Here is a 55,389-nt window from a genome sequence, read left to right on the forward strand (position 1 = left end):
TAATGATGTTCTGGGTGATGGCCAGGCCGAGTCCGGTGCCGTCTGCTCGTCCGCTGACCATGGGGTAGAAGATGGTTTCTTGCAGCTCCGCGGGTATGCCGGGGCCGTTGTCGATGATCTCCAGTCGGGTCACCAGGCGGTGGCGGACGTGGGCGATGGTGAACTGGCGCAGGGTGCGGGTGCGCAGGGTGATGCGGCCGAGGTGCAGCTCATTCTGCGTGCCTATCGCCTGCATGGCGTTGCGCACGATATTCAGCACCGCCTGGATCATCTGCTCGCGGTCGATCAGCACGTCCGGGATGCTCGGGTCGTAGTCGCGTACCAGGGTGATGCTGCCCTGGCTTTCCGCTTCGACAAGGCTGCCGACGCGCTCCAGCACCTCGTGCACGTTGGTCATGGCCAGCGACGGCAGTTTGTTCGAGCCGAGCATGCGATCCACGAGGTTCCGCAGGCGGTCGGCTTCTTCGATGATGACGTTGGTGTAGTCCTTCAGGCTTTCTTCCGGTAACTCGCGCGCCAACAGTTGCGCGGCGCCGCGAATACCCCCCAGCGGGTTCTTGATTTCATGGGCCAGGCCGCGCACCAGCAGTTTGGTGGTTTCCTGCTTGGACAGCTGCGCCTCTTCCTTGGTGATGCGCAGGAAGCGGTCACGCGGATGGACTTCCAGCAACAACAGGGTTGCACCGCGATTGAGGATCGGCGTCACCGCATAGTCGACGGTCAGGGTCTGGCCGGTAACTGAGGTCAGCACGGCTTCGCGCTTATTGAATGGATGCGCCTGCTCCACCGCCTGACGTAGCGAGGACAGGGCCTCTGCCGATTCGGTGAATAGCTCGCTGATGAATTGTCCGTGGCTGCGTTGTCCGCTGACGGCCAGGAGCATTTCCGCGGCCGGATTCATGTACTCGAGGCGCAGTTCGGCGTTGAGCAGCAGGGTGGCGGTGGTCAGGTTATCGAGCAGCAGGCGGTGCAGTGCGTCGTTAATGGTCATAGGCAAAGGCTTCCGGCAATGGGCTGGAAAATGCAAGAAGCAAACCAAAGCCCCGGAAAGGCGCAGGGAATAAGCGAAATCGGCGGCTCTGGCCGTGTTTCGGCGCAGGAGCGTGGCGTGCGAGCGAACCAGAATGGGGAGAGTATAGAAAGTGGTGCGGCTTATTGCACCACAATGGTGCGATGGCTGTTTGGCTTAGATAAAAGGCACGAAGGGAATGTCGCGCTTCTCCGGCGGCTTGTCCTTCAGCGGGCATTCCGGGCGCACGCCGTAGTCGGCTTTTTTGCAGGGTCTGACCATGCGCTTCTGGGCCAGCGAGATGCGTAGCATATGCAGCGGCTGGTTAGGCGTGCGCTCTAATGTGTGGCCCTGGGCATCGACGATTTCCACGGCCAGTTGGTGGGTGCCGCGGTCGATGTTATTTAATTCAAACACCGGGCTGCGACCCGTGGCGCCGATACTCTGGCCGTCCAGCAACAGGCGGTAGCTGTGGCCATCGTGTAAGGCCGGCTCGCTGCTGGCGGTGACGATCAGGTTGCCGGCGCTGTCGCGGATGGTGGCATCGGGTTCGGGGATCAGGATGCGCAGCACCTGATAAGCCGGTGCTCGTGCGGTGGCGGCAGGTGCTGGTGGAGCGGCAGTCGGCAAGCTGGGCATGCCGTTACTGGGCGCCAGTTCGATGCGCTCGGCGTTACCCTGCCTGGGTTGATCGGTGAATACGCGATTACCCTCCGCGTCGATGTAGGTATAGACCTGAGCGGCAGCCGGTAGGCTCAGCAGAAGTAAGTACAGCAGGAGGTTGCGCATGGTTCAGCTGGCCGGTTTGGGTGTAGGGGGTGGTGGCGGACGCAGTGCCGGGCTGCTGGTATTGACCCGCTGCACGGTGAAGGTGACGCTGGCGCTCTGTTGAATCGGCTGCTCGCCATTGAGTATTTCAACCGCCAGGCTGTGTTCGCCGCGATCTATGTTGCTCAGCTGCAGGCGCGGCACGTTGCTGGGCTGGCCGTAGGGCTGGCCATCCAGTAGCAGGCGCAGGCGGTGCGGCGGGGCAAGGCGCGGCACCAGTCGCACGCCGACACTGAAGGTGCCGTTGTTGGCGCGCAGGGCTTCATCGGTCGGGATATCGGTCAGTTCGAGCACCGAATAGCGTGCCGCTGAGACCGCTTCGGCGGGCTGGCTCGGTGGCTGGGTGAGTGGCTGGGCCTCGACGGTGTTGGTCGCGGGCAGCTCAACGGCCTCGGCGTTCTGGCCGTCCGGGGGCTGGTTGGTGAACACCGTATTACCGTTGGCGTCGGTGTACTTGTAGATCTGTGCGCTGGCCGGCAGAGCCAGGATCAGCAGCAGGCAGGTGAGCATCCGGCGCATGGCCATTCTCCCGAGTGATGTGCTGCTAAGACTTGCACTGGCAGGAGGTGCTGGCAAGGGGGCGGAGGTTGCGACGTGCCCTGGCGCAACAAATAGGTGGTCGAACGGGGCTGGGACGACTTATTAAGGCGGCCGGGCATCCAACAAAAAAGCCTCCCTGGCTTTCGCCAGGGAGGCTTCTTGTGTCACGCCGCCTGAGCGGCGTATGCCTGGTTTAGACGCTGTAGTACAGGTCGTATTCCAGCGGGTGTACGAAGGTACGAACCTTGATTTCTTCTTCGCTCTTCAGCTCGAGGTAAGCGTCGATGAAGTCGTCGGAGAACACGCCGCCCTTGGTCAGGAACGCACGGCCCTTGTCCAGCTCTTCCAGGGCTTCTTTCAGGCTGCCGCACACCTGTGGGATCAGCTTGCCTTCTTCCGGTGGCAGGTCGTACAGGTTCTTGTCGGCTGCATCGCCTGGGTGGATCTTGTTCTGGATGCCGTCCAGGCCAGCCATCAGCAGGGCAGCAAAAGCCAGGTACGGGTTGGCAGCCGGGTCCGGGAAACGCGCTTCGATTCGGCGCGCCTTCGGGCTGGATACGTACGGGATGCGGATCGAAGCGGAGCGGTTGCGCGCCGAGTAGGCCAGCATGACCGGTGCTTCGAAGCCCGGGACCAGACGCTTGTAGGAGTTGGTCGAGGGGTTGGTGAAGCCGTTCAGGGCCTTACCGTGCTTGATGATGCCGCCGATGAAGTACAGGGCAGTGTCGGACAGACCGGCATAGCCTTCGCCGGAGAAGGTGTTCTTGCCGTCTTTGGAAATCGACATGTGCACGTGCATGCCCGAACCGTTGTCGCCGTACAGCGGCTTCGGCATGAAGGTTGCGGTCTTGCCGTAGGCGTCGGCAACGTTGTGCACGCAGTATTTGAGGGTCTGAACTTCGTCAGCCTTGGCCACCAGGGTGTTGAACTTCACGCCGATTTCGTTCTGACCGGCAGTCGCCACTTCGTGGTGATGCACTTCGATGACCAGGCCCATTTCTTCCATGGCGTTACACATGGCAGTACGGATTTCGTGGTCGTGGTCGCACGGCGGCACCGGGAAGTAACCGCCTTTGACAGCCGGACGGTGGCCCTTGTTGCCACCTTCGACGTCCTGGTCGGTCATCCAGGAGCCCTGCTCGGAGTAGATCTTGAACATCGAGCCGGAGATGTCGGACTTGAACTTCACTTCGTCGAAGATGAAGAACTCAGGCTCCGGGCCGACGAATACGGTGTCGCCGATGCCGGTGCTCTTGAGGAACTCTTCGGCGCGCTTGGCGATCGAGCGTGGGTCGCGGTCGTAGCCCTGCATGGTGCTCGGCTCGACGATGTCGCAGACGATGATCAGGGTCGGTTCTTCGGTGAAGGGGTCGAGGACGGCGGTGTCGTCGACCGGCATCAGGATCATGTCGGAGGCTTCGATGCCTTTCCAGCCATGAATGGAGGAGCCGTCGAACATCTTGCCATGCTCGAAGAATTCGTCATCCAAGGCGTCGCGCGCCGGCATGGTGACGTGGTGCTGCTTACCCTTGGTGTCGGTGAAGCGCAGGTCTACCCACTTCACGTCGTGTTCTTTGATCAGTTGAATCGACTTCGACATGCTGTCCTCCAGATGGATAAGGCTCAAAGGGTGAGCCCCTATATAGTTCGGTGAAGCCCGGCGCGATAGTCCGCCAGGACAATCTGCCTCACAAGAGAGCAAATTGCATGCCAGTGCCCTGGAATGGGCAGATGGCCTGAAGTACAGGCGTAGCGAGGAGTGCGAAGTCAGTCTCGGACAATAATCGCTCTATTTTGGTGCGTCAATATTTCGCTGTGCTCGTTAATGGTGCGCGATAAAGGTTGGGTAGGATTTTTGGTTAAAGCTTGAGCAATTTCCGCTATAATCCGCGCCCCTGTTTTTAGGCTGCCTCGGCACACGCTGCTTTCATGAAACTGATCGTCAAAGTCTTCCCGGAAATCACCATCAAGAGTCGGCCGGTGCGTAAGCACTTTATCCGGCAATTGGCGAAGAATATTCGTGCGGTGCTGCGTGACCTGGATCCGCAGTTGTCGGTGACCGGGGTGTGGGACAACCTGGAAGTACAGACCGCGCTCAGTGAGCCGAAAGTACTGCAGGAGATGATCGAGCGGCTGCGTTGCACGCCGGGGATCACCCACTTTTTGGCGGTCGACGAATACCCGCTGGGCGATTTCGATGACGTACTGGAGAAGTGCAAGACGCATTTCGCCGATCAGCTGCCGGGCAAGGTCTTCGCCGTGCGCTGCAAGCGTGCCGGCAAGCACAGTTTCAGCTCCATGGACGTCGAACGTTACGTGGGCAGCCAGTTGCGCCAGCAGTGTGGCGCGGCCGGCATCGACCTGAAACAGCCACAGGTCGAGGTGCGCATGGAGATCCGCGACCAGCGTCTGTTCGTCATTCATCATCAGCACAACGGCCTGGGCGGTTATCCGCTGGGCTCGCTGGAGCAGACTCTGGTGTTGATGTCCGGTGGCTTCGACTCCACCGTGGCCGCCTATCAGATGATGCGCCGCGGTCTGGTCACCCATTTCTGCTTCTTCAACCTTGGCGGTCGCGCGCACGAGCTGGGTGTGATGGAAGTCGCCCATTACCTGTGGCAGAAATTCGGTCGTTCGCAACGCGTGCTGTTTATCAGCGTGCCGTTCGAGGAAGTGCTCGGCGAGATTCTCGGCAAGGTCGACAACAGCCAGATGGGCGTGATCCTCAAGCGTATGATGTTGCGCGCCTCCACGCGCATTGCCGAACGCTTGCAGATCGACGCGCTGGTTACCGGCGAGGCGATCAGTCAGGTGTCGAGCCAGACCCTGCCGAACCTCTCGGTGATCGATTCGGCCACTGACAAGTTGGTGCTGCGGCCGCTGATCGCCAGCCACAAACAGGACATCATCGACACCGCCACGCAGATCGGCACCGCTGAGTTCGCCAAGCACATGCCGGAGTACTGCGGCGTCATCTCGATCAACCCGACCACCAAGGCCAAACCCGAGCGCATTGCCTACGAAGAATCGCACTTCGATATGGCGATCCTCGAGCGGGCCTTGGAGCGCGCGACCCAGCTGCCGATCGACAAGGTGATCGACGAGCTGGGCAAGGATGTGCAGGTCGAGGAAGTCGACGAGGCACTGGCTGGCCAGGTGATCATCGATATCCGTCACCCTGATGCCGCCGAAGACCAGCCTCTCGAGCTGGCGGGTGTCGAGGTGCAGGCTGTACCGTTTTACGCCTTGAACAGCAAGTTCAAGGAGCTGGATGAGAATCGCCAATACCTGCTGTATTGCGACAAGGGTGTGATGAGCCGTCTGCATGCCCACCACCTGCTCAGCGAGGGACATGCCAATGTGCGCGTTTATCGTCCGACATAAGACGCCGGGGTTGAATGGCGGCAGCATCCGCCATCGCCCTCCCGACCTGTAGACGGTGTAGAAGCCGCGGGCTTTTACACCGTCTGGCCGAATTCGTATTTAGTTAATATCCGCCGCGTAGACTATGCGGCAAACCGAATCCTCTGATCGAGATACACAAGTGATCGAAAAACTACGCAACATCGCCATCATCGCTCACGTCGACCATGGCAAAACTACCTTGGTTGATGCCCTTCTGCGCCAATCCGGTACCCTCGAGCGCAACGAGCTCGACACCGAACGCCTGATGGACAGCAACGACCAGGAAAAAGAGCGTGGCATCACCATTCTGGCGAAGAACACCGCCATCAACTGGAATGGCCACCACATCAACATCGTCGACACCCCCGGCCACGCCGACTTCGGCGGTGAAGTCGAGCGCGTGATGTCGATGGTTGACTCGGTGCTGCTGGTCGTCGACGCCCAAGACGGCCCGATGCCGCAAACCCGCTTCGTGACCAAGAAGGCCTTTGAAGCCGGCCTGCGTCCGATCGTGGTGGTGAACAAGGTCGATCGTCCGGGCGCACGTCCGGATTGGGTGGTCGAGCAAATTTTCGACTTGTTCGACAACCTCGGCGCTACCGAAGAGCAGCTGGACTTCCCGATCGTGTTCGCTTCGGCGATCAACGGTGTTGCCGGTCTGGAACACACCGCCATGGCGGAAGACCTGGTGCCGTTGTACCAGGCCATCGTTGACCACGTGCCTGCGCCGCAAGTCGACCGCGACGGCCCGTTCCAGATGCAGATTTCTGCACTGGACTACAACAGCTTCCTCGGCATTATCGGCGTTGGCCGTATCGCCCGTGGCCGCGTCAAGCCGAACACCCAGGTGGTCGCTATCGACGTTCACGGCAAGCGCCGTAACGGCCGTATCCTCAAACTGATGGGCCACCACGGCCTGCACCGCGTCGACGTGGATGAGGCCGCCGCTGGCGACATCGTCTGCATCAGCGGCTTCGATCAGCTGTTCATCTCCGACACCCTGTGCGATCCGCAGAACGTCGAAGCCATGACCCCGCTGTCCGTGGATGAGCCGACCGTTGCCATGACCTTCCAGGTCAACGACTCGCCGTTCTGCGGTAAGGAAGGCAAGTTCGTCACCAGCCGCAACATCAAGGAGCGTCTGGACAAGGAGCTGCTGTACAACGTGGCCCTGCGCGTCGAAGAGGGCGACAGTGCTGACAAGTTCAAGGTCTCCGGCCGTGGCGAACTGCACCTCTCGGTACTGATCGAAACCATGCGTCGCGAAGGCTTCGAGATGGGCGTCGGTCGTCCGGAAGTGATCATCAAGCTGGTCGATGGCGTCAAGCACGAACCCTATGAGAACGTCACCATCGACGTGCCGGAAGTTTCCCAGGGCGCGCTGATGGAGCAGATGGGTAACCGTAAAGGCGACCTGACCAACATGGTTCCGGATGGCAAAGGCCGTGTACGTCTCGAGTACAACATTCCGGCCCGTGGTCTGATCGGTTTCCGTAACGAGTTCCTGACGCTGACCTCCGGTGCCGGCATCATGACCAGCATCTTCGACCGTTACGACGTGATGAAGTCCGGCGACATGTCCGGCCGTCAGAACGGTGTACTGGTTTCGGTCGCCACCGGCAAGGCGCTGACCTACTCGCTGGAAACCCTGCAGGCCCGCGGCAAGTTGTTCGTCGAGCACGGCCAGGATATCTACGAAGGTCAGATCGTCGGCCTCAACAGCCGCGACAACGACCTGGGCGTGAACCCGACCAAAGGCAAGAAGCTCGACAACATGCGTGCTTCCGGTAAAGACGAAACCATTGCCCTGGTTCCGCCGGTTCGCTTCACCCTGGAACAGGCTCTGGAATTCATCCAGGACGATGAGCTGTGCGAAGTGACGCCGAAGTCGATTCGCCTGCGTAAGAAAATTCTTGGCGAAAGCGAGCGCACCCGCGCTGCCAAGAAAGGCAGCTGATAACTCGGTTGCATGACTGAAAAAGCCCCCGTCAGCGCAAGCTGGCGGGGGCTTTTTTGTTTCCGTGTTTTGTTCCTGAGCAGTCTGTGCTCGGCTTGGCTTACTTTGCCCCGGGTAGGTGCAGGCTGCGCTTGAGTCGACGCATGCCCAGCCACACCGCGGTGGCGCACAGGGGCACGGCAAGCCCGGTGGCGAGCGTGCTGCTGTCGATCAGGCCGAGGACTTTGGCCGATTCCGCCAGGTATTTGCACAGGCCTACCAGGTAGTAACTGATCGCTGCCACCGAGAGGCCTTCCACCGTTTGTTGCAGGCGCAACTGGGTGTGACTGCGCTGATCCATGGCGCGCATCAATTGCTGGTTCTGGGTTTCGATGGTCAGGTCGATGCGCGTGCGCAGCAGTTCGCTGGCGCGGTCGATGCGTCGCGCCAGGTCGTCCAGGTCCTGCTCTGCGGCTTCGCAGGTGCGCCAAGCCGGCGTCAGGCGGCGCAGGAGGAACTCGCGGAAGGTCTGCAGGCCCAGGCATTCCTGCTCGCGTAGCTCGGCCAGGCGATTGAGGATCAGTTCGTGATAGGCGCGGCTGGCGGCAAAGCGGAAGTTGTGCGCGGCGATCAGCTGTTCGACCCGCGCCGCCAGGCTGCCGAGCTCGCTGAGCAAATGGCGCTCGTCGGCCAGGTCGCGGATCTGATTGATCTGTTGTATGGACGCCGCCAGCTGTCGCTCCATGGCTTTGATCTGCGGCGAGATGGATTTGGCCTGGGGCAGGGCCAGCAGCAGCATCATGCGGTAGGTTTCCATTTCCAGCAGGGTACGTACCAGGCGCCCGGTTTGGCAGGGGTTGAGGCCACGGTTATGGATCAGTACGCGTCCGTGGCCATCGCTGTGGATGCGGTAGGCGCTCCACAAGCGGGCCTGACCATCACTGACCAGCGAGCTGATCAGGCGCTGGCCTTCGAAATGCTGGCGCAGCTCGTGGGGCGCCGGCTCATTGGCGGGGGCCGGGATGATTTCCAGTTGGTTGCTGCTGATCAGTCGGCCTGGCAGTTGCTGCAGCCAGTGTTCCGGCAGTAGTGTCAGGACGTCCTGATCGAAGGGGGCGCCCTGCGGTTGCTGGCTGATCAGGGTGTAGCTGGAGAACTCGGTATGTCGCTCCCAGCGCAGCTCGAAGCCGCCAAAGTCCTGGTAGTAGCAGGAGGAGTTGGAGCTGGGCGGCAGCACGGCGTGGCGCTCGCATAGGCGCAGCAGGTGCTGGTACTCGGCGTCAGGTTGTTGGGTGTCGGGCAGCAGCACCAATTGCGCCAGGCGGGTCGGCGTGGCCAGCACGGGAAAAGGCCGGGTATGCAACTCGTTGAACAAGGCCTCGCGTTCCGTGTGGAAGCGCAGGCCATCTAGGTTGGGCGGGGTCGCGGCGGGGTTATGCATGGGCGGCTGTCTTTATTGTTAGGCCTGATCGCTCAGTCTAACCATGGGCGCCGCCCCTTGGCATGTGTCGCATTGCCGCGACTCGAGCCCGCCTCAGGCTTTCGGTTTGTAGGCGCAATAGCCGGGGCGAGGGCCGACCTTGGGATGATTGCGGCAGGTGTCCGGGCGTTTGTCGTAGATGGTGCACAGGCGCGTTTTGCGATCGAGGTACAGGCAGTCGTTGTTGCTCATGCGGGTCAGGGTGAATACCCCTGACTTCTGGTTGAAGCGCTCGACGATGCCCTCTTTCTGCAGGCGCTTGGCGATGTTCTTCGGCGGGTCGCCACGCTCGAAATCGTCGACCACGCCGATGCGGATCAGATCGCCGATGCGCGCTTCCACCGGCAGCGTGCAGCAACTGGATATGCAGCTATGGCACATGTCGGCGGTGTACTTGGCCCAGGTATCCAGGCGGTCGATTTCGGCGGCGGCAATCAGGTTGTTTTTCATCATGACTTCAGACTCAGGGCAGAAGCGTGCTCGGCATGCGGCCGGGGATGATAGCGGCGTGAGCGAATTTGTGAACCACGTTCTGCCGGCTGGTCGTGTTTTTAGTGTCGCGCAGAGCCGATTGTGCCTGTGATGCAGGTCGCAAGCGTCTCTGTGTGAGGAGACGGCCGGCCTCAATAGTGTTGGAATGATCCGCTGCCGGGCAGGGGCGGCTGACTCGCCTCTTGGCTGATTGGGGAAACGCTGCATGCAATGGATTTTCATGCTGGTTGGGTTGCTGTTGGGAGGGTTGGTCGGCGAATCGATCAGCGCGGCGATAGTGGCCGGCCTGTTGGCCCTGAGTTTGGGGCAGGCCCTCAAGCTGCATGCGCTGCAACAGCAGAGTACGGCCCTGGCTGCGCAGTTGAAGGATTTCGCAGAGCGTTTCGAGCGTCGCACTGCGGAGATCCATGAGCGTTTGCTCAATGTGGAATCGGGTCGTCCGGACGCCGAGCCCGCAGCGCAGCGCGAGGCTGCGATGGCGGCCGAGGCCCGGCAAGCTGAGCCACCCGTGGCTGGCCCCGGCGAGGATGAGCAGCCGCTGGACTGGGCGCTGGAGACCGAGTTGCTGGCCGAACTGGATCGGCAGGCGCTCGGCGAGGCGCTGGAACCTGTCGCCAGCACGGCTGAAGCCGACCTGCCAGTCGCGGCCGCCGCGGCGCACCACGCCGACAGGCAACCGCCAGCGCCCCGCGCCCCTTCGCCGATCAAGCGGGCGATGGATGCCGCGCAGGCTTGGCTGCTGGGCGGCAACCCGGTGCTGCGGATCGGCGTGTTGCTGCTGTTCCTGGGGCTGGCCTTCCTCTTGCGTTATGCCACCGAAGGCATGGTGGTGCCGGTGGAGGTGCGCTACGCCGGGGTGGCGTCCAGTGCTATTGCCTTGCTCGGCCTGGGCTGGTGGCTGCGCCGGCGCAACCCGAGTTATGCCCTGATGTTGCAGGGTGCGGGCATCGCCGTACTGTACCTGACGGTATTCGCCGCCATGCGCCTGCATCCCTTGCTCGCGCCCGGGGTCGCGTTCGCCCTGCTGGTGGCGGTGACGCTCTGCTCGGTGATTCTCGCGGTGGCGCAGGACGCCCTGGCACTGGCGGTGGCGGCGGCCCTCGGCGCCTTCGCCGCGCCTCTGCTGACCTCCACCGGCAGCGGTAACCATGTCGCGCTGTTCTCCTATTTCGCCCTGTTGAATGCCGGCATCTTCGCCATCGCCTGGTTCAAGGCCTGGCGCCCGCTCAACCTGGTCGGCTTCGTCGGCACCTTCGGTATCGGCTGCGCCTGGGGCCTGCGTTCCTACAGCGCGGAACTGCTCTGGAGCACCGAGCCGTTCCTGCTGCTGTTCTTCCTGATGTACGTGGCCATCGGCCTGTTGTTCGCCCGGCGCAAGCTGCTCGAGGCGCAGCAGGCGCCGGCTGGCCGCGCCGAGTTGCTGCGCTGGTCGGCGCGCCAGGGCGATTATGTCGACGCCACCGTGTTGTTCGGCCCACCGCTGGTGGGCTTCGGCTTGCAATACGCGGTGGTGCAGCACCTGGCGTTCGCCGCCGCCTTCAGCGCCCTGGCTCTGGGCCTGTTCTATATCGGTCTGGCCCGACTGCTGGCCGGGCGTACCGCCGGGCGCGCGCTGCTGTTAGTGGAAACCTGCCTGGTGCTGGGCGTGGTGTTCGGCACCTTGGCGATTCCATTGGGGCTGGATGCGCGCTGGACCTCCGCCGCCTGGGCGGTGGAGGGCGCCGGTCTCTATTGGTTGGGCCTGCGTCAGCAGCGCTTGTTGGCCCGTTGCTTTGCCTTGCTATTGCAGCTGGGCGCGGCCTTGGCCTACCTCGCCGAGTTGCGCTCAGGCCAGGAGGCCCTGCTGGAGGGCGCGCCGCTGGGCGCACTGTTGCTGGGCGCGGCCCTGCTGTTCAGCTTCTGGCGCCTGCGCCAGGCTGCCGAGCAGGCGACTGCCTGGGAGCGCCGTGCGCTGCCGTGGCTGGCCTGCAGCGGTCTGGCCTTCCTTTATCTGATCGCGCCGCTGTGCTTCGCCGCCGAGGCCACGGCCATCAGTTGGGCATTGGCCGGTCTGGCGACGCTGTTGCTCGGCTTGCGCCTGCAGTCGCGCAGCTTCCTGTTCAGTGCCTTCGCGGTGCAGTTGCTCGGTGGCGCGGTGTTTTTGCTGCAGTTGCACGGCAGTTCTGCTGCTACTGGCGGCGTGTTCAGTGCCGGTTGGCGTGGTTTGTTGACGGCGACCCTGATCGGTCTGGCGCTGATCGGCGGCATGCTCCTGGCTGCGCGCGATAAGCAGGTCAGCAGTGACCGTCGCTTGATGCGCGGCCTGTCACTGGTGTTGCTGGTCGGGCTGGTGTTTATCAACCTCGCGGTGCTGTTCGTCCTGCCCTGGCAGAGCGCCAGCGCGGTGTGGGGCGGCAGCGGTCTGCTGATTATCTGGCTTAGTTTGCAGTTGCAGCAGCGCGCCAGTTTCGTCTTTGGCGTGTTGCTGCAGGTATTCGGCGGGTTGGCGTTTCTGCTTGCCGCTCCGCTGCTGTTGGCCCAGCTCGATAGCGAAGGTTTGCGCCCGCTGGCTCACGCCGGCTTCTGGACGCCTGCGGTGCTGGCGATCGCCGCGCTGATCGGTGCATGGCGGGTGCAGCGGGTCGCCGGTGGCGAGCAGGCGGCTATCCTGCCGGTGTTGAGCCTGGCGCGGTTGTCGCAGGTGTTGCTGGTGTGGGGGGCGGGCTGGTGGAGTTTGGCGCTGGTCGGCGAAATATTTCGATTCGCTGCGCCCGAGTCGCGTGCGCCGCTGTTGCTGTTGGCTATCGCCGCGAGCGTTGCATTGTCGACGTTGCTTGCTGCGCGGCTGCAGTGGCGCGCCTTGGCGCTGCTGTGCACGCTGCTGGTGCCGGCTGCGGCGCTGACCCTGCTGCTTGCCTGGCACTTGGCCTACCACCCTGCGGCGGACTTCGGCTGGCTGGGCTGGGGCGCGCTGTTCGTGGTGCACCTGGGCTCACTGCGTCGGCTCGCCGCGCTGCTGCCGGTTGGGGCGTTGAGTGCGGCACATGTGTTGGGTTGCTGGCTGATCCTCGGGGTGCTGGCGCTGGAACTGCGCTACCTGCTCTATCTAATGTCCGAGCATTACAACGCCTGGCGCTGGCTCGGCTGGGCGTTGCTGCCGAGCGCTTATCTGCTGCTGATGGCGCTGCCACGCCGGTTGCGCTGGCCATTCAGCGCCTACTCGCGCGAGTACCGGGTGCTGGCGGCGGCGCCGTTGGCGGCGTTGATGCTGGCCTGGTTCTGGCTGGCCAATATCGCCAGTGACGGCGCCGCCGAGCCCTTGCCCTACCTGCCGTTGCTCAACCCGCTGGAGCTGGGCTTGCTGATCGCGCTGTTCGGCGTGTGCCAATGGCTGCGCAGCACCTTGCCTCAGCTGGGGTTGACCGAGGCCAAGCGGCAGTATCTGCCGCAGCTGGTCGTGGGTACTGCGCTGTTCGCCTTATTCACCGCGGCGGTGTTCCGCACGGCGCACCATTGGGGCGCGGTGCCCTATCGGCTGGACGCGCTGCTCGATTCGATGCTGGTGCAGGCCGGCTTATCACTCATCTGGACCCTGATCGCCCTGACGCTGATGATCTTCGGCCACCTGCGCCGCCGCCGCGAGTTGTGGTTGGTGGGGGCGGTGCTGATCGGGGTGGTGGTGGCCAAGCTATTCTTCGTCGAGCTGGATAACCGCGGTGGTTTGGAGCGCATCGTGTCGTTTATCGGGGTCGGCGTGCTGTTGTTGATCGTCGGCTATTTCGCGCCGCTGCCGCCCCGGCAGACGGTAGCTGAAGCAGAGCCAGAACCGGAGCGGGTCAAGGCATGAAGGTGTTCTCGAACAAGGCTGGCCCGCGTCTGGCGCTGTTGGCCATGCTCGCTCTGCTGGCGACGTCGCCAGTGTGCGCGCAGGCGCTGGACGACTATGCGACCCGGGTGCCGCTGACCCTGGTCGGCGAGGGTCCCTGGTATCGTCTGGAGGTGCCGATGGCGGTGCATCTCGCCGCGCGCTATGCCGACCTGCGTGACCTGCGGGTGTTCAACGCCGAAGGGCAGGCCCTGGCCTATGCCCTGACTCGGGACGCCGCGCAGAGCCGCGAGACGCGCAGCGAGACCCCGGTCAACTGGTTTCCCTTGCGCGGTCCGGCGAGCGTCGAGCGAATGCCTGCCGTGCGGGTGCAGCGCAGCGCCACGGGCACCCTGGTCGAGCTGGCGGCGGAGGCGGCGCCGGGCGACCATGCCGAGCCGTTGCGCGGCTGGTTGCTGGATGCCAGCGCGATAGAGGGGCCGTTGCAGCAGTTGATCCTCGACTGGGACGTCGAGCGTGAAGGCTTTCAGCATTTCACTATCGAGGCCAGCGATGATCTGCAGCACTGGCGCAGTTGGGGCGGCGGACAGGTGGCCCGCCTGAGTTTTGCCGGCGAGCGCATCGACCTGCGCGATGTGGGTTTGCCGGGACAGCAGGCACGCTACTTGCGGCTGCTGTGGAGCGACCCGCAGCAGGCGCCGCTGCTGACTGCCGCGCGCCTGGTCAGCGGCCGCACTGTGCCGGCGCCGCTGGTCTGGTCGGCGCCTTTGACGCCGAGTCGGGTCGCGCCTGGCGAGTACCGCTGGGATCTACCCCTGGCCTTGCCGCTGCAGCGCCTGCGTGTCGAACTCAGCCAGAGCAATACCCTGGCGCCGGTGACGGTCTCGGGACGCAGCGACGGCAAGGTGCGCTGGCAACCCTTGGGTCGCGGGCTGCTCTACCGTCTGACCCAGGGTAGCGCGGAGGTGCTGCACGATGAACTCGAGCTGTATGGCGCTGCTGCGCAGCAGTTGCGCCTGCGGGTGGATGAACGCGGCGGAGGCCTGAGCAGTGAGGCGCCGCAGTTACGCGTCGGCCTGCGGGCCACTCAGTTGGTATTCCTCGCTCGCGGCACGCCGCCCTACGTGCTGGCCACCGGCAACCCCGCCGGCAAGGCGGCCAGCTTGCCGCTGGATACACTGATTCCTGGCTACGACGATCAACGTCTGGCCACTTTGGGAATCGCGAGCGCAGGGCAAACCCTGCCTGCCGAGGCGGCAGGCGTCGAGCGGGCGCCTAGTGAGGACTGGAAGCGTTGGGGGTTGTGGGCGGTGTTGCTCGCAGGCGTCGGCCTGCTGGTGCTGATGGCGCTGAGCTTGCTGCGCGCCAGGCCTGACGCTAGCTGACTCCGAGGACGGACGGCGGGGGGGGCCTGGGGGTATCCGGCGGCTCGGTAGCGCCGGGTTATTTCGGGTTGTCCGCTCGGTTCTGTGGCTGTGGGTCGATCTTCAGGTGGTCAGCCGATGCCTGGGTTTCAGCGATGTTCAATGAGCAAATAGTTGAATCTCGCCGCACCTGCTTCGGTTTCATTGCCGGTGTTATCCAGTGTGTAGACGCCCGCCTTGAAGTACATCGGGTACGCGGCCCAGGAGCTATCAAGCTTGTCCTGCCACTGCTTGATGGCGCCGCTGGGTTCGAGTAGGTGAACGACAAGGGTGCCGTTGGCGGCGAGGTTGATGCGGTAGGAGAAGTCCTGATTCAGTTGGACCTGCTCCGACAAGACGATTTTTCGCGAGGATGGCTGGGTTGGTGTGTTGCGGATGGCGAGCGTGACGTTGCCATAGCCGGTGCCCGGCAGGTACTGATAACCCAGCATCACCGGTGGCTGGCTGCCTTGCGTGCTGTGGATCTGGCCGAAGGCAATCAAGCCATTCGAGGGTACCTGAGTAATGCGCAACGTAGCCGTCAGGAAATTATTGGCCTGGCTGTACGTCCAGTTGCGGTGCTGGCCACTGGCATAGGTTTCACGCAGCTCTGTGCGCGGGTAGGCCGAGCCAGAGGTGGTTGTGCCATTGACGGGCGCCCAGAAAAAGATGGCTCCATTTTTCGACTGGAAGTAATGGTCCTGGTAGCCGCCTGCCAATAAGGGGGTGTCAATCGTGGCTGCCGGGACGCCAACAGGAAGGGTCAGGTTCCAGGTGCTGAGATCGAGCATGGCTAGGCTTCCAGGTAGGGGCGGTATACCGAGGGGGCAGGTAGCCTGCCGGTGGGTGATGCGATGGCGCCGCGGCGTAATTTTGTCGCCAATATTATTACGATTTTTAGGTCGTGGTCGTCCTGAATCTATCGACTGTGGTTGCGGAAGATTTTCTGTCTAGCTCCGTGTACAGATTCAATTCCCGCTGTCCGCGCCAAGGCCCGAAGTCAGCTCTTGTGGGAACCGCGTCTGTCGAGCAGGAGTAGGGAGGGCGCAGGCGAGTGTTATCTCTCTGCTGCGTTGGCCTAGAGTCTGGATATCGCCAAGGGCGGGAGTGGGCAGGAAGAGTGACACGCCTGCCACCTGAGCCCCTGAGCCTGCCGCTATGGGGCTTAGCGGTAGGCTCAGGGGCTCAGGTGGGTTTTGAGGGGGCGACCTGTGTGGCGGATCCTGTTAAGGCAGGTAGGCGGTGAGCGATTTAGGCTTGGTCGGGTGGTTTACAGGCCCTGCTCAGGCGACGCTTTAGGCTTGCCAGGGCGCAAACTATGGGCTGACTGGTTAGCGCTCCCTGATGCTGTTTTTTTGACCTGACAGTCCTTTTTGGCGGGAAAGCTCGCCTGACGCGCCGTGGCGGGACGTACTTGGATGATGCAGCCGCGCTTGTAGGTGGCGTCGAGCAACAGGCTCTGCAGCGCCAGGATATCCCCGCCGAGGATGCTCTGCGTCAGCGGCCCGAGCTGGTAGTCATTGTTGCCCAGCGTCAGCTGTTGTACGCCCTCGGTGCGAATCAGGACCTGGCCGATATTGCCCAGGGTATTGCCGATCACCACTAGTTCGCTCGGTTGCTCGCCAGGGTTCAGCACGCTGATCCCGTAGTTGGCGCTGGCGTGGATCTGGTTGCCGACGATATACGCCCGTTGCAGGTTGTCGGCATAGACGCCACTGGCGTCGCTGTTGCCGATCAGGTTGCCACTGACCAGCAGCGCGCTATCGGCAGTATCCGAGGCGACATTGCGCAGCAGGATGCCATTGCCCCTGGAGGCGCCGATCTGGTTGTCCGCGAGCACCAGGTTACCGCTTTGATCGTTGATTTCGATCCCGGCTTTTTCGGTCTGCAGCAGTGTGTTGTGCTCGACCACGCCGACACTCGAACCACGGATACGGATGCCACTCTGGTTGCGCACCTGCTGGATACGGTTATGGCTGAGGTGCAGGCGCGCGTCCTGCAGATCGATGGCGTACTGCTGCAGGTTGGTGAAGGTGCTGTGTTCGATTCGGGCCTGGACGGCCTGCAGTTCGACGCTGGAGAGCGCGTCGATCCGACTGTCGCTGATCAGTACCCGTGCCGGCTCTTGCTGCAGCGGCTGGCCGCTACTGCGCGCGCTGCTCATGCCTCGGGACAGGTGTGCGTTGTAACCGAGCTTGCGCAGGGTCGAACCTCTGATTTCAGTGGTACTGCCGGCCCAGGCCATGATGAATGGGCGGAAGGGTCGGTCGGTGACCGTGGGGCTGTCATCGTTCCAGCTCTCCAGCGTGGCATTCACCAGGCTGAGCGTGCCCAGGTTGATCAGCGCAGTCCCGCTGGGGGTGAGCAGGTACAGGTGACTGTCCTTGACCAGCAAGGCGCCGTCGGCCGCGACCATCAGCGGATAACTGAGCAGGTAACCATCTTTGTAGCGCTTGAGAATGCGTGGGTCGGCGAGGCGCTGGTGCAGTTGCTCGAGGGTGATCTGGCCTTTGCCGATGACCACGGCTTGCGGGTGGCTCGACTGATAGCCGGCAATCGCCCGAAACAGGCCATTGTTGACGAAGGGCTCGAACGGCCAACTGCCCGCTTGGGCGGAGAACATGGTTTGCAACGCGACAGTCGCGGTTGCAGAGGTGGTGCCTGTGCTCCAGTTTGGCAGGCTGCTGCGGGCCTGCTGGCGAATCCGCTCGGCTTGCACCTGCTGCTCGGCCTCGCCGCTCCAGTGCCAATCGGCGTCATTGACGGGCTGCGCGTAGCTGCTGGATATGGTTAGCAGGCTCAAGATCAAGCCCGCGGCACTGGCCGCCAGATGACGGAGGGTCTGGTGAGTCTGAGGCATCTACGGATTTTCCCTGGATGATTGGAAGTGGCTGTAGAGCGGTTTGAGATGGCCGCCAATCTGACCGTAGTTATCTACTTCGCCGTCTTGTACTGCGTAGAGCTTGCGCGCCCACACATGCTCGGGATAGCGGTTGAGGTAGGGGATCAGCCAGCTCATCTTGTGTGCACCGACCGCCTTCTGGGTCTTGCCCTGCAGTTCTTCCAGGGTTTGCGGCTGCAGCACGGCGCGGGCGGTGAAATTGGCCAGGAGTTGCAGCTTGCGGCTTTCCTCTGCGGACAGCGGGCGACCATTGAACTGCGCGGCCTCCGCCAGCAACACCAGGGGCACCATGGCGTAATTGCTGTAGTCGGCGGCCAGCTGGCTGCGGGCCACCTCGAGAGGCAGGTAGGCGTAATCGCCGCTAGTCGACAGAGTCATCTGCCTGAAGGCACGTCTCAGGTTGCTATCGGCCCAGGCCATGAAGTCATCGCGGCCGAGCAGCATGCCGGTTGCTGCAACGGCCCAGCCAGCCCAGTAATCATGGTTGTTGAAAAACTTGAAACCGGGCTGGTGGCGGGGCTGGTACTCGGCAATCACCTGTTCGCCCAGCTGTTCCAGCCAGCTTCTCTGTACGGGTGAAGGTTGCCAGGCGCGATTGCTCAGTGCCTGGGTCTTCAGCAGGGTCGAAGAAATCGCGGCCAATGCCCATTTACGCGAGGCAACGCCGGTGTTGCTGGCGTCTTTGCTGTGCAGGGCACCGGCCGTGGCCCACGCCGTGAGCCACTGATCGAGGCACGCCAGCGCGAGGCGGGCCTGCTGCGGTTTTTTTGCGCGTTGGAATTGGTTTGAAGCACTGACCAGGCCACCGATGTAGCGCTTGATCTGTTTGCCGATCTGGGTGGTTTCCTTGGACTGCTTGGCCCGCAAGGTCGACTTGCTGCTATCGCTCTGGTCATATTTGCTTTGCAGCTGCAGGTGCCCGGTATAGGCCGCTGGCGCTTTCTTCGGGCAGCTGAGCTGCCGATAGTCAGCGGCTTGGCCAACCAGCTTATTTGGCTGCGCCGCCCAGATCGACGTGGTCGCATGGGCCGGCAGTTGTGCGAGGCCGATCAGCAGCAGGGCAGCCAGAGGTTTGGCGCTCAACGACATACCTTGACCTCGAGTGTCGTGGCGCTTTCCAGAGGGGCGGTGGGCTCCATGAATACAGAGAGCAGGTTGGCGTCCTTGAATTCGGCCGCCGGGCTCAACTCCAGGTAGTACTGACCACCGCTGACGGCAGCCTGGCGGCGCATCCACACCTTGTCACGGGCGCCATTGTCGTAATAGACGATCAGGTAAAAGTCCTTGACGCTCGTGTCGCCGATCTTGATATCGAGAAAGCCGTTGAGGTTGCTGAGACTCTGCCGGTCCTGACCGGCGTTGCTGAACAGTTCGATGCGCTCGTTGACCTGCAGCGAGGGGCGTTTGAGCGAGTGGCTCGCCAACGTCTCGGCCTTGGCGCATCCGCCGTTGATCGCCGGGATCAACTGTCGGTACAGGTAGGGGCTGTCGAGGCTGTAGCTGGCGGGCAGTTCCCACACCAGCATCTTCGGCGGGGCGTCGGGGTTGTAGCTCGGCGAGAGCAGGTATTCGAGCAAGGCACCGTCCTGGCCGCCGCCGGGCAGGGCAAAGTTGAGGATGTCGACGCCCAGGTATTCCTTGAGATAACCGTCGAAGTTGTACTGGCGGGTTTCGTCTTCGCGGGCGGCGGAGTTACTGGTGCCGACCAGAATGACTTCGGGGTCGGCGTCCTCTTCGAACAAGGCGCTGGCGTCGTCCGAGTCCGGGATGGTGCGGTAATTTTTGACGAACTGATAACCGAAGGTGTTGTTGCAGATCCGCGCGAGCGCCATGTCGAGGATGCCGTTCTTCGGAATGATCACGCCAGGCTCGGTGCGATAGGCCTTGTGACTCAGTTGCGCATAGAACGGCTGTCGTTTGACTTCGTCAGCCAACACGCGGGCGGTAATCTGGGCGCCGCTGGGGGTCCAGTGCGAGTCGCGGCGGAAGAAGTAGTCGGCTTGCGGTGGTTGTTCCACCACTTGCAGCATGTCCGGCACGATCGCCCCGCCGGCGCGTAATTGCCGCTGCAGCTTGGCCAGGCTGGCGCGGGCCTTGGCATAGTCGAAGCCGTAAGCCTGTGCGGGGCGCACCTTGTCCCGGTGCATCAGGCCGCGGGTCGGCTGCACGGCGATGGCTACGTGCGTGCCCTTGGCCGCGAAGGTCGCCATCAGCCGGGCAAACTCCGGTTGCATGGCTGGGGGAATGCCGAACTCATTGACCAGGTCCACCGAGGAACGGAACAGCCAGCGGTCGTCGCCGGGTGCGATGAAGCGCATCAGCTTCATGCCGCGGCCCTGGTACTGGTCAGGGTCGGTGACCGCCGAACAGATCAGACATTCCAGGCCATCACAGCCCTCAGGCGTTTCATCGGCAACGCTCGACAAGCTGCACAGGGCGAGGGTCATGGCCAGAATTTGCTGCAGTGTTTTCTTCATGTTCGCGGGCTTATTATCCTGTTGGGCCAGGCGCCGGCTTAGCAGCCGAGGCAGAAAACCGCTCATCCGTTCACTCGGTCGGGTCGATCGCGTTGGCTTGGCTGATGGTGCGGTAGCCAGCGCCTTGCGGCAGCAGCACGTAACTGTAGGAGCGACCCTTCTTCAAGAACATCTCGTCGAAGGTCGCGACACTCTGGTCACCGACATAGGCGGCGAAGGCGATCTTGAACTCGTTGACCATGCGTCCGCCGGTCTGCGCCTTGTCGATCGCTTCGACCACCACGTGCTTGCCGTCCACGGTCTTCAATGCCGCACTACTGTCGGTCAGGTTGTAGAACGCCAGTTGGGCTTTTTTCGGTTCGTTGACATAGCTGTCCTTGAGCAGCGTCAACTGGCCGTCGGCATAGAGCAGGGTAGTGGCGGTATTGGCTTGCAGGTCGGGCTCCAGGGACTTGCCGTCGATCAGCAGCCTGGTCTTGCCGGGCGGGGTGAAACGATAGCTGCCGAGCTGGGCGGGGCCGACTTTCTGCGGGGTCTTCTTGCCGCTGAGACTGACCTCGACCACCGCGTCGCTCAGGTTGAGCACGCGGATGAACGCCGAGTCGGCTGGCGCGACCGCATCGTAGAGGTCGGCGGCGTTCTCCTTGGCTTGGCTGCTGGTCGCGGCCAGTAAGGTCAGTAGGCACATCAGCCGGCGGGCAAAGGTCTGCATGGGGAAGCTCCTGGTGGCTAGAAATGTTGTGGTTGAGCGGCTTGCCAGCTCTTTTCGCCGGCCTGCTGAGCCAGCACGGTGCGAACCGGGAACTCCCAGATCACGGTATGGATGCTGTCGCTGTCGAACAGGTCGCTGGCGGTAAATTCGCTCATCGCCTGGAACGGCCCGCGGGCCTCTACGGCAACGCTGACCAGGTCGTTCTGCAGGGCTTCCTTGAGAAAGCCGAGGAAGTTCCAGTCTTCGATCTTGGTGTAGCTGGAACCCACCACGGCAATCGACTGGCCGCTATCGCCGAACAGGTTGTCTTCGCTGACGGTCTGCGCCGCGTTGAGCGTCTCGTAGAGCGGGATAATCGCCGGACGGTAAGGCCGGGGCGCCAGGCGCTGGTCGAACAGGATGTAGTTCATCAAGTCGCCCTTGAGGCTTTTCTCGTCCGCTATATGGGAGGCATAGGGGATGGTGCCCCGCAGTTGCGGGTTCTGCCGCGCTACTTCCTGAGCGGCCAGATTGGCGCCGAAGGGACTCCAGTGGGTGTCGGTTTTGAGAAACAGCCGTGAGCTGTCGCGCTGGTTGAGGAAGGCGTCGCGCAGGCTGGTGACCTGGATCTGCCGGTGCTGCAGGGCTTGGCTGAAGCGTTGGTAGAGGTCGATCGCCTGCGGGTTGGGGTGCTGCCGGGCATGTTGCGCATAGATATCCAGCTTCATCGGCACCGGCAGCATGATCAGGCGTTTGCCGTGCTGCTGTAGCTGGGCCTGCACCTTGGCGATCTGCTCGACCTGTTGCTGCAGATTGGCGCTCAGGTCATTGGGCACCAGATACTCCTGGCTGGTGTAGAGCCAGCCGTCGTTGCCCAGCACCACGCCTTGCGCGCCTTCGTTGAACAGCAGGTATTGGGCGCTGGCCCAGAGCTTGACCGCCGGGTCGCGGATGAACAGCTGCTTGTCGTAGCTCTGCTCGAATTTGCGCAGCAGCTTGCCGTCGAGGAACAGCTCAAGGGACTGCGCCTGGGTCTGCGACTTGGAGAAGTCATAAACCGAAGGCAGCGAGTAGATGAACATCACCACTAGCAGCGCGCAGAAGGCGATGCCGTTTATCTTGCTCGCCGAACTCATCACCGGAAACATGGCGGCACCTCAGAACTGGAAGTACAAGAAGGGAGAGAAGGAATTGGCCGCCAGGCGGCTGATGGCCAGCGCGAAGCCCGCCCACAGCAGCAGGGCACTGAAGCCGCCGACGTGCTGCATGAAGTACTGTTCCTTGTTGCCGGCGTAGTAACGGCTGTTGATGGCGCCGGCGATGACCAGCCAGGCGACAGCCACCAGGGCGAAGGAAATGGTCATCGCCGACGTGCCGAACAGGTAGAGATCGAGGGTGCCGATGCCGTTCATGCCGAGCATCGCCGCATAGATACCCAGGCTGTGTTGAAGGTCGCCGGTGAAGAACAGCGGCATGCACGACAGAATCAGCAGCACGGTGCGCAGGTTGCGCAGTGGTCGGTAGGGCGTGGTGATCTTGGTCGCCAGGCCAAGCTTGCGTTCGATGACCATGGCCACGCCGAAGAACAAGCCCCAGAGGATGAAGGCGAAGCTGGCGCCATGCCAGAGGCCGGACAGCAGCATGGTGTAGACCAGCGCCACCAGCATGCCGGCCATGCGTTTGCGCACCATGGGCATATAGACATAGTCGCGCAGGAAATCCGCCAGGGTCATGTGCCAGCGCTGCCAGAACTCGGTGACGCTCTGCGCCAGGTAGGGCTGGTTGAAGTTTTCGGCGAAGCGAAAGCCCATCATCATGCCCAGGCCGATGGCCATGTCGCTGTAGCCGGAGAAGTCGAAGTACAGCTGCAGCGTCGAAATGAACAGGCCGAACCAGGCGTCGACCAGTTGCGGTGACCCTTCGCCGACGAACAACGTGTTCATCGGCGCCAGGGAGTCGGCGATCAGCACTTTCTTGATGAAGCCGAGCATGAACCGGCAGGCCCCCAGGGAGAACAGCTCCAGGGAATGCGTACGCTGCTTGAGCTGCTTGTCGATCAGGCTGTAACGCAGGATCGGTCCGGCGATCAGTTGCGGAAACAGGGCAATGTAGGCCGCAAAGTCGACGAAACGGGTAGTCGGTTCGGCATTGCGCCGATAAATGTCGACGATGTAGCTCAGCGCCTGGAAGACGAAGAAGGAAATTCCCAGCGGCAGGATGATGTGTTCCAGGGTGAAGGTATCGATGCCCAGCGGCTGCAATGCCGCGGCGATCACTTCGACTCCGAAGTTGGCGTACTTGAAGTAACCCAGGGTCGACAGGTTGCCGACCACGCCTACACACAGCAGGCGGAAGGCCATGGTCTTGTCGCCGACATCCATGCGCGCCTTGATCCTGATGCCGAACCAATAGTTCCAGTACGAGATGGCGACGAACAGCAGGAGAAAGTCCGGGCGCCACCAGGCGTAGAACAGGTAGCTGCCGAGCACTATCACGTAGGACCGCCACTGGTCTTTGACTGCGTAATAACTGAGCAGGAAGACCGGCAGGAACAGGAACAGGAAGATGTTCGAGGTGAAGACCATGGGGTTTCGCCTGTCAGTAATGCATCACGATACCCAGCGTGAGCTGGTAGTCATCGCCACTGGCGACCGCATCACCAGCGCGGAAGTAGCTGGCGCTGAGCAAGGTATTCAGGTCGAGATGCTTGCCCTGGTGAGCGATGGGAAACATCTTCCAGTAGTAATTCACGTCGAGCACCTGGCCCACCGAGCTGCTGCCGTTGTGGCTGCCGTTGGCAATATTCGCCTGGCGCGTGCGGCTCTGCTCGCGATCGACGCGTAGCGGCAGGTCGCCCGTGTCGTCGCGCAAGTAGAGATCGCTGAGGCGAAAGTCCAGGGAGCTGCGCGGGGTCGGCTGGGTCTCCAGGGTGACTCCGTAGTACTTCAGGTTGCGCACATTGACGTTGATGAACGAGCTGACCAGGCGGGTGCTGTAGCGCTCCAGCTCGACCACTCGATCGGACTGGATGCGGTTCAGGTAGAAACCGTCATTGGCGTCGTCCGGCTTATCGGTGATACCGCCGCGCAGGGCCAGACGCGGGGTCCAGGGCAAGTCGTTGAAGCGCTTGCCGACTTCGCCGAGTACCGCCCAGCCACGGCTATGGCCCTCGTCGCGAACGCTATTGCTGTCGATGCTTTCGACTGTGCCGTCGAGTGTCGCCAGCTCCAGGTGGTAGTCGCTCAGCGGCCGCAGGTCGAGGTTCTGGCCGTCGAAGAACAGCCCGGCGCGCAGGCCCGTGAAGTCCTGGCGGTCGGCGGGATTCTGATCCGAGTGATCGTTTTCGTAGAGCATGCGTACGCCGACACTATTGTGCGGGTTCCAGCGCCAGGCGTATTCGCCCATGGCGTAGAAGATGTCCTCGTCGGTGTCGTCGAGGTCGTTGACGTCGGTGTTGTAGTAATAGAATTTCTGGCCCATCGCCAGAAAACCGCTGGAGAAGCTGTCCTGGTAGTTGAAACGCACGGATTCAAAGGTGTCGTCCCACCAGATGCCGTAGCGGTCGAAGAAACTTTGTCGGCCCAGGGTCACCGAGTAGCGGGGGTCGTCCCACAATAGGTTGCGGCGTACATAGAGTTCGCGCAGCTCGGAATAGAAGTACTCCGGTCGTTCACGCTCGGGACCCGATTGCGGGTTGTTTTCCTGCAGCGCGGTAGAGGCCTGGCTGGTGTCATAGTTGATCCAGGCCCGGCCGAATACCTGCCATTGAGCCCAGCGCTTTTCCGGCGAGTACCAGTGAAACGAGGGTTCATAGCGGTAGCTCTGGAAGCTCTCGCGGCGGTTGCCGATCGTCGAGTCCTGAGGGCCGTAGCCGGTTTGCAGGGTCAGCTTGTGGAAGACCTCGGAGGTGATTACCTCGTCATCGAAGGCCCGCGTAAGCGCGGGTTCGTCTGCAGCCCAGGTCGATGAGGTCAGCAGTGCGAGCAGGGCAGCGCTGAACCTGAGCGCATTAAAAGTGTTCATTGATACACGTCCTTGAGCAGTTTGGCCTGGGCGAGCAGCGCTTGCTCGATGTCGCGCTTGGGCATGCGCCTCTCCAGTTCCTTGAGCAGGTTGTGGGCGCGGGAGTCGCCGTACTCCACCGCGACCCTGGCATAGGTGTAGGCCTTTACCGCGTCGTAACAGATGGCGCGCGCGCTGGAGTAAACCGAAGCCATGCGGTAATACGCCGTCGATGAACCGCCTGCGGCCATTTCCTGGTAGATCGACAGCGCTTTCTGCTGGTCGGGCTCGTCCAGGCCGCCATGGCTGTATAGATCGCCAAGCAGCATGCGCGCGTCGCGGTAGTTGGCGGCGATCAGTTCCTCGATCAGCGCCTGGGCCTTGAACGGATCGAGGGTCGGCCAACTGGTCACCAGGTGCAGGGAGACGCGCAGGGCTTTGGCACGCAATGGCTGGCTCTGCCCGATGCGCTCGATCAGCGCGGCGGTGTCGCTGGCACTGTGCTCGGTGGGCGAGGAGGTCATGAAGTTGACCTTGGACACCATCGCCGGTACCCAGCCGCGTTCGACCGCGTTGTCCAGCCAGATCAGGGCGTCGCCGCGCAGCGTCTTGGCTTCTGCTTCGACCGTGCTCTTGACCTGTTCGATGGCTAGCTTTTGTGTGTCCTGCTCGGCTGGCGGTAGCCGATCCAGTGCGGCTTTAGTCGGCTCGACCGGGTAGCGCAGGCCCACACTGCGCTCCGCGCTGATGCTGTCGAGCTGCGTGCCGATGCGGTGCACGATTTCGACCGGGATGTTGTCGAGACGTGCCACCAGGGTCTTGGCAAAGGCGGCGAACAGGGGATCCTGCTGTTCGCCGAGCACGGCGTAGTAGCGATCGACTGCCCTGACATCCGTCATCATTGCCCGTTCATACCAGGTTCTGGCTTGATCGATCTGGCCGAGCCGCTCGGCCAGAATCGCCCGGTAGAGGTCGCTGCTGCAGTCCACCAGGCAGGACCTGTCGTATAGCTCGATCAGTGACTGAGTCGCTTGCGGGGTGAAGAACTCGGGGTAGGCGACGAAGACTTCCAGGCTGGTGTTGAGGTTTTGCACATCACGGGTTTGCGCAAATCGCTGCAAGGCAGCCCGAAAGAAATCGCTATTTTCCAGGCGTAGACGTGGATTGCGATCCATCAGCCTGGCCATGGAGGCGAGCGCCACAATTTCGCCACGTCCATCGGCAAACGCGTTCTTGTAGAAGATTACCGCCTCGCGTGTTTGCGCCGGGTCTGTCGCCAATACGTTGGCCAGCAGGTGCTGGGATGCCAGGTCACCCTTTTCCGCCAGCAGGCGCAGGTCGCCCTCTACCGAAGCAGAGGGATCCTTGAATAGCGCATAGCGGATTTGCTGCAGACTTTGTCCGGCAATGGCTGATCCGCTGGCACTTGCAGCGAGCAGCACGGCGATTAGCCCGGCGGCATAAGGCGGTAAATGTTTCATCGATGCGCCTTTAGAACTGAGCGATCAGCGGCAGGCCGAGGAACAGTTCCACGGAGACCGGTTTCTGGTACGCCTCACGCGGCAAGGCGCGATCTGGCTTGATGCTCAGCACCAGGGTCTGGTTCAGCTCGTCCACTGCACTGGCCATGACTGTGCCGCCGACGGGCTCGTCGATGCCGAAGATCTGCATCTGCACCGAGCTGACCCGGGAGAGCTTGCTCATCTGCTCGAATGGCACCGTGGCCTTGATAAACAGGTCCTCGTCGCGCGGCAGCAGGTGTACCAGTGGTTGGTACTTGTAGGCGTAGCCATCGAGCGTCTTGGCGGGGAAGAACACATCGCAATCGCAAGGGCTGGCGATCACCGTCTCGATCAGGGCGCGGCCCATCAGCAGCTGCATGTCGCTCTGCGACAGGTTGGCCAGCGCCTGGATATCCGATGGCGTGGTGAAGGTGGCGGCCAGTTGGCTGGAGACGCTGGCCACCGGTTCACCCACCTTGACCTGGGCCTGGCCTGGTTGCAGCAGGTACTTCACATAGCCGTTATCCGGCATGCTGACCACATAGGCATTGGCACTGACGATGGCTTGGCTGGCCGGGATGCGGAAGAACAACAGGTAGCTCTTGTAGAGAACCAGGCTCAAGGCTGCCAGACCCACTGCGAGGAACAGCAGGGTGCCCAGCGCGGCCTTCAGGCGCTCGCCCGGGGTGCGCGCGCTGGCGTGCTTGGTCTTGCGCTCCTTGATGTAGTTCTCACGCTGCATCACGTTGAACAGGCCGTTGATGTCGGCGATCTCGCCGGACATGTAGGCCGCGATGATATAGCGCAGGATGTCGCGCTTCTGGCTATCCAGTTCGACGAACTCGGCGCCGACCTCCCGGCCGCGTTGCGAGACGATCTTCACCTTGGCGTCGATGTTCAGGTCGATCTTGCTCAGCTTGAGCCGGATCGAGGCGCTGAACAGGCCGCCGAGCTTCAGCGGCTGGTCATACAGCAGACCCATTCCGCCGAGGGAGATGTCCTGGATATCGCATTCGAGGCCGTTCAGGCCATGGCCACTGAGGATGACCTTGGCCGGTATTTTGGTGCGGACGAACTGACGCTCGTCGATGGCCTCGTGGACAACTTTTGCCGCTAAGACAGAGGTGCTACTCATAGCATTCGCGCCTTTACTTTATGGTTGCGTGAGATCTAGCAGGACCGAAATGACCCCGAAGAAAATGGCAATGGAGGACAGCAGCATCGCCTTCGACGTCCATCGATTAAGGGCTGCATCGAAACTGACGCTGCCGTTGCTGAGCGTGGTTTTTTGCCGGGTCCAACTTTGCAGATCCATATGGAACATGGTGTAAACCTTCATCACCGAGCCGACGATCTGGTTGTAATAAAGAACGAAGGGGTAGATCGGGTCGACCGGATGCCGAGTGAAGAAAAACAGCAAAGTCACCAGCGTGCGCGATAGCAGGACCCAGAACAGATACAGCAGCAGGTATTGCATGCCGAACAGCAGACCGGCCACCACCGAGGCGCTCAAGCCCATCAGGCAGGTCCACATGGAGACACGCTGGTCATACAGCACGTACATGGTGAACAGCCCCAGGCGATCGAGTCCCAGCAATTTGGTGGCGCGGAAGTTCTGCCGCAGCGAGTTGCCATACCAGCGGTACATCAACTGACGGGTCGCGCGCAGGAAGCTGCTGTCGGGTGGATGCTCCACCGTCAGGGTGTGGCTGTCGGGCACGTAAAAGGTGTCCCAGCCGGCGCGCATCAAGCTGAGCCAAGAGGATTTGTCGTCGCCGGTGAGGAACTGGAAACGCCCCAGGCGCCAATGATCGAGGAAGTCGGCCTCGACGTCTCTAATGAACGCGGGATTGGTCATCACGCTGGCGCGGAAGAACGACAGGCGTCCGGTGAGGGTCAGCACACGCTGGGACAGGGCCATCGAGCACATGTTGATGTGCCGTTGGACGAAGCGCATGGTGTGCCACTCCTTCATCATCTTGCTGCCCTCCACCTCGCAGAACTCGTTGGTGGTGATGCCGCCGACGTTGGGTAGGTAGGCGAACATGCTCACGGCGCGCTCGACGCAGCCGGGCAGCATCATGGTGTCGCCGTCGACCACCCCGACCACTGAGTTTTCCGGGGGCATCTGCCGCGATAAGGCGCGGAAGGCATGGGCCAGGCCGTCGCGTTTGCCGGTGCCGCGAGCGCGCACGATGATCAGCTTGATGTCGTCACGCTCGCGCACTTCCTTGCGCATGATGTCTTTGATGAAGTTTTCGTCACCCTTCTCGACGATCGACGCGATCACCGTGCAGGGCACCGGCAGACGCTGGACTTCCTGAAATACCGACTGATAGACCTTGATGGTGGTGTGGGTGGGAATACGGAAGCTGGTCACCACCATGAACATATGTTCGGGCAATGCCGCCGTGCCCATGCGCTCGACGGCCTTGCGCATCCGCGGAAAGCGCCAGTGCAGGAAATACATGCCGCGCAGGTAGTGGATGATGGCGTTGCCGTAGCGCCACATGCCCAGTGCCCCGACCAGAAAAATGAACTTCTGGTGCGAAGGGTCCAGGTAGTTCGGGTCGACCATCTCGGAGGCGAGGGCGATCAAGGCGAACAGGCAGGCCCAGCCACAGAGCTTGGTGAAGACCGCTGAAGTCTCCAGCCTCTCAAATGCACTGACAAAATACCTGAGCATGCGTTGTGCTTCCTCCGTTGAAGCCGTCCTCTGCCGCCGAGCGGCCCCGGATCGGGTCCTTGAATTAGTTGAGAGTGGCGTCGGTGCGTCCGTAGACGTCGTCGAAGCGCTCGATATCGTCTTCACCCAGGTAGCTGCCGGACTGCACCTCGATGATTTCCAGAGGGATCTTTCCGGGGTTGGAGAGGCGGTGAACCGACCCAATAGGGATGTAGGTCGACTGGTTTTCCGAGAGCAGGAACGATTGCTCATCACAGGTCACGCGTGCAGTGCCTGTGACCACGATCCAGTGCTCGGCACGGTGATGGTGTTTCTGCAGAGACAGGCTGGCGCCGGGGTTGACTATGATCCGCTTGACCTGAAAGCGGTGACCACTGTCCACGGAGTCGTAGCTGCCCCAGGGGCGGTAGACCTGGCAGTGATTGTGGGCTTCAGGGCGACTCTGGGAGGTCAGGGTATTGACCAGTTGCTTGACCTCTTGCACGCGATCCTTGTGGGCAATCATTACTGCGTCCTTGGTCTCGACCACGACCACGTCGTCCAGGCCGACCAGGGTGACCAGCTTGCTCTGGCTATGTACCAGGCAGTTGTGGCTGTCATGCAGGACTACATCGCCGGAGTGACTGTTGCCATTGGCATCCTTGTCCTGGACGTCCCATAACGCCGACCAGGAGCCGACATCGTTCCAGCCGGCGGCGAGCGGCACTACGCAGGCGCGTGCGGTCTTTTCCATCACTGCGTAGTCGATCGAGTTGTCCGGGCAGCAAGCGAAGCTGTTCGGGTCGATACGCACGTAGTCCAGGTCGACCTCGCTGCGCTTCAGCGCCAGCATGCAGGTGTCATAGATATCGGGGTCGTGGCGCTGCAGTTCTTCGAGGTAGCGGCTGCAGCGGAACAGAAACATACCGCTGTTCCAGAAGTAGTCGCCTTGCTCGACGAATTCACTGGCAGTGGCATGGTCGGGCTTCTCGACGAAGCGCTCCACGGTCAGTACACCAGCCGGCAGTTCACTGTTGCTGCTTCCGGTCTTGATGTAGCCGTAGCCGGTTTCCGGGCGCTCGGCGGGCACGCCGAACAGCACCATCTCGCCTTGTTCGGCGGCCTGGCGTGCGACATCGAGGGCCGCATGGAAGACCTCGAGTTCCTCGATTACATGGTCTGCTGGCAGCACCAGTAACAGCTCGTCACGGCCCTCGGCGAGCAGGTGCATGGCGGCGATCGCCACCGCCGGCGCGGTGTTGCGCCCGAAGGGTTCGAGCAGGATCGTTTGCGCACTGCAGTCGATGGCGGCCAGCTGTTCACTGACGATGAAGCGGTGCTCTTCGTTGCACACCACCATGGGTTTGCCCATGCCCTCGAGTGCCAGGCGCTGCAAAGTCTGCTGAAACATCGTTGCCGTGCCGGTAAGGGCAAGGAACTGCTTGGGGTAGAGCTTGCGCGAGAGCGGCCAGAGTCGGGAACCGCTGCCACCGGACAAAATCAAGGGAATCATGCTGTCACTCCTTTGGGGCATGGATTTGCACCACGTTGGGCAGCGAAAATACAGGGCGTCTTGTTGTTAGCAGCGGTAGCCGGTCAGCCCGGATACCGCTTGATTGTTGCCGGGGGCGAGTGTCTTTCGCTTACCAGCAGATACCTTCCTTGGAGCCGCTGGTGCTGTGTTGCATGAAGCCAACCAGGTCGACGATCTGTTTGTCGTCGCCGGCATTCATCAGCACGTCGGCGAAGCGTGAGTCGCCGTTGCCGAGAATCAGCACGTCGGAAGTCGCGACCACATCCTCGAGCTCGCCGCATAGCAGCGAGGAGACGTGGGGGATCTTCGATTCGATGTATTCCTTGTTGGCGCCGAAGACCCGCGCATATTCGACGTTGCTGTCGAATATGCGCAGCTCATAACCCTTGCCGATCAGCATTTCTGCCAGCTCTACCAGCGGGCTCTCGCGCAGGTCGTCAGTGCCCGCCTTGAAACTCAGGCCCAGCAGGCCAACCTTGCGCTTGCCGTAGCTGGCGACCATATCGAAGGCGCGCTGCACCTGGACGCGATTGCTCGGCATGATCGAGCTCAGTAGCGGGTGTTCAACATCCATCTGGCCGGCGCGGTAGGTCAGTGCGCGAACATCTTTGGGCAGGCAGGAGCCGCCAAAGGCAAAGCCCGGGCGCAGGTAGTAGCGCGACAGGTTGAGCTTGTGGTCCTGACAGACCACGTCCATCACCTCACGGCCGTCGACGCCGCAGGCCTTGGCGATGTTGCCGATTTCGTTGGCAAAGCTGACTTTGGTGGCATGCCAGACGTTGCAGGTGTACTTGATCATCTCGGCGACTTCGATCGACTTGCGGATGATCGGTGCATCCAGTTCGCTGTACAGCTCCTGCAACAGGTCGCCCGATTGCACGTCCAGCTCGCCGATCACTGTCATGGCGGGGAAGTCGTAGTCGTTGATGGCAGTACTTTCGCGCAGGAACTCAGGGTTAGTCGCCACGCCAAAGTCGACGCCAGCGCGCTTACCGGAGGCGGCTTCGATCAACGGGATCACCACGTTCTTCACGGTGCCCGGTAGTACGGTGCTGCGTACCACAATGGTATGGCGCTCGCTTTTATCGCGCAGTGCGGTGCCGATCTGCGTGCAGACCTGTTCCATGTAACCGAGGTCGAGATCGCCGTTACGCTTGCTGGGTGTGCCTACGGCAATGAACGAGAGCTCGCTCGCCAGCACGGCGGCGGCGACGTCGGTAGTGCCATGCAGGCGTCCGGCCTTTACGCCTGCGTCCAGCAGTTCGGCCAGACCAGGTTCGACGATAGGCGATTTACCCTGATTGATCAGATCGATTTTGGGTTGCGAGACATCGACTCCGATGACTTCATGTCCGCGAGCAGACAGACAACCGGCACAGACGGCGCCCACATAACCCAGACCAAAAATACTGATTCTCATAAGGTCCCTCTCCAATAGTGTTCGATGACCGGCTAAGTCGCTTTGCACCAACTTCCCTGCGATTAATACAGGGCGCAGATTGCGCAATCGTTACAGTTGCTTCGATTGTTTTGGCTGCTGCCTTAATTAATTCAGCGCGGATCTTAAGTTGGCTGGCGAAGTGGTTCAAGCAAAACTTGAACCAAATTTGATTTTTGCACTCTGCCTTTTGTCGCAATAAAAAAGTGTATTAAAAACAAATACTTAAATAGCGCCCAATTTAAGGCGCCATTAATTTGATATATATATTTATGTAAAATTAATGACGCCAAAAAAATATCAATTCCTTGCACGGTTATATGTCATCTGCGCGCAGAGTTGCGCTCTGTTTGTGCATTTTGTGCCGTGCCTGACCTTGGCTGATGCGAGGCGCCGCGAGAGTGGGCTCTGGCGTGAGGGTGTGGGCGCGGCGTGGTTTCTTGGTACGAAAGTGCTGTTGTGGGTGGTGAGCGCTGCGTCTGATAGTTGGGCGTTGTAACTACTGCTCTGAATTAAATAGATTGATTGTGTAGTGGTGGTCGCGAAAATAAGGTTGTGTTGAATGTTTGTAGGGCGGTGGCCGCGCAATGCGGGAGTTAGTTGATGTTGCACTTTGTCGTGTGTGTTGCACTTCTGTTCTATTGCCGAGATGGGCAATCGGATTCAGCAGCAGGGTGTGTTCACGGGCAATTGATTCGCGCAAAAGCAGCAGAGTGCCGCCGCTGGGGTTGGGGCATAGATGGGATATAGAAGTGGCGTTGTTTAGAGCAGGGCTTTGGCTCATATGCTTGACAACTAAGGCCGTCACTTCTGCTCCAGGCGAGGGCGGTTATGCCGCAGTGCTCTGTCGGCCAGCCTTATATGGGTGACTACCGACGGGCGGTAGCAGGAGGCGCTGGCGCGCGTAAAGGGTTAAACTGCGCGCGATTTTTCTTCCTTCCCGGAGCCTTCCATGTCCCGCGTTACCCTGAGTCGCTATCTGATCGAGCAGACCCGTAGCCACAACACCCCTGCCGATTTGCGTTTCCTTATCGAGGTGGTGGCGCGTGCCTGCAAGGCGATCAGTCATCAGGTGTCCAAGGGCGCTCTGGGTGGCGTGCTCGGCAGCATGGAAACCGAGAACGTGCAGGGCGAGGTGCAGAAGAAACTCGACGTGCTGTCCAACGAAATTCTCCTGGAGGCCAACGAGTGGGGTGGTCACCTGGCCGGCATGGCTTCGGAAGAAATGGACAAGGCTTATCAGATTCCCGGTCGTTACCCGAAAGGTGCCTACCTGTTGGTGTTCGACCCGTTGGATGGCTCATCCAACATTGATGTCAACGTTTCGGTCGGTACCATTTTCTCGGTATTGCGTTGCCCGAACCGCAACGGCCAGAGCGGTGATCTCGGCGAAGAGGCCTTCCTTCAGCCGGGTACCGAGCAGGTCGCCGCCGGTTATGCGATCTACGGTCCGCAGACCATGTTGATCCTGACCTTGGGCAATGGCGTCAAGGGCTTCACCCTGGACCGCGAACTGGGCAGCTTCGTGCTGACCCATGACAACATGAGGGTGCCGGAGACCACTCAGGAATTCGCCATCAACATGTCCAACCAGCGCCACTGGGAGCCACCGGTCAAACGCTATGTCGAAGAGCTGCTGGCCGGCAAGACGGGCCCGCTGGGCAAGGACTACAACATGCGCTGGGTCGCGGCGATGGTCGCTGACGTGCACCGCATCCTGACGCGCGGCGGTCTGTTCATGTACCCGCGCGATTCCCGTGAGCCGGAGAAGCCCGGCAAGCTGCGCCTGATGTACGAGGCCAACCCGATGTCCTTCATCATCGAGCAGGCGGGTGGGGCGTCAACTAACGGCCTACAGCGCATTCTCGATATCCAGCCGACGTCTCTGCACCAGCGTGTGGCGGTATTCCTCGGCTCCAAGCAGGAAGTCGAGCGGGTCACCGCTTACCATCAGGAGTGAACCATGACGCAGCCTTGGCAACCGTTACTCGACTGGTGGTTCGGCGCCGCGACAACGGCGAGCGAAGTGGCTGCGACACGCAACAAACTCTGGTTCGGCAAGCAGGACAGCCAGGACAGCGAGGCGCAGGAGCGTTTCGCTGAACTGGTCGAGCAGGCGCTGGCCGGCGAGCTGGATGCCTGGCACGTGCACCCCGAAGGCTGGTTGGCCAATGTGCTGTTGCTCGACCAACTGCCACGAATGATCTTTCGCGAGAGTCCTCGGGCTTTCTCCGGCGATTTGCAGGCTCAAGCGCTGGTACGTGAGGGGCTGAGGTTTGGCTGGGATATACAGCTGACGCCGATTCAGCGGGTGTTCGTCTATATCGTCTTCGAGCATGCCGAAGACCTCGAGCAGCAGGAGCGGGCGCTGGCCTGCTTCGCTGAGCTGCATGAGCAGGCTGCGGCCGCTGAGCGTCAGCTGTTTGCCGGTTATCTGGACTACGCCGAACGTCACCAGCGGGTGATCGCGCGCTTTGCCCGTTTCCCTCATCGCAACAGCATTCTCGGCCGTGCTTCGACCCCCGACGAACAGGCGTTCTTGCGGGAACCCGGCTCAGGCTTCTGACGTCCAAGCGGGCAAGTCGTGGGGCGCTGTGTCAAGCTGCCCCTCATCTTCTATTCAGGAGCTGTACCATGTCGTTGAGTCATTTCGTATTGCTGTCGTGCTGTGTGTTGTTGGCTGCTTGCAGCAAGGTCAATCAGGAAAATTACGCCAAGCTCAAGCCGGGGATGACAAAGACCGAGGTCGAAGGCCTGCTCGGCGGCCCCAGCGAGTGCTCAGGCGCACTGGGTATCTCGAGTTGCACCTGGGGCGACGACAATAGCTTTATCAGCGTGCAATACGCCGGCGATCAAGTGCTGATGTTCTCCGGCAAGGGGCTGAAGTAAGGGGTCGGACGTGCGTCTGCTGCTCGCTTTACTCACTGCGGCAGTGCTGGCTGGCTGCGCCAACTCCGGCACCGGACCCGTGCCGCCAGAAACCGTCGAGCGGGTCGATCTAGAGCGTTACCAGGGCACCTGGTACGAGCTGGCACGCTTGCCGATGTTTTTTCAGCGCCACTGTGCGCAGTCCGAGGCGCGTTATGTCTTGCTCAGTAATGAGCAAGTTGAGGTAAGCAATCGGTGCCGCACGCGTGCCGGGCACTGGCAGCAAGCCAAGGGTGAGGCCGTGCCACAAGTGGCGGGTAAGACTGACAAGCTGTGGCTGCGCTTCGATAACTGGTTCAGCAGCCTGCTGCCGGGCGTGAGTCGGGGCCAATACTGGGTGCTCTATCTGGATGACGAGTATCAGACAGCGCTGGTGGGTCACCCGAATCGCGACTACTTGTGGCTGCTGGCACGTAGCCCGGAGGTCGCGCCGGCCCTGCGCGACAAACTGCTGGAGGTCGCGCGCAAGCAGGGCTACGACACCGCTCGGCTGATCTGGCGCACTCCGGATGTCGAGCTCCCGCAGTAAGTGCTCCGTTAACCGAGTAGCTGACTCGAGCGCGCCAATCGGTTGCCCCAGTGCCTGGGCGCCACCGGCCAGGCGGCGTCGTACAGACTTCGGCCTTGAGCCTTCTTTTGCCTGCGCGAGACTCAGTTGCCGCCGTTCGATCTGACTCGATCCGCTCGCAGGTGCCAACGCTCTTCGGCGGGCGTTTGCCCGACTTCAATTTTGACAGCAACAGCAACAGCAACAGCAGCTCTAGCGACGTGGCCGAGCGACTCCGCCCGGTCTGTGCCCAGGCGCAGGGCTACAGCCATGCGCTGAGCGGGCGCTTCAAAGGCGGCCACATCACCCGTCATTACGGCCAGCCGCAGCAGCACAGGCACGCCGTGCAGCTGGATTGGCCCAGTGCAACTACATGGACGAACAGCCGCCCCTCGATTACTGCGAGGACCTCGCCTAACCGACTCAGGCAGTCATCCGCCAGTTGCTCCGGGCGCTAGTCCGGGCTCTTTGGCTGCGCGCCGCAGCATCTGCAGGGCCACGCCACCCATTTGGGTGAGCGTCGCCCTGGGCAGTGCGCGATAACCTTCTACGCTTGCCCTACGGCAATCACAATAAGAAGGAGCAGCCATGACCCCCTCCCTGAAAACCCTGACCGCCGCTGTACTGCTCGCTGGCCTGCCGGCCGCGACCCACGCCATGCCCTACTCGCAATTGGTGATCTTCGGCGACTCGCTGAGCGACAGCGGCCAGTTCCCCGATATCGGCAGTCCGCTGTTGGGCGGCAACCCTACCGGAGGCCTGCGCTTCACCAACCGTACCGGCCCCGGCTTTTTGCCCAATAACACCGAGTACTACGACGCCGTGTCCACCCAGCGCCTGGCGGCCCTGCTCGGTCTGCAGGCCTTGCCCTCGACCCCGATCCTGCCGCAGGTGCTCACCGGTAACCCGGACGGGAGTAATTATGCGGTGGGCGGCTACCGCACCGATCAGATCCTCGCCTCGATCACCGCGCTCAACGGCTCGGTGGTGAATGCCGGCGGTGGCACCATTCGCACCCGCAATGGCTACCTGGTGGATGTACCGCGCGTCGATCCCAATGCCCTGTTCTACGTCAACGGTGGCGGCAACGATGTGCTGCAGTTTGTGGTCACTGACCAGGCCAGCGCCGCCGCTGCGGCGGCCGACCTGGTCGCCGGGGTCGCGGCGCTGCAAGCGGCGGGTGCGCGCACCATCATCGTGTCGGACTTGCCGGATGTTGGCCTGACCCCGGCCGGTTTCGCCTCGGGGTTCCGCGCGGCCTGGTCGAACGCCTCGGGATTGCTCAACGAGCAACTGGGCAACCAGCTCGCGGCCCTCGGCGGTAATGTCATCCGCCTGAATTTCCGCGGCCTGTTGAGCGAGGTGAAGGGCGACCTGGCGAGCTACGGCTTCGATCCGCTGGTCAGCCAGACCGATGTCTGCTTCAGCGGTGACAGCTGCCTGGCCGACCCGACCTGGGGCCTGGGCGGGCTCACGCCGAATCCCGACCGGCTGATGTTCAATGACGGCGTGCACCCCACCTCGGCGGTGCAGCAGATCAGCGCCGACTACATCTACTCGATTCTTGGCGCGCCGTGGCAGGTGTCGCTGCTGCCGGAAATGGCCATGGCCAGCCTCAACGCGCACCAGCAACAGCTGCGCAGCGAATGGCAGGCCGACCGCGGCGCCTGGCAGGCCGTGGGCCAGTGGCGCAGCTTCGTCGCCGCTAGCGGCCAACGCCAGCAGTTCCAGCGTGACCAGGCGGTGGCCGACGGCGACAGCACGGGCCTGGGCGTGAACCTGGGCAGCAGCTATCGCCTGAACGAGCAGTGGCGCCTGGGGCTGGCCTTGGGTCTGCAGGAGCAGGCGCTCGAGGCGGGCGAAGCCGACTCCGAGTACGACCTGCGCAGCTACTTGCTCAGTGCCTTCGCCCAATACCAGTACGGGCGAGTGTGGGCCGATAGCAGTATCAGCCTGGGCCATCTGGACTACAGCGACCTCAACCGGCAGTTCGCCCTGGGCATTGCCGAACGCAGCGAAAAAGCTGACACCGATGGTCAGTTGTGGGCCCTGTCCGGGCGCCTGGGCTATGACCTAGCCAATGCCGGCACGGGTTGGCGGGTCAGTCCGTTCATCAGCGCCGACTATGCCAAGGTCGACGTGGACGGCTATCGCGAGCGCGGCATGAGCGCCACCGCACTCAACTATGGCGACCAGCAACGCGACAGCAAGCGGTTGGGCCTGGGGTTGCAGATGAACTACCAGCTCGCCCCTGCGACCCAGGTGTTCGCCGAAATCGCCCGCGAGCGCGAGTTCGAGGACGACTCGCGTGACCTGCGTCTGGGCCTCAACTCGGTTGCCGGCAATCGCTTCGAGCTGCAGGGCCATACGCCTGCCAGTGGCCAGACCCTGGCCGGCGTGGGCATCAGCCATGCGCTGGCCGAGACCCTGCAACTGCGCGCGTCCTACCAGTTCCGCGGCACCGATGACCGCCAGCACGGCGTCAACCTGTCGCTCAACTGGGACTTGTAAGTCCGAGGCCACCTGCGCTTGAGGGCGCCGGTGGCCTCACTGCCAGTTCAGCCGCGCCAGTTTCCACTCGTCGCCCTCCAGCCACCACTCCAGTGCGACGCTGTAGTGCCGCGCGCTATCGGGGATCAGGCCTTCGGCGCCGGTCAGGGCGATCTGCGCCTCGCTGTGGCCTTTGTCGCGGTAGGTCGGGTCGATCTGACTGTGTTTGCTGAGTGCCAGCACCTTGATGTTCTGGTGGCGCAGGAACAGCAGGGTCATGGTGCGTTTGGCCCAGTCGCGCTCGTAAGTTTGCTGGGCGCTGAATTGCGGGTGCAGCTGCTGCAGTACCGCGCCGGTCTGTTTGTCTTCGAGATTGTCTTGCAGCTGTTGCACGGCGGCTTCCAGTGCGACTTGCAGATCTTCGCGGTCACTGCAGCCAGCCAACAGAGCAAAAAACATTATTAAAGGTAGGGCGAATTGCCGGACTGACATGCCGAATTCCTGATTCATGGTTATGATGCCGGTTGAGCATCTGAGCGGCGCCCAACAGGGACCGTAGGCCAAGACACGGGAGCGCACCATGCAGACTTTGTATCCGGAGATCAAACCCCACGCCCGCCATGAGCTAGCGGTAGAGGCTCCGCACGTGCTCTACGTGGACGAAAGTGGTTCGCCGGATGGGCTGCCAGTGGTGTTCATCCATGGCGGCCCCGGTGCGGGTTGCGACGCCCTCAGTCGGCGTTTCTTCGACCCTAACCTGTACCGTATCGTCACCTTCGATCAGCGCGGCTGTGGCCGTTCCACCCCGCACGCGAGCCTGGAAAACAATACGACCTGGGACCTGGTCGCCGACCTCGAGCGTATTCGCGAGCACCTGGGTATCGACAAGTGGGTGCTGTTTGGCGGCTCTTGGGGCTCGACCCTGGCGCTGGCCTACGCGCAGACCCATCCCGAGCGGGTCCATGCGCTGATTCTGCGTGGCATCTTCCTCTGTCGGCCGCAGGAGTTCCAGTGGTTCTACCAGGCAGGCGCCAGCCGCATGTTCCCCGATTACTGGCAGGATTACCTCGCGCCCATTCCCGTGAGTGAGCGCGGCGATCTGATGCAGGCGTTCTACAAACGCCTGACCGGCAACGATCAGATTGCCCAGATGCATGCGGCCAAGGCCTGGTCGAGTTGGGAAGGGCGCACGGCCACGCTACGGCCGAACCCGCAGGTGGTGGACCGTTTTAGCGAAGCGCACCGGGCGCTGTCGATTGCCCGCATCGAGTGCCACTACTTCGTCAACAATGCCTTCCTCGAGCCCGATCAATTGATCCGCGACATGCCGAAAATCGCCCACCTGCCCGGGGTGATCGTGCATGGCCGCTACGACGTGATCTGCCCGCTGGATAACGCCTGGGAGCTGCATCAGGCCTGGCCGAACAGTGAGCTGCAGATTATTCGCGATGCCGGTCATGCGGCCTCGGAAACCGGGATTACCGACGCGTTGGTGCGCGCGGCCAACCAGATCTCCCGGCGCTTGCTCAACTTGTCCCCGGACGAAGCATGAAGGCACTGATCCAGCGCGTGCGCTGCGCGCGGGTGGAGGTCGCCGGGGAGGTGGTCGGGGCCATCGATCAAGGCCTGTTGGCGCTGGTCGGTGTCGAGCCGCAAGACACCCCGGCGAGTGTCGCCAAGCTGGTACACAAGCTGCTCAACTACCGCGTGTTCAGCGATGTCGAGGGCAAGATGAATCTGTCGCTCGGCGATGTCGGCGGCGGCCTGTTACTGGTGTCGCAGTTCACCCTGGCTGCCGATACTAAGAGTGGGCTGCGACCGAGCTTCTCCAGCGCCGCGCCACCGGCCCTGGGCGCCGAGCTGTTCGAGTTGCTGGTCGAGCAAGCGCAGGCCAAGCACCCGCAGGTCGCTACGGGGCGCTTCGGTGCCGAGATGCAGGTGCATCTGGTCAATGACGGCCCGGTGACCTTTCTCCTGGAAAGCTGAGCGCAGCTCGAGCGCAGTCGTGCTCTGCCGTGCGTTAGCCAGTCGGCGCCAGTTCCAGGCCGTTGCTTTCCAGCCACTCCACGACCTCCTCACGGATGTGCTCGGCTTGATGCGCGAGCCATGCCTGGCGTGCCTGCGGTAGCCGTTGCAGCTGGTAGTCGAAGGTGCGTAGCGGCTTGCGCCCGGCCAATGCCTGGCTCAGTGCTGTATGCGCGTGGGGGTCGTGCAGGCTGTAGAGAAAGGCCTCGCGCATGGCCAGGGCCGCACTGAGTGGCAAGGGCTGGATGGGCAGGTAACGTTCTGGCTGGACGTCGTATTTTTCATCGGCGCCCGGCACCGGGTCGCCGGGCGCGACGGTGAGGACGCTGCCGGTTTGCAGGTCGAGAAAGTGCTCGAGGTCGTCCACGCTGAGCAGGGCCCGCTCGATGCGCGGCAGGTCAATGGTCATGGGGCGCATGGTCTTGGACTCCAAGGAATTGACTGGCCTAACCATAACCCGGCGGCAGGCGATTTGGTCAACTGTTCAGCGGGCCACTGGCGCGGTTCGTCTAGCCGGCAACGGGCCAGGTCTGGCGCCGACCACCTCGCCGGCATACAGCGCCCAGAATATGATCAGCGGTTGAAAGGGTAGGCGTAACCAGTAGTACCAGGTCGCCGCTGGCAGACCCTCGACGCTCAGACCGTCGAGGGCGTTTTTGATATTCGCCGGAAATACGCAGACGAAATACACCGCTAGAGCGATCGCCGCCCAGCGCCGCCAGCGCGGCAGCAGCAGACCGATGGCGCCCGCCAATTCGCAGAGCCCGGTGAATAGCACCAGCTCCAGGTGATAGGGCAGAAAGTCAGGCAGCATCGGCAGGTAACGTTGCGGGTTGAGCAGGTGATCGCTGCCGGCGAACAGCAGCGCCAGCGTCATGGCCAGGCGCATGCGCGCCGGCCAATTATGCAAGGCAGGCGCGCCAAGGCGGTCGGCCAGCGCCGCGAGTACGGCCAAGACAATCAGCAGAGCGACGAATAGCATGGCGAACCTCCAGGGCGATCTAAGCTGTCGGCTGGTGCAGTTGGCTGACCGTCCGGCATAATGTTGACAAAGCCAACATATGAGGAGATGTTGTCAATGTCAACACGAGATCAAGATGCGCCTGCGCGGCCCTATCACCATGGCGATTTGAGGGCTGCGTTATTAGCGGCTGCCGCGCAGCTACTCGCCGAGGGCGGCCTGGCCGCCATCAGTCTGCGTGAGGTGGCGCGCCGCGCTGGTGTTTCGCATAACGCGCCCTATCGGCACTTTCCCGATCGTGACAGCCTGCTGGCGGCGTTGGCGGCCCAAGCCTTTCATGACCTGGCCGACTGGACGCGCGCGAGCGGGGCGCAGGGCCTGGCCGCGCTGGGGCAGCGCTATGTCGAGTTCGCTCTCGCGCACCCTGGGCGTTTTGCCCTGATGTTTTCCGCGGCACTGGACAAGGCGCGCTACTCCGAGTTGCAGCTGGCGGCGACTGAACTCTACGAGTTGCTCGGACAGGCTGTGCGCGCTGCGGCGCCAGCGCGTGATCCGGTGGTGGCGACACTGGCGGCCTGGAGCCTGGTGCATGGCCTCGCTCAGTTGCTGCTGGATCAGCAGCTGAGCGAGGCCATGTGCGGCGATCTGAGTGCGACCGAGCTCAGTCAGCGCGTGACCCGGCTGTTTGCCGAGAGCCTCTAGGCGGGTTGCGCCAGGGCCTCGGCGACGAAGTCGAGGCGATCCTGTCCGAAGTGCATTTGCTTGTCGACGAAGAACGTCGGTGCGCCGAAGACGCCGCGCTTGACCGCTTCCTCGGTCGTGTCTTTCAGCCGTTGTTTGACGGCTTCATCGTTGACCAGGGCTGCGAACGCCGCGCCATCCAGGCCGGCGGTGGTCAACACCTCGGCGAGCACTTCGGGATTGCCGAGGTTTTTCTGCTGCACCCACATGGCGTCGAAGACCGCATGCAGGTAGGGCTGTAGCTGAGGCGTGTCGAGGTAGCCGGCGGCGCCACGCATCAGTGTCAGGGTATTGATCGGGAAGTGCGGATTGAAGTTCATGGCGACGCCGTAGCGTTTGGCAAAGCGCGCCAGGTCTTGCAGCATGTAGCGTCCCTTGGCCGGAATACTCACCGGCGACTGGTTGCCCGTGGCCTTGAAGACCCCGCCGAGGAGCATCGGCCGCCAGATGATCTGCGCATCCGCCATTGTGGCGATGCCGGGTAACTGGGTCCAGGCCAGGTAACTGGTCGGGCTGCCGAAATCGAAAAAGAATTCTACCTTGTTGCTCATAGCATCTTCCTGCCTGTCGGGTTCGAGATAAGCCGTAGCCCGGATGCAATCCGGGAACAATTTCTAGCCTCACCACCGCTCCCCGGATTGTATCCGGGCTACGCAATGAAGCTGAGAGGTCAGAGCTAGAAGGTTTCCGTCCAGGGCCGCAGGTCCAGCTCATGGACCCAGCAGTCGCGCGGTTGGCAGTGGATCTGCCAGTACGTCTCGGCGATGTGCTCGGGGTTGAGGATGCCGTCCTGCTCTTTGCGCTGGTAAAGCTCGGGGAAGGTCTCCCGGATAAAGGCGGTGTCGATGGCGCCGTCGATTATCGGGTGGGCAACGTGAATACCCTGCGGGCCGAGTTCGCGCGCCATGCTCTGGGCCAGCGCGCGCAGGGCGAACTTGGCGCCGGCGAAGGCGGAGAAATTGGCTCGGCCGCGTAGCGAGGCGGTGGCTCCGGTGAAAATGATGGTGCCGCGCGCGCGTGGCTGCATCACTCGTGCGGCCTCGCGACCGGTGAGGAAACCGGCCAGTGCGGCCATTTCCCAGACCTTGCGATAGACCCGCTCGGTGGTGTCGCCGATGGAGAACTGCACGTTGGCGCCGATATTGAACACCACGGCTTCCAGCGGGCCGACATCCTGCTCGATGGTGGCGAACAACGCCTGCACCTGCTCCTCGACCCGAGCATCACAGCCGAAGGCGCGTGCAGTACCGCCTTCGGCCTCGATAGCCTCGACCAACGGTTGCAGTTTGTCCGCATGCCGGCGGGCGACGCAGGCGACATACCCCTCGCGGGCGAAGCGCTTGGCGATAGCGCCACCGGTGGCATCGCCGGCGCCCATGACCAGGATTGCTTTGCGTTGGTTCATCACTTTTCCCCTTAGTTCTTTTTTGGAACCTGGATGATAGTCAGTTCCAATTTAGAACCTGTCAAGCTATGGTGAGCCATCGATTGCTGGAGATTGGCTTATGCGCTGGGAAGACCTTGCTCAACAACCCTGTTCGCTGGCGCGTACCTTGTCGGTGGTTGGCGACCGCTGGACCCTGCTGGTGTTGCGCGAAAGCTTTCTGGGGATACGCCGCTTCGATGATTTCGAGAGGCGCCTGCAGATCACCCGGCATGTGCTGGCCGATCGCTTGAAGAAGTTGGTCGAGGCCGAGGTGTTGAGCAAGGTGGCTTATCAGCAGCGGCCTCTGCGTGAGGAATACTGCCTGAGCGAGAAGGGCCGCGACCTTTATCCGGCCGTGCTGGCGTTGGTGAATTGGGGCGATCGGCATATGAGCGGGGAAGAGGGTGCGCCGATTCGGCATGTGCACCGCAGTTGCGGCGCGGCCATGCACGGCGTGCTGGTGTGTTCCGAATGTGGCGAGCCCTTGGCGCCGCGGGACGTGCGGTTGGAGGAGGCGCCTGCCTTGAAGGGGCAGTTATTGCCGGGGCATTGGCAGGCCCGGCAAGCTGAAGATGTTCTCTAGCGCCGGAGGTACTCCGGGTCTGTAACGTCGCCGCTTGAACCCTAGAACAGCCGTGCCAGCAGCGCGGTCACGGCGGTTTCCACGCGCAGAATACGTGCGCCGAGCTGCACGGGCTGTAAGCCGACCTCCTGCAGTTTTTCCACTTCGTAGGGGATCCAGCCGCCTTCCGGTCCGATGGCCAAGGTCACCGGCTGTTCGACCGCCCGTGGGCAATCCGGGTAGGCACCGGGGTGACCGATCAGGCCGAGGCTGCCGGCGGCCAGTTGGCCTAGGCGGTCTTCGACGAAGGGCTTGAAACGTTTCTCGATGATCACTTCCGGCAACACGGTATCGCGGGCCTGTTCCAGGCCGAGGATCAGCTGTTCACGGATCGCTTCGGGTTGCAGAAACGGCGTCTGCCAGAAACTCTTCTCGACCCGGTAGCTGTTCAACAGGATCAGTCTGGGTACACCCATGGCGCTGACGGTTTGCAGCACGCGGCGCAGCATCTTCGGCCGGGGCAGGGCCAGCAGCAGGGTGAGCGGCAGTTTGGTCGGCGGCGGCTGGTCGAACTCGACCTGCAGCTCGGCCTCCTGGCCATCCAGACGCAGCAATTGGCCGCGCCCCATCAGGCCGTTCAGTCGACCGACCCGCAGGCTGTCGCCCGCCTCGGCGCGATGTACTTCGTTGAGGTGTTTGAGGCGGCGGCCGCTAAGGTGTATGCGGTCAGCGGCGACGAAATCCTGATCCTCCAGCAGCAGCAGGTTCACGGCTGGGCAGCGGGCGGTTGATCGTTGGATTCTGGCTCGGCGTCATCGGTTTCTTCGCTTTCGGACGCATGCTCGTCGCGGCGTTTGACCATGGCGCCGAACAGTAAACCAGCCTCGAACAAAAACCACATGGGCACGGCCAGCAGGGTCTGGGAGAAGATATCCGGAGGTGTCAGTACCATGCCGATGGCGAAGCAGCCGACCACCACATAGGGGCGGCTCTTGCGCAGGGTTTTGACATCGACGATGCCCACCCAGATCAGCAGGAAGGTCGCCACCGGGATCTCGAAGGCCACGCCGAAGGCGAAGAACAGGGTGAGGACGAAGTCCAGGTACTGGCCGATGTCGGTCATCATCGCCACGCCTTCCGGGGTGACGCTGGCGAAGAAGCCGAACATGATCGGGAATACCACGAAGTAGGCGAAAGCCATGCCGCCGTAGAACAGCAGAATGCTGGAGATTAGCAGCGGCACGGCGATGCGCTTTTCGTGCTTGTACAGGCCCGGCGCGATAAAGCCCCAGATCTGATGCAGGATGATCGGCATCGAGAGGAACAGCGCGACCATCAGGGTCAGCTTGAACGGTGTGAGGAAGGGCGAGGCGACGCCGGTGGCGATCATCGTCGCGCCTGCCGGCAAATAGGCGCGTAGCGGCGCGGCCACCAGTGCGTAGATGTCCTGGGAGAAGTAGAACAGCCCGGCGAACAGCAGAAAAATCGCGCAGACACTGCGCAGCAGTCGGGTACGCAGCTCGGTCAGGTGCGAGACCAGGGGCATTTCCTGGTCGCTTTCCGTTAGTCGACTCATGGTTGTGCGGTTTTATCCTGACTGGCAGCGGTCGCTGTCGTGGCCTCCGCCGTTGCTGGGGGGGGGGCGGTGGTCTGGGTCGACTCGGGCGTGGGCTCGGATTTGGCGCTGGGGGTGAGGATATCCTGCTTCATCGCTTTCATCTCCCGCTCCAGCTCGAGGATATGTTCGTTATGCAGCTGGCGGCGGATTTCGTCCGCGCCGATTTCGCGTTCGACCTCGGCCTTGATCGAGTTGAAGCTGCGTTTGATCCGGCCTATCCACAGCCCGGCCGTGCGCACGGCACCCGGCAGGCGCTCGGGGCCGAGCACTACCAAGGCAACCAGGGCGACCAGCAGCAGTTCGGTAAAGCCTATATCGAACATGGAGGTCGGCTCTTAGTCTTTTTTCGCCGGGTCTTCGACTTTACGCGCTTGAGCGTCGAAGGTCTGACCCTTGGGTTCGTCCACCGCAGGCTTGTCCTCTGCTTCGTTGCCCATCGATTTCTTAAAGCCCTTGATCGCGTCACCGAGGTCGGAGCCCAGGCCTTTCAGGCGCTTGGTGCCGAACAGCATGACCACGATCAGCAGGACGATCAGGAGTTGCCAAATGCTAATGCCACCGAATCCCATGATGTGTACTCCGTAGTAGGTTGATCAGGTTTGCGGGCGTGCGGCTTTTTCCGCATGTCCGGACAGGCCGAAACGTCGATCCAGCTCGTCCAGCACCGCCTGGGGATGCTGGCCGAGGGCGGCGAGCATGACCATGCTGTGGAACCACAGATCGGCGGTTTCATAGATCAGGTCGCTGCAGTCGCCGCTGACGGCTGCGTCCTTGGCGGCGAGAATGGTTTCCACCGACTCCTCGCCGACTTTCTCGAGAATCTTGTTCAGACCCTTGTGGTACAGGCTGGCGACGTAGGAACTGTCGGCGGCGGCGCCTTTGCGCGCTTCCAGTACTTCGGCCAAACGGCTCAGAGTATCAGTCATGGCTGTGTCCTGTGGCATAGATGGCGTGCGGATCCTTGAGCACGGCGTCGACGCTCTTCCATGTGCCCTTCTCGAACACCCGGTAGAAGCAGCTCTCCCGCCCGGTGTGGCAGGCGATGCCGCCGAGCTGCTCGACCTTGAGGATGATCACGTCGGCATCGCAGTCCAGGCGCAGTTCATGCAACTTCTGCACATGCCCGGATTCCTCGCCCTTACGCCACAGCTTGCCGCGCGAGCGCGACCAGTAGATCGCGCGCTGTTCGCTGGCGGTCAGGGCCAGGGCTTCGCGGTTCATCCAGGCCATCATCAGGACGCGGCCGGTCTGGTGGTCCTGAGCAATCGCCGGCACGAGGCCGTCGCTGTTCCAGTTGATTTCGTCGAGCCAGTCGTTCATCAGTACTTCCGCCCATCACGGGCCTGTTGGGTATAAACCTAGTGTGCCAGTGCGACTCGGGCGTGGCTATCGGCGCAGCACCAGATAAAGACCGCCGGCGAGCATCACCCAGCTCGGCCAGGCAGCTAGATTGGGCGCGAGCTCTAGGGTGACTGCGCCGGCGATAAGCAGGGCACCGAGCAAGCGGGCTGGCCATTGCCAGCCACTCACGGACTGGGGTTGTGTCGCGGGTGTCGGTTGATTGAGACGTTCCAGAGTGTGACGGGCCATCTGTGACAGGTGTGGTACCTGCTCGGCCTGCAGCTGAAGGTTGCGCAACAGGTGCAGCGGGTTGACCCGTTCGCGCATCCAGCGTTCGAGAAACGGTTGGGCGGTGCTCCACAGGTCCAGGTCCGGGTAAAGCTGGCGGCCCAGGCCTTCGATGTTCAGCAGGGTCTTCTGCAGCAGAACCAGCTGTGGCTGAACTTCCATATTGAAGCGCCGCGCCGTCTGGAACAGACGCAGCAACAACTGGCCAAAGGAAATATCTTTCAGCGGCCGCTCGAAGATCGGTTCGCAGACGGTGCGGATCGCCGCCTCGAAATCGTTGACCTTGGTATGCGCCGGCACCCAGCCCGAATCAATATGCAGTTGCGCCACGCGGCGGTAATCGCGTTTGAAGAAGGCGAGCAGGTTGCGTGCCAGGTAGTCCTGATCTTCCGCCGTCAGGCTGCCGATGATGCCGCAGTCGATGGCGATGTATTGCGGGCTCCACGGCTGGCGAGTGCTGACGAAGATGTTGCCGGGGTGCATGTCGGCGTGGAAGAAGCTGTCGCGAAACACCTGGGTGAAGAAGATCTCCACGCCGCGCTCGGCCAGCAGTTTCATGTCGGTGCGCTGGTCGGCCAGGGTGGCGAGGTCGGTGACCTGGACGCCATAGATGCGCTCCATGACCAGCACTTTGGGCCGACACAGTTCCCAGTACACCTGCGGCACATAGAGCAGCGGCGAGCCTTCGAAATTGCGCCGCAGTTGGCTGGCGTTGGCCGCCTCGCGCAGCAGGTCGAGTTCGTCGTAGATGGTTTTCTCGTAGTCACTGACCACTTCCACCGGGCGCAGACGCCGGGCATCGGTGGAGGCGCGCTCGGCCAGTTTGGCCAGCAGGAACAACCAGGCCAGGTCCTGCTTGATGACCGGTCCCAGGCCTGGACGAATGACCTTGACCACTACTTCTTCGCCGCTCTTCAGCTGGGCGGCATGTACTTGTGCCACCGAGGCAGAAGCCAGCGGCTTGCTGTCGAAGCGAGCGAACACTTCACTGACCTTAGCGCCAAGTTGGGCCTCGATCAGCGCCCGCGAGTGATCCGGGTCGAAGGGCGGCACCTGATCCTGCAGCTTGGCCAATTCATCGGCGATATCCCCTGGCAACAGGTCGCGCCGGGTGGAGAGCAGTTGGCCGAATTTGATGAAGATCGGCCCGAGTTCTTCCAGGGCCAGGCGCAGGCGTGCGCCGCGCGACAGCGACAAGCTTCTGCGTGGTAACCAGCGCCACGGCAGCACATAACGCACCACTCTCATCCATAGCGGCAGAGGCAGGGTCAGCAGTAGATCATCCAGCTGATAGCGGATCACTACGCGTTGAATACGGAACAGGCGGCGGACGGCAAGCAGCTTCATGCGGTGGGCTTATCATGGCGTTGGGCGATGCGCTCGAAGCGTGCATCGATGCGCTCGAGGGCGAGCTTGAGTCTATCCAGTTCGGCGAACCGCGCATCGGCCTCGCGCCGGCCAACCAGGTTACGCGATTCTTCGCTGAGGTAGTCGGTGAGGTTCAGGCGCAGGCTGTCGAGGGTCTGGTTCGCCCAGTTGGCACGGCTGCGCAGATGACTGCCGAGTAACTGGCTGCCGACTGGGCCGAGCCAGCGCGACAGTTCGTATTCCCAGTCCAGCTCGAGGTCCTGGAGGATGCTGGCGAGCTCCAGCAGGGCGGCGCTGTCGCCTTCCAGGTCGACCTCAGGACTGTGCAACACCGCGCTCTTGTCTTTGCGGGTGGCCAGACGCAGCAGGCTGGCCGCTGGCGCGCGTAGGCGGCAGTCGACCTCACCGGCCCATTGCGAGGCCAGGCGTAGACCTTGGCCGTCGGCCAGGATAAACAGGCTGAGCGCCGGCGCTTGGCAGTCGACCGCGATGACCCGACCGCTCAGCCGTGCCAGGCGTGGCAGCGCCGTGCTATCCATCGCCAGCACGCGATTGAGACCGAGTTCGACGCCGGCCAGCAGCCCGCTCAGCAGCATCAGGGCTTGATGCCGCGGTGCAGGGCGACGATGCCGCCCGTCATGTTGTGGTAGCTGACACGCTCGAATCCGGCTTCGACCATCATCGCTTTGAGGGTGTCTTGATCCGGGTGCATGCGGATCGACTCGGCGAGGTAGCGGTAGCTTTCGGCATCGTTGGTGATCAGTTTGCCCATCAGCGGCATGAAGCTGAAGGAGTAGCGGTCATAGACCTTTTCCAGCAGGGCACTGGATGGTTTGGAGAATTCCAGCACCAGCAAACGGCCGCCGGGCTTGAGCACGCGCAGCATCGAACGGATCGCGTCTTCTTTATGGGTGACGTTGCGCAGGCCGAAGGCGATGGTCACGCAGTCGAAGTGGTTGTCCGGGAACGGCAGCTTCTCGGCGTCTGCCTGGACGAATTTGACGTTGCCGGCCACGCCACGGTCGAGCAGGCGGTCGCGACCGACCTTGAGCATCGACTCATTGATGTCGGCCAGCACCACTTCGCCAGTTGGTCCGACCAAGCGCGCGAATTGTTTGGTCAGGTCGCCGGTGCCGCCCGCGATGTCGAGCACTCGGTTGCCGCTGCGAATACCGGACAGTTCGATGGTGAAACGCTTCCACAGACGATGCATGCCGCCGGAGAGCAGGTCGTTCATCAGGTCATACTTGGCCGCCACCGAATGGAACACTTCGGCGACTTTCTGCGCCTTCTGGCTTTCCGGCACATCCTGAAAACCAAAGTGGGTGGTGGGTTCACTGTCGCTGCTCTTGCGCGGATCGTTCATGTCGCCCTTTCCCAAACAGAGAGGCTGTATCAAAGTGGCGGCCATTCTAAACCTGCAGCCCCCCTTTGTCTTGGCATGCACGCCTGGGCACCGGGCGAGAGCCTGCGGCGGACTGTTATAGTCACGCGACTTAAGGTCGCAGTGAGGAGAAAACCCATGGCCAAAATCAATGTAGAGCGTCCTCATTCCCTCGGTCGTGAGGCCGCCCGGGAAAAAGCCGAGAAGCTGGCCGAGCGGCTTGCGAGCCAATATGACGTGCGCTATCGCTGGAATGGCGACACTCTGGAGTTCAAGCGCAGCGGCGCCGATGGCAGCATCGAAGTAGGTGAAGACCGTGTGTCTGTGCGGCTCAATCTAGGCCTGCTGCTGTCGCCGATGAGCAGCAGTATCAAACGTGAGATCGAGGCGGCGCTGGATAAAAGTCTGATCGGCTGAGGTCAACTATTTGCAAATTCTTTGCGCCTAGTATGCGGTTTCTAATTTTCCTCGATACCGTGCACTCAAGCCTGCACTCCGTGGGCGTTTCCTCAAACCACTGCGCGTGAGGTGCACCATGTCGAAAGTTGCCGTTAAGAAGAAAGTCGAAGCCGAAGACAAAGCTACCCGTTTGGCCGACGTTAAAGTCTACGCCCGCAAAATTTGGCTGGCAGGCCTGGGTGCCTACGCCAAGGCCGGGCATGAAGGCAGCGAATATTTCAAAGAGCTGATCAAGACCGGCGAAACCGTTGAAAAACAAGGTAAGCAACTGGTCACCGAACAAGTCGATGCGGCCAACAGCCAGATCGACAGCGTGAAGAGCAGCGTGCGGGGTAAAGTCGATGTGCAACTCGACAAGATCGAGAAGGCATTCGATGCCCGAGTGGCCAGCGGCCTCAACCGTATTGGCATCCCGTCCAAACAAGATGTTGACGCACTGTCTGCTAAGCTGGATGCGTTGAGCGCGTTGCTCGAGCATGCCGCACGTAGCAAATAAGGAGAGCAGAATGGCTGTCAAAAAGAAATCTGAAAAGCAGACCAGCTCCTGGATCGGCGAGGTTGAAAAGTACTCGCGTCAGATCTGGTTGGCAGGCCTTGGCGCGTACTCCAAAGTCAGCAAGGACGGCACCAAGCTGTTCGACACCCTGGTCAAGGACGGCGAGAAAGCCGAGAAGCTGGCCAAGAGTGAAGTCGATAAGCAGGTCGACGCGGTGAAAGCCACGGTTGACACTAAAGTTGGTACTGCCAAGTCCCGGGTCGATGAAGTCAAAGACCGCGCCATGGGCAAGTGGGGCGAGCTGGAAGAGGCCTTCGACAAGCGCTTGAACAATGCCATCTCGCGTCTCGGCGTGCCGAGCCGCAACGAAGTGAAGGCGCTCAATGCCAAGGTCGAAAGTCTGACCAAGCAGATCGAGCAGCTCACTGGTGTGTCGGTGAAGTCGGTTAAGCCGGCCGCGAAGCCAGCAGCAAAAGCTGCGGCCAAGCCGCTGTCGAAGACTGTCGCCAAGCCTGCTGCCAAAGCCGCTGCTAAGCCCGTCACCAAGGCGGCCGCTAAGCCAGCGGTCAAGCCGACCGGCAAACCTGCTGCGGCGAAAAAACCAGTGGTGAAAAAACCAGCGGCGGCCAAGCCAGTAACAGCTAAGCCTGCTGCTGCCAAACCGGCTGCGCCTGAGACGTCGACGGCTCCAGTCCCAACTTCGGCATCAGCTGCCGCACCGGCTGCACCAGTAACGCCTGTCAGCCAGTCCTAAGGCTGCAAGTCATCGCAACGCCCGGCCCAGTGTCGGGCGTTTGCGTTTCAGCGCTCACTCAGCTTTGCAGATAGCGTTGCGCCAGATGTTCGGCAGCGAAGCGTGAGTCAGCTGTCAGGTGCGGAGCCACCAGCATCATCACCTGGTAGACCACCAGGCGGCTTTCGCCCTGACTGCCGAGAATGCGTTGGTAGTCGAGTGAAAACAGCAGGGTCAGGGTGATCTGCTCGACCAGTTGTCCTAGGGCCTGGGTGTCGCTGACCAACTGGTTTTCCGCTTTCAAGCGGGCCAGCAATGACGCCAGCGTGCGTTTCAGCGCATTCAGCCAATGGCTGATGCCACGTGCCAGCTTCGGCAAGCGTCCAGCCAGGTTGGACAGGTCCTGAAACAGGAAGCGGTAGTGCGCCATACGCTCGACGATCAGGTGCAGGAACAGCCAGTAGTCTTCCGCATCCAGACGCGCATCGGCGGGTGGGTCGAGCAGCGGCGCCAGTTCTGCCTGGAAGCGTTCGAACAGCCCGAGAATCAGTGGTTCCTTGCCGTGGAAGTGGTAGTACAGATTGCCAGGGCTGATCCCCAGTTCGTTGGCGATCTCCAGAGTGGGGACGTTTGGTTCGCCCTGCTGATTGAACAGCGCCAGGGCACATTCAAGGATACGCTCGCGGGTTTTCATGGGCGCTTATTCTGACCACGGAAAAAGGGAGGTAACTGGCCGGAAAGCGGCCGGCAGTTATTGGGCGAGTGCAGGCATTCAGCGTACATGCACGTAGGTACCGGGAGCCGCTTCCATCGCTGGGTGTTTCTCGCTGCCGAGGGCTGGCAAAGTGTCGCGCTGCTCGCCGGAGCGCTCTTGAGCCCAGCTCAGCCATTGCGGCCACCAGCTGCCTTGCACGTGTTTGGCGTCGTGGTACCACGCGCGCGGGTCTGAGCTGAGTTTGTTGCATTCGTAGTAGTTGGCTTTGGGATTGCCAGGCGGGTTGAGGATGCTCTGGATATGTCCGCTATTGGACAGGATGAAACGCTTGTTGCCGCCGAGCAGCAGGGCCGAGCGGTACACCGCGTCCCAGGGGGTGATGTGGTCGTTGATACCGGCCACGCTGAAGCTGTCTATGGTGATTTTTTTCGGATCAATTGGGGTGCCGCAGACTTCCAGGCCGCCGGCATGGTTCAGCGGGTTGTATTTGAAAAAATCGATCAGGTCGCCATGCAGCGCAGCCGGCAGGCGGGTGTTGTCGTTGTTCCAGTAGAGAATGTCGAAGGCCGGCGGTTGTTTGCCGAGCAGGTAGTTATTGACCCAGTAATTCCAGATCAGGTCATTCGGGCGCATCCAGGCGAACACCTTGGCCATGTCGCGGCCGTCCAGGACGCCCCGTTGATAAGAGCGGCGCTTGGCTGTTTCCAGGGTCTTTTCGTCGGCGAAGAGCATGGCCGGACTGTCGAGCTGGCTGTCCAGCAGGCTGACCATGTAGGTTGCGCTGGCGACTTTGCGCAGCTGTCGTTTGGCTTGCAGGTAGCCTTGCAAGGCAGCGATGGTCAGGCCGCCGGCGCAGACGCCCAGCAGGTTGACGTCCTTGCTGTTGGTGATCGAGCGGCATGCGTTCATGGCTTCTTCCAGGGCCTGCACATAGCTCGACAGGCCCCACTCGCGATGTCGCGCATCGGGGTTGCGCCAGCTGATGATAAATGTCTGTAAGCCGTTCTTCAGGGCGTACTGGACGAAGCTCTTATCGCTAGCCAGGTCGAAGATATAGAACTTGTTGATTTGCGGTGGAACGATCAACAGGGGCCGGGCGTACTGTTTTTCGCTCATCGGGCTGTACTGGATCAGCTCCAGCATCTCGTTGCGAAATACAACTGCGCCGGGTGTGGTGGCTAGATTGCGGCCGACCTCGAAGGCCTGTTTGCTGACTTGCCTGGGCAAACCATCGTTGTGCAGCAGGTCGTCGAACAGTTGGCCCAGACCTTTGAACAGGCTGCTGCCGCCGCTGTTGAACAGCTCTTTGAGCGCCAGTGGATTGAGCGGGCTGTTAGAGGGCGACAGCGCGTCGCTGAGCAACGCCGAGACAAAGCGCGCGCGGGCGAGATCGTCGGCAGGTAGATCGCTTTCGTCGATCCACAGGTTCAGCTGTTTTTGCCAGACCAGGTAGGCCTGCAGACTGCGCCGGTAAAATGGATTGAGTTGCCAGGTCGGGTCGGCGAAGCGGGCGTCCTGCGGATTAATCTTATGCAGTGTGTCGCCGAGCAGTACGCGGCCTAACTGGCCGCCCAGGGCCAGGGTATGGCGGGCGCTGAGCAGCGGGTGTTTGAGGCCATTCAGCGCCAGACTGCGTACGGTGGAAAATAGATCGCGGCCGCGCATTCCGACCATGGCGCTTTGGACATTCATGAAGTTGGCCGGGACGGGTAAAGAGCCAGTAGGTGGCTTGTCTCGCATTGGGTAACACTCCGTCGTTAAACCATTGAGACTCAAGGTCTACGGGCCTGCAGCAAGGCTTATGCCAGGGCTCGCAGCCAGTCCATTACAGACAGTGTTGTGCAGAACTTCAAGTAGTTAAACCTGCCCTAAAGTAGGGCGAATATGCAGGTCGGGCGCTACAGTGGTGCGGCTCAATAACTGCGAGAGGGCGACGTTTGCGGATGCATCACCGCGGGCTGGCGCTCCTCGGCGAGGAACTTCATGATGATGGGCGCCACTGCTTCGGCACGGGTCACCAGGAACAGGTGGCCATCGTCGATTACGTGCAGCTCGGTATTGGGGATTCGCCAGGCCAGCAAACGCATGTTGATCAGCGGGATCAGCGGGTCGTCGTCGCCGGCCAGCACCAGAGTCGGTTGGCGGATCTTGTGTAACCAGTGGATGCTGGTCCAGCCGAGGCCGGCGAACAGTTGCCAGTAGTAACCCATCTTACCCCCGGAACGCACCTTGCTGGCATGCGCCAAGGCCAGTTTTGGGTCGCGACGGAAGGCCCCACCATAAATGTCCGGAGCGATCTGTACGCCGTAGGATGGTTGGATATAACGCCGTGGACTGGCCATGCGCCAGAGCACTTTTGGCTTGCCTGGAACCATCACCGCGCCGGCCGACGTGGCGGCCAGCACCAGTTTCTTGCAGCGTTCTGGATAGTCGTGGGCGAATTGTTGCGCCAGAGCGCCGCCCCACGACACGCCAATGGCGTTGACCTGGCCGTAATCCAGGTAATCGAGCATACGCGCCGCCAGCTTGGCCAGGCCGGGGAAGCGGTAGGGCGTGCTGGGGGTCGAGGAACCGCCGACGCCGGGCACGTCGAAGGCGATCACTTCGAGGTCCGGGTCGAGCGCCCGGACGAAGGGCATGACCAGTTCCAGGTTGGCGCCGATGCCATTGAAAATCAGCAGCGGCACCATCAGCCCGTTGCCGGGACGAACGGCGGTACGGATGGTCTGGCCATCCAGTTCGATGGTACGAAATACGAATGGTAACGGCATGCGCAGAAGCCCTATCAATTTAAATGCTGAGTCAGGCTGTCCCGGCCGCTCCCAAAACCTCCAGGTAAACCTGGTTCACCAACCCGACAGCGTTGGCCGGGTAGGCGAACGGCACGTCCCGGTGCCGTTAGCAGTGTTGCCCAGTGCGCGCTGTTCAGCGTTCGTGGACATAAGTTCCCGGCGCGGCCTCGCCAGCGGGATAGCGTTTGTTGCCGAGGCTGGTCGGCGCCTTCTTGGTCTTGCCGGAGCGTTCGCCAAGCCAGGCCTGCCAGTGCAGCCACCAGGAATCGGCGTGCTTGGTCGAGCCTTCCTGCCAGGCCTTCGGGTCGAGCGGCATGTCCGTATTGGTCATGTAGCGTGCCTTGGGGTTGCCAGGCGGGTTGAGGATGCTCTGGATATGCCCACTGTTGGACAGCACGAATTCGCA

At 61.8% G+C, this 55,389-nt stretch carries 54 protein-coding genes and 2 pseudogenes (2 of these 56 running past the window's edge); 17 read left to right on the forward strand and 39 right to left on the reverse strand.

The features are described 5' to 3' along the window. The 4 genes from glnL to glnA form a co-directional block, all read right to left on the reverse strand. Positions 1–991, reverse strand: partial view of a nitrogen regulation protein NR(II) gene (gene glnL / locus TMS3_RS04940; protein ID WP_025164143.1) — the 5' portion only. The gene continues 95 nt to the left of window position 1, outside the view; 991 of the gene's 1,086 nt are visible here — the first part of the coding sequence; it begins with the start codon at positions 989–991; its stop codon lies off the left edge, out of view. Between the two features lie 195 nt (positions 992–1,186). Beyond that, positions 1,187–1,798 (reverse strand): DUF4124 domain-containing protein, encoded by a 612-nt coding sequence (locus TMS3_RS04945; RefSeq protein WP_025164144.1) that lies wholly within the window; start codon positions 1,796–1,798, stop codon positions 1,187–1,189. Positions 1,799–1,801: 3 nt separating this feature from the next. Then, positions 1,802–2,356, reverse strand: coding sequence for a DUF4124 domain-containing protein (locus TMS3_RS04950; protein ID WP_025164145.1), 555 nt, complete (start codon positions 2,354–2,356; stop codon positions 1,802–1,804). 214 nt (positions 2,357–2,570) lie between these two features. Further along, positions 2,571–3,977 carry a glutamate--ammonia ligase gene (gene glnA, locus TMS3_RS04955; RefSeq protein ID WP_025164146.1) on the reverse strand — a complete coding sequence of 469 codons (1,407 nt, stop codon included), beginning with the start codon at positions 3,975–3,977 and terminating at the stop codon, positions 2,571–2,573. 329 nt (positions 3,978–4,306) lie between these two features. Between glnA and thiI the strand changes: the two genes are divergently transcribed. Together thiI and typA are read left to right on the forward strand one after the other, a co-directional pair. Then, on the forward strand, positions 4,307–5,761 hold the full coding sequence (gene thiI / locus TMS3_RS04960) for a tRNA uracil 4-sulfurtransferase ThiI (protein WP_025164147.1): 1,455 nt from the start codon (positions 4,307–4,309) through the stop codon (positions 5,759–5,761). 160 nt (positions 5,762–5,921) lie between these two features. Continuing rightward, the gene (gene typA / locus TMS3_RS04965; protein WP_025164148.1) at positions 5,922–7,739 is read left to right on the forward strand and encodes a translational GTPase TypA; all 1,818 of its coding nucleotides are present in this window, start codon (positions 5,922–5,924) and stop codon (positions 7,737–7,739) included. A 100-nt stretch (positions 7,740–7,839) separates the two neighbouring features. Here typA and TMS3_RS04970 read toward each other — a convergent pair whose 3' ends face one another. Both TMS3_RS04970 and TMS3_RS04975 read right to left on the reverse strand, forming a co-directional pair. After that, a complete protein-coding gene (locus TMS3_RS04970) occupies positions 7,840–9,159 on the reverse strand; it encodes a DUF3422 family protein (protein WP_025164149.1) in 1,320 nt (439 codons plus the stop codon). A 93-nt stretch (positions 9,160–9,252) separates the two neighbouring features. Then, complete coding sequence (locus TMS3_RS04975; protein ID WP_025164150.1) at positions 9,253–9,651, reverse strand: YkgJ family cysteine cluster protein; 399 nt, start codon at positions 9,649–9,651, stop codon at positions 9,253–9,255. A gap of 244 nt (positions 9,652–9,895) precedes the next feature. On the opposite strand from TMS3_RS04975, the gene TMS3_RS04980 reads away from it, so the two are divergent. Next, positions 9,896–13,516, forward strand: coding sequence for a DUF2339 domain-containing protein (locus TMS3_RS04980; protein WP_025164151.1), 3,621 nt, complete (start codon positions 9,896–9,898; stop codon positions 13,514–13,516). Beyond that, on the forward strand, positions 13,513–14,880 hold the full coding sequence (locus tag TMS3_RS04985; RefSeq protein ID WP_025164152.1) for a DUF3999 domain-containing protein: 1,368 nt from the start codon (positions 13,513–13,515) through the stop codon (positions 14,878–14,880). The genes TMS3_RS04980 and TMS3_RS04985 overlap by 4 nt, the downstream gene beginning before the upstream one ends. A gap of 128 nt (positions 14,881–15,008) precedes the next feature. On the opposite strand, the gene TMS3_RS04990 is transcribed toward TMS3_RS04985, so the two are convergent. The 14 genes from TMS3_RS04990 to TMS3_RS24965 form a co-directional block, all read right to left on the reverse strand. Beyond that, on the reverse strand, positions 15,009–15,689 hold the full coding sequence (locus TMS3_RS04990) for a polysaccharide lyase family 7 protein (protein WP_025164153.1): 681 nt from the start codon (positions 15,687–15,689) through the stop codon (positions 15,009–15,011). A 479-nt stretch (positions 15,690–16,168) separates the two neighbouring features. Beyond that, positions 16,169–17,758, reverse strand: a complete 1,590-nt coding sequence (locus tag TMS3_RS04995) for a right-handed parallel beta-helix repeat-containing protein (protein ID WP_025164154.1) — start codon at positions 17,756–17,758, stop codon at positions 16,169–16,171. Continuing rightward, positions 17,759–18,889: a polysaccharide lyase gene (locus TMS3_RS05000; protein ID WP_025164155.1), complete on the reverse strand. Its 1,131-nt coding sequence runs from the start codon at positions 18,887–18,889 to the stop codon at positions 17,759–17,761. Continuing rightward, a complete protein-coding gene (locus TMS3_RS05005) occupies positions 18,880–20,277 on the reverse strand; it encodes an alginate O-acetyltransferase AlgX-related protein (RefSeq protein WP_025164156.1) in 1,398 nt (465 codons plus the stop codon). The genes TMS3_RS05000 and TMS3_RS05005 overlap by 10 nt, the downstream gene beginning before the upstream one ends. Positions 20,278–20,347: 70 nt before the next feature. Then, positions 20,348–20,989 (reverse strand): alginate O-acetyltransferase AlgF, encoded by a 642-nt coding sequence (locus TMS3_RS05010; RefSeq protein WP_025164157.1) that lies wholly within the window; start codon positions 20,987–20,989, stop codon positions 20,348–20,350. A gap of 17 nt (positions 20,990–21,006) precedes the next feature. Then, positions 21,007–22,116 carry an alginate O-acetyltransferase gene (locus TMS3_RS05015; RefSeq protein WP_025164158.1) on the reverse strand — a complete coding sequence of 370 codons (1,110 nt, stop codon included), beginning with the start codon at positions 22,114–22,116 and terminating at the stop codon, positions 21,007–21,009. A gap of 9 nt (positions 22,117–22,125) precedes the next feature. Continuing rightward, positions 22,126–23,553: an MBOAT family O-acyltransferase gene (locus TMS3_RS05020; RefSeq protein ID WP_025164159.1), complete on the reverse strand. Its 1,428-nt coding sequence runs from the start codon at positions 23,551–23,553 to the stop codon at positions 22,126–22,128. 13 nt (positions 23,554–23,566) lie between these two features. Continuing rightward, positions 23,567–24,991: an alginate export family protein gene (locus TMS3_RS05025; protein WP_025164160.1), complete on the reverse strand. Its 1,425-nt coding sequence runs from the start codon at positions 24,989–24,991 to the stop codon at positions 23,567–23,569. Then, positions 24,988–26,451 (reverse strand): tetratricopeptide repeat protein, encoded by a 1,464-nt coding sequence (locus TMS3_RS05030; protein WP_025164161.1) that lies wholly within the window; start codon positions 26,449–26,451, stop codon positions 24,988–24,990. The genes TMS3_RS05025 and TMS3_RS05030 overlap by 4 nt, the downstream gene beginning before the upstream one ends. 10 nt (positions 26,452–26,461) lie before the next feature. After that, positions 26,462–27,607, reverse strand: a complete 1,146-nt coding sequence (locus TMS3_RS05035) for a PilZ domain-containing protein (RefSeq protein WP_025164162.1) — start codon at positions 27,605–27,607, stop codon at positions 26,462–26,464. Positions 27,608–27,625: 18 nt separating this feature from the next. Next, positions 27,626–29,158: a glycosyltransferase gene (locus tag TMS3_RS05040; RefSeq protein WP_025164163.1), complete on the reverse strand. Its 1,533-nt coding sequence runs from the start codon at positions 29,156–29,158 to the stop codon at positions 27,626–27,628. Positions 29,159–29,222: 64 nt separating this feature from the next. Further along, positions 29,223–30,650 (reverse strand): mannose-1-phosphate guanylyltransferase/mannose-6-phosphate isomerase, encoded by a 1,428-nt coding sequence (locus tag TMS3_RS05045; RefSeq protein ID WP_025164164.1) that lies wholly within the window; start codon positions 30,648–30,650, stop codon positions 29,223–29,225. Positions 30,651–30,780: 130 nt separating this feature from the next. Further along, on the reverse strand, positions 30,781–32,091 hold the full coding sequence (locus tag TMS3_RS05050) for a nucleotide sugar dehydrogenase (RefSeq protein ID WP_025164165.1): 1,311 nt from the start codon (positions 32,089–32,091) through the stop codon (positions 30,781–30,783). Positions 32,092–32,608: 517 nt separating this feature from the next. Next, positions 32,609–32,917: a hypothetical protein gene (locus tag TMS3_RS24965; protein ID WP_152985472.1), complete on the reverse strand. Its 309-nt coding sequence runs from the start codon at positions 32,915–32,917 to the stop codon at positions 32,609–32,611. Positions 32,918–33,061: 144 nt separating this feature from the next. Between TMS3_RS24965 and TMS3_RS05055 the strand changes: the two genes are divergently transcribed. From TMS3_RS05055 to TMS3_RS05070, 4 genes are all read left to right on the forward strand, one after another. Then, positions 33,062–34,069, forward strand: coding sequence for a class 1 fructose-bisphosphatase (locus tag TMS3_RS05055; RefSeq protein WP_025164166.1), 1,008 nt, complete (start codon positions 33,062–33,064; stop codon positions 34,067–34,069). Positions 34,070–34,072: 3 nt separating this feature from the next. Continuing rightward, on the forward strand, positions 34,073–34,675 hold the full coding sequence (locus tag TMS3_RS05060) for a DUF924 family protein (RefSeq protein ID WP_025164167.1): 603 nt from the start codon (positions 34,073–34,075) through the stop codon (positions 34,673–34,675). A 68-nt stretch (positions 34,676–34,743) separates the two neighbouring features. Beyond that, complete coding sequence (gene bamE / locus TMS3_RS05065) at positions 34,744–34,998, forward strand: outer membrane protein assembly factor BamE domain-containing protein (protein ID WP_025164168.1); 255 nt, start codon at positions 34,744–34,746, stop codon at positions 34,996–34,998. Between the two features lie 10 nt (positions 34,999–35,008). Further along, complete coding sequence (locus TMS3_RS05070; RefSeq protein ID WP_025164169.1) at positions 35,009–35,566, forward strand: lipocalin family protein; 558 nt, start codon at positions 35,009–35,011, stop codon at positions 35,564–35,566. Positions 35,567–35,578: 12 nt separating this feature from the next. Here TMS3_RS05070 and TMS3_RS25890 read toward each other — a convergent pair. After that, positions 35,579–35,661: pseudogene (locus TMS3_RS25890) on the reverse strand (hypothetical protein); the annotation flags it as partial. Between the two features lie 51 nt (positions 35,662–35,712). Between TMS3_RS25890 and TMS3_RS24515 the strand changes: the two are divergent. Continuing rightward, positions 35,713–35,999, forward strand: a pseudogene (locus TMS3_RS24515) (N-formylglutamate amidohydrolase); the annotation flags it as partial. Between the two features lie 173 nt (positions 36,000–36,172). Then, the gene (locus tag TMS3_RS05075) at positions 36,173–38,095 is read left to right on the forward strand and encodes an autotransporter domain-containing SGNH/GDSL hydrolase family protein (RefSeq protein WP_025164170.1); all 1,923 of its coding nucleotides are present in this window, start codon (positions 36,173–36,175) and stop codon (positions 38,093–38,095) included. 36 nt (positions 38,096–38,131) lie between these two features. Here the strand turns inward: TMS3_RS05075 and TMS3_RS05080 are convergent, their stop codons facing one another. Then, entirely contained in the window at positions 38,132–38,566 is a 435-nt protein-coding gene (locus tag TMS3_RS05080; protein ID WP_025164171.1) for a hypothetical protein, read from the reverse strand. Between the two features lie 88 nt (positions 38,567–38,654). On the opposite strand from TMS3_RS05080, the gene pip reads away from it, so the two are divergent. After that, entirely contained in the window at positions 38,655–39,626 is a 972-nt protein-coding gene (gene pip, locus TMS3_RS05085; protein WP_025164172.1) for a prolyl aminopeptidase, read from the forward strand. Further along, complete coding sequence (gene dtd / locus TMS3_RS05090) at positions 39,623–40,060, forward strand: D-aminoacyl-tRNA deacylase (RefSeq protein WP_025164173.1); 438 nt, start codon at positions 39,623–39,625, stop codon at positions 40,058–40,060. Before pip ends, dtd begins: the two co-directional genes overlap by 4 nt. Before the next feature lie 34 nt (positions 40,061–40,094). On the opposite strand, the gene TMS3_RS05095 is transcribed toward dtd, so the two are convergent. Next, positions 40,095–40,517, reverse strand: coding sequence for a UPF0158 family protein (locus TMS3_RS05095; protein ID WP_025164174.1), 423 nt, complete (start codon positions 40,515–40,517; stop codon positions 40,095–40,097). 66 nt (positions 40,518–40,583) lie between these two features. Further along, the gene (locus TMS3_RS05100; protein ID WP_051394184.1) at positions 40,584–41,081 is read right to left on the reverse strand and encodes a DoxX family protein; all 498 of its coding nucleotides are present in this window, start codon (positions 41,079–41,081) and stop codon (positions 40,584–40,586) included. Positions 41,082–41,177: 96 nt separating this feature from the next. Here TMS3_RS05100 and TMS3_RS05105 point away from each other — a divergent pair, with 96 nt between their 5' ends. Beyond that, a complete protein-coding gene (locus tag TMS3_RS05105; protein ID WP_025164176.1) occupies positions 41,178–41,762 on the forward strand; it encodes a TetR/AcrR family transcriptional regulator in 585 nt (194 codons plus the stop codon). On the opposite strand, the gene TMS3_RS05110 is transcribed toward TMS3_RS05105, so the two are convergent. Together TMS3_RS05110 and TMS3_RS05115 are read right to left on the reverse strand one after the other, a co-directional pair. Further along, positions 41,759–42,352: a 2-hydroxychromene-2-carboxylate isomerase gene (locus TMS3_RS05110; protein WP_025164177.1), complete on the reverse strand. Its 594-nt coding sequence runs from the start codon at positions 42,350–42,352 to the stop codon at positions 41,759–41,761. The two genes, TMS3_RS05105 and TMS3_RS05110, sit on opposite strands and share 4 nt — an antisense overlap. A 125-nt stretch (positions 42,353–42,477) precedes the next feature. After that, the gene (locus TMS3_RS05115; protein WP_025164178.1) at positions 42,478–43,206 is read right to left on the reverse strand and encodes an SDR family oxidoreductase; all 729 of its coding nucleotides are present in this window, start codon (positions 43,204–43,206) and stop codon (positions 42,478–42,480) included. A 100-nt stretch (positions 43,207–43,306) separates the two neighbouring features. Here TMS3_RS05115 and TMS3_RS05120 point away from each other — a divergent pair, with 100 nt between their 5' ends. Further along, entirely contained in the window at positions 43,307–43,810 is a 504-nt protein-coding gene (locus tag TMS3_RS05120) for a winged helix-turn-helix transcriptional regulator (RefSeq protein ID WP_025164179.1), read from the forward strand. Positions 43,811–43,851: 41 nt separating this feature from the next. Here the strand turns inward: TMS3_RS05120 and TMS3_RS05125 are convergent, their stop codons facing one another. The 9 genes from TMS3_RS05125 to ubiE all read right to left on the reverse strand — a co-directional run bounded on the left by TMS3_RS05125 (position 43,852) and on the right by ubiE (position 49,770). Continuing rightward, positions 43,852–44,559 (reverse strand): 16S rRNA (uracil(1498)-N(3))-methyltransferase, encoded by a 708-nt coding sequence (locus TMS3_RS05125; protein WP_025164180.1) that lies wholly within the window; start codon positions 44,557–44,559, stop codon positions 43,852–43,854. Beyond that, positions 44,556–45,365: a twin-arginine translocase subunit TatC gene (tatC, locus tag TMS3_RS05130; RefSeq protein WP_025164181.1), complete on the reverse strand. Its 810-nt coding sequence runs from the start codon at positions 45,363–45,365 to the stop codon at positions 44,556–44,558. Before tatC ends, TMS3_RS05125 begins: the two co-directional genes overlap by 4 nt. Next, positions 45,362–45,730 (reverse strand): Sec-independent protein translocase protein TatB, encoded by a 369-nt coding sequence (tatB, locus tag TMS3_RS05135; RefSeq protein WP_025164182.1) that lies wholly within the window; start codon positions 45,728–45,730, stop codon positions 45,362–45,364. The genes tatC and tatB overlap by 4 nt, the downstream gene beginning before the upstream one ends. A gap of 12 nt (positions 45,731–45,742) precedes the next feature. After that, the gene (gene tatA / locus TMS3_RS05140; RefSeq protein WP_025164183.1) at positions 45,743–45,976 is read right to left on the reverse strand and encodes a twin-arginine translocase TatA/TatE family subunit; all 234 of its coding nucleotides are present in this window, start codon (positions 45,974–45,976) and stop codon (positions 45,743–45,745) included. 24 nt (positions 45,977–46,000) lie between these two features. Beyond that, on the reverse strand, positions 46,001–46,333 hold the full coding sequence (locus tag TMS3_RS05145) for a phosphoribosyl-ATP diphosphatase (RefSeq protein WP_025164184.1): 333 nt from the start codon (positions 46,331–46,333) through the stop codon (positions 46,001–46,003). Next, complete coding sequence (gene hisI / locus TMS3_RS05150; protein ID WP_025164185.1) at positions 46,326–46,727, reverse strand: phosphoribosyl-AMP cyclohydrolase; 402 nt, start codon at positions 46,725–46,727, stop codon at positions 46,326–46,328. Before hisI ends, TMS3_RS05145 begins: the two co-directional genes overlap by 8 nt. Before the next feature lie 66 nt (positions 46,728–46,793). Further along, positions 46,794–48,383, reverse strand: coding sequence for a ubiquinone biosynthesis regulatory protein kinase UbiB (ubiB, locus tag TMS3_RS05155; protein ID WP_025164186.1), 1,590 nt, complete (start codon positions 48,381–48,383; stop codon positions 46,794–46,796). After that, on the reverse strand, positions 48,380–49,000 hold the full coding sequence (locus tag TMS3_RS05160; RefSeq protein ID WP_025164187.1) for a ubiquinone biosynthesis accessory factor UbiJ: 621 nt from the start codon (positions 48,998–49,000) through the stop codon (positions 48,380–48,382). The genes ubiB and TMS3_RS05160 overlap by 4 nt, the downstream gene beginning before the upstream one ends. Next, on the reverse strand, positions 49,000–49,770 hold the full coding sequence (gene ubiE / locus TMS3_RS05165; RefSeq protein WP_025164188.1) for a bifunctional demethylmenaquinone methyltransferase/2-methoxy-6-polyprenyl-1,4-benzoquinol methylase UbiE: 771 nt from the start codon (positions 49,768–49,770) through the stop codon (positions 49,000–49,002). The genes TMS3_RS05160 and ubiE overlap by 1 nt, the downstream gene beginning before the upstream one ends. A 156-nt stretch (positions 49,771–49,926) precedes the next feature. Here ubiE and TMS3_RS05170 point away from each other — a divergent pair, with 156 nt between their 5' ends. The 3 genes from TMS3_RS05170 to TMS3_RS05180 all read left to right on the forward strand — a co-directional run bounded on the left by TMS3_RS05170 (position 49,927) and on the right by TMS3_RS05180 (position 51,497). Next, complete coding sequence (locus tag TMS3_RS05170) at positions 49,927–50,205, forward strand: polyhydroxyalkanoic acid system family protein (RefSeq protein ID WP_025164189.1); 279 nt, start codon at positions 49,927–49,929, stop codon at positions 50,203–50,205. A gap of 118 nt (positions 50,206–50,323) precedes the next feature. Then, on the forward strand, positions 50,324–50,743 hold the full coding sequence (locus TMS3_RS05175; protein ID WP_025164190.1) for a phasin family protein: 420 nt from the start codon (positions 50,324–50,326) through the stop codon (positions 50,741–50,743). 10 nt (positions 50,744–50,753) lie between these two features. Further along, entirely contained in the window at positions 50,754–51,497 is a 744-nt protein-coding gene (locus TMS3_RS05180) for a phasin family protein (RefSeq protein ID WP_025164191.1), read from the forward strand. Between the two features lie 58 nt (positions 51,498–51,555). On the opposite strand, the gene TMS3_RS05185 is transcribed toward TMS3_RS05180, so the two are convergent. The 4 genes from TMS3_RS05185 to phaC (TMS3_RS05200) form a co-directional block, all read right to left on the reverse strand. Beyond that, positions 51,556–52,170 (reverse strand): TetR/AcrR family transcriptional regulator, encoded by a 615-nt coding sequence (locus TMS3_RS05185; protein ID WP_025164192.1) that lies wholly within the window; start codon positions 52,168–52,170, stop codon positions 51,556–51,558. A gap of 78 nt (positions 52,171–52,248) precedes the next feature. Continuing rightward, entirely contained in the window at positions 52,249–53,931 is a 1,683-nt protein-coding gene (phaC, locus tag TMS3_RS05190) for a class II poly(R)-hydroxyalkanoic acid synthase (protein WP_025164193.1), read from the reverse strand. A gap of 173 nt (positions 53,932–54,104) precedes the next feature. Beyond that, positions 54,105–54,962: a poly(3-hydroxyalkanoate) depolymerase gene (gene phaZ, locus TMS3_RS05195; protein WP_025164194.1), complete on the reverse strand. Its 858-nt coding sequence runs from the start codon at positions 54,960–54,962 to the stop codon at positions 54,105–54,107. Between the two features lie 154 nt (positions 54,963–55,116). After that, positions 55,117–55,389: the end of a class II poly(R)-hydroxyalkanoic acid synthase gene (gene phaC, locus TMS3_RS05200; protein WP_025164195.1), read on the reverse strand. The gene runs 1,407 nt beyond the window's last position; 273 of the gene's 1,680 nt are visible here — the last part of the coding sequence; its start codon lies beyond the right edge, outside the window; its stop codon occupies positions 55,117–55,119.

The sequence above is a fragment of the Pseudomonas taeanensis MS-3 genome (genome assembly GCF_000498575.2).
In the GTDB taxonomy this organism is placed as follows: Bacteria; Pseudomonadota; Gammaproteobacteria; order Pseudomonadales; family Pseudomonadaceae; genus Aquipseudomonas; species Aquipseudomonas taeanensis.

Excerpts from the sequence above, each read along its gene's own strand:
- TMS3_RS05015 (WP_025164158.1), bottom strand. The coding sequence starts at position 22,116 with ATGTTTCCGGTGATGAGTTCGGCGAGCAAGATAAACGGCATCGCCTTC.
- TMS3_RS05110 (WP_025164177.1), bottom strand. The coding sequence starts at position 42,352 with ATGAGCAACAAGGTAGAATTCTTTTTCGATTTCGGCAGCCCGACCAGT.
- TMS3_RS05000 (WP_025164155.1), bottom strand. The coding sequence starts at position 18,889 with ATGTCGTTGAGCGCCAAACCTCTGGCTGCCCTGCTGCTGATCGGCCTC.
- TMS3_RS05010 (WP_025164157.1), bottom strand. The coding sequence starts at position 20,989 with ATGCAGACCTTTGCCCGCCGGCTGATGTGCCTACTGACCTTACTGGCC.
- TMS3_RS04945 (WP_025164144.1), bottom strand. The coding sequence starts at position 1,798 with ATGCGCAACCTCCTGCTGTACTTACTTCTGCTGAGCCTACCGGCTGCC.
- TMS3_RS04970 (WP_025164149.1), bottom strand. The coding sequence starts at position 9,159 with ATGCATAACCCCGCCGCGACCCCGCCCAACCTAGATGGCCTGCGCTTC.
- TMS3_RS04995 (WP_025164154.1), bottom strand. The coding sequence starts at position 17,758 with ATGCCTCAGACTCACCAGACCCTCCGTCATCTGGCGGCCAGTGCCGCG.
- TMS3_RS05095 (WP_025164174.1), bottom strand. The coding sequence starts at position 40,517 with ATGCGCCCCATGACCATTGACCTGCCGCGCATCGAGCGGGCCCTGCTC.
- glnA (WP_025164146.1), bottom strand. The coding sequence starts at position 3,977 with ATGTCGAAGTCGATTCAACTGATCAAAGAACACGACGTGAAGTGGGTA.
- TMS3_RS05020 (WP_025164159.1), bottom strand. The coding sequence starts at position 23,553 with ATGGTCTTCACCTCGAACATCTTCCTGTTCCTGTTCCTGCCGGTCTTC.
- TMS3_RS05005 (WP_025164156.1), bottom strand. The coding sequence starts at position 20,277 with ATGAAGAAAACACTGCAGCAAATTCTGGCCATGACCCTCGCCCTGTGC.
- TMS3_RS04990 (WP_025164153.1), bottom strand. The coding sequence starts at position 15,689 with ATGCTCGATCTCAGCACCTGGAACCTGACCCTTCCTGTTGGCGTCCCG.
- thiI (WP_025164147.1), top strand. The coding sequence starts at position 4,307 with ATGAAACTGATCGTCAAAGTCTTCCCGGAAATCACCATCAAGAGTCGG.
- TMS3_RS05060 (WP_025164167.1), top strand. The coding sequence starts at position 34,073 with ATGACGCAGCCTTGGCAACCGTTACTCGACTGGTGGTTCGGCGCCGCG.
- TMS3_RS04980 (WP_025164151.1), top strand. The coding sequence starts at position 9,896 with ATGCAATGGATTTTCATGCTGGTTGGGTTGCTGTTGGGAGGGTTGGTC.
- TMS3_RS04975 (WP_025164150.1), bottom strand. The coding sequence starts at position 9,651 with ATGATGAAAAACAACCTGATTGCCGCCGCCGAAATCGACCGCCTGGAT.
- TMS3_RS05175 (WP_025164190.1), top strand. The coding sequence starts at position 50,324 with ATGTCGAAAGTTGCCGTTAAGAAGAAAGTCGAAGCCGAAGACAAAGCT.
- TMS3_RS05035 (WP_025164162.1), bottom strand. The coding sequence starts at position 27,607 with ATGAGTAGCACCTCTGTCTTAGCGGCAAAAGTTGTCCACGAGGCCATC.
- TMS3_RS05100 (WP_051394184.1), bottom strand. The coding sequence starts at position 41,081 with ATGCTATTCGTCGCTCTGCTGATTGTCTTGGCCGTACTCGCGGCGCTG.
- phaZ (WP_025164194.1), bottom strand. The coding sequence starts at position 54,962 with ATGCCGTTACCATTCGTATTTCGTACCATCGAACTGGATGGCCAGACC.
- TMS3_RS05145 (WP_025164184.1), bottom strand. The coding sequence starts at position 46,333 with ATGACTGATACTCTGAGCCGTTTGGCCGAAGTACTGGAAGCGCGCAAA.
- TMS3_RS05075 (WP_025164170.1), top strand. The coding sequence starts at position 36,173 with ATGACCCCCTCCCTGAAAACCCTGACCGCCGCTGTACTGCTCGCTGGC.
- TMS3_RS05055 (WP_025164166.1), top strand. The coding sequence starts at position 33,062 with ATGTCCCGCGTTACCCTGAGTCGCTATCTGATCGAGCAGACCCGTAGC.
- bamE (WP_025164168.1), top strand. The coding sequence starts at position 34,744 with ATGTCGTTGAGTCATTTCGTATTGCTGTCGTGCTGTGTGTTGTTGGCT.
- TMS3_RS05050 (WP_025164165.1), bottom strand. The coding sequence starts at position 32,091 with ATGAGAATCAGTATTTTTGGTCTGGGTTATGTGGGCGCCGTCTGTGCC.
- ubiB (WP_025164186.1), bottom strand. The coding sequence starts at position 48,383 with ATGAAGCTGCTTGCCGTCCGCCGCCTGTTCCGTATTCAACGCGTAGTG.
- TMS3_RS05185 (WP_025164192.1), bottom strand. The coding sequence starts at position 52,170 with ATGAAAACCCGCGAGCGTATCCTTGAATGTGCCCTGGCGCTGTTCAAT.
- TMS3_RS05120 (WP_025164179.1), top strand. The coding sequence starts at position 43,307 with ATGCGCTGGGAAGACCTTGCTCAACAACCCTGTTCGCTGGCGCGTACC.
- TMS3_RS05080 (WP_025164171.1), bottom strand. The coding sequence starts at position 38,566 with ATGTCAGTCCGGCAATTCGCCCTACCTTTAATAATGTTTTTTGCTCTG.
- TMS3_RS05180 (WP_025164191.1), top strand. The coding sequence starts at position 50,754 with ATGGCTGTCAAAAAGAAATCTGAAAAGCAGACCAGCTCCTGGATCGGC.
- TMS3_RS05170 (WP_025164189.1), top strand. The coding sequence starts at position 49,927 with ATGGCCAAAATCAATGTAGAGCGTCCTCATTCCCTCGGTCGTGAGGCC.
- TMS3_RS05105 (WP_025164176.1), top strand. The coding sequence starts at position 41,178 with ATGTCAACACGAGATCAAGATGCGCCTGCGCGGCCCTATCACCATGGC.
- tatA (WP_025164183.1), bottom strand. The coding sequence starts at position 45,976 with ATGGGATTCGGTGGCATTAGCATTTGGCAACTCCTGATCGTCCTGCTG.
- TMS3_RS05025 (WP_025164160.1), bottom strand. The coding sequence starts at position 24,991 with ATGAACACTTTTAATGCGCTCAGGTTCAGCGCTGCCCTGCTCGCACTG.
- TMS3_RS04950 (WP_025164145.1), bottom strand. The coding sequence starts at position 2,356 with ATGCGCCGGATGCTCACCTGCCTGCTGCTGATCCTGGCTCTGCCGGCC.
- ubiE (WP_025164188.1), bottom strand. The coding sequence starts at position 49,770 with ATGAACGATCCGCGCAAGAGCAGCGACAGTGAACCCACCACCCACTTT.
- phaC (WP_025164193.1), bottom strand. The coding sequence starts at position 53,931 with ATGCGAGACAAGCCACCTACTGGCTCTTTACCCGTCCCGGCCAACTTC.
- pip (WP_025164172.1), top strand. The coding sequence starts at position 38,655 with ATGCAGACTTTGTATCCGGAGATCAAACCCCACGCCCGCCATGAGCTA.
- TMS3_RS05160 (WP_025164187.1), bottom strand. The coding sequence starts at position 49,000 with ATGCTGCTGAGCGGGCTGCTGGCCGGCGTCGAACTCGGTCTCAATCGC.
- tatC (WP_025164181.1), bottom strand. The coding sequence starts at position 45,365 with ATGAGTCGACTAACGGAAAGCGACCAGGAAATGCCCCTGGTCTCGCAC.
- tatB (WP_025164182.1), bottom strand. The coding sequence starts at position 45,730 with ATGTTCGATATAGGCTTTACCGAACTGCTGCTGGTCGCCCTGGTTGCC.
- TMS3_RS05030 (WP_025164161.1), bottom strand. The coding sequence starts at position 26,451 with ATGAAACATTTACCGCCTTATGCCGCCGGGCTAATCGCCGTGCTGCTC.
- TMS3_RS05045 (WP_025164164.1), bottom strand. The coding sequence starts at position 30,650 with ATGATTCCCTTGATTTTGTCCGGTGGCAGCGGTTCCCGACTCTGGCCG.
- dtd (WP_025164173.1), top strand. The coding sequence starts at position 39,623 with ATGAAGGCACTGATCCAGCGCGTGCGCTGCGCGCGGGTGGAGGTCGCC.
- TMS3_RS05040 (WP_025164163.1), bottom strand. The coding sequence starts at position 29,158 with ATGCTCAGGTATTTTGTCAGTGCATTTGAGAGGCTGGAGACTTCAGCG.
- TMS3_RS05115 (WP_025164178.1), bottom strand. The coding sequence starts at position 43,206 with ATGAACCAACGCAAAGCAATCCTGGTCATGGGCGCCGGCGATGCCACC.
- TMS3_RS04985 (WP_025164152.1), top strand. The coding sequence starts at position 13,513 with ATGAAGGTGTTCTCGAACAAGGCTGGCCCGCGTCTGGCGCTGTTGGCC.
- hisI (WP_025164185.1), bottom strand. The coding sequence starts at position 46,727 with ATGAACGACTGGCTCGACGAAATCAACTGGAACAGCGACGGCCTCGTG.